Raw genomic sequence first — 57671 nt, 5'->3', positions numbered from 1 at the left:
GCGCATGTTCAACGGTAAGGGATCCTTGGGCTTGGAGCGAGGGAACTTGTTTTCCGTCCCGATGTTAGGCCCCATCTCGCCCTTGATCGGTGGTGTGTTGGGCAAGCGTAACCCCACCAATCAGCAGGCCGAGGATGCTTCCTGCACCTTCCTTATTCGCAAAGGCGTCGTGCTCTCGAATGACTTCCTCGCCACTACCCGATCGCTCAAGTTCACCGGCGAAGGAACGATTGATTTACAACAGAAGGAGATCGATCTGTTAGTGCGGATGAATGCCCGCGGTTTGTTCAGCGTGCTCTCCCTGCCCCTACGTCCGTTTATGGGGCTGTTTCAGTTCAAGGGCACCGGCCCGGTGATGACCCCCCGCTGGCGCACCGTGATCTTTACCAATCCGGCACGCGGGAAAAAGGATCCCATCTTCCGCAAGCCACCGAAGGCGCGCGTGGTGCCTGAGTGAATCGCAGCCCCTTGCTCCGTAGCGTCCTGGCCGACGACTCGGTGTCGGGCTTTGTTTCAGGGTCTTACTTTTTAAACGCACCCCAGATCATCCCACCACCACCGATGATGATGAGTGCGGGAAACCACAGGGTGTAGCCGGCCGCCTTGGTGTCGTGCACCATGATCGCGGCGTCCGGTTGCTCCGGATTCACCCAAGCGGTGTGCGTGGTGCCGCTGGCGTATTGCTCCGCCAGCTGCTCCAGAGCTTCCGTTTCCTTTGTCCACTTGGTGCCGCGTGGCGACAATCGGTCCGAGGTAAATTCCTCCCCCTGATAGCTGTAACCAAACAGCACATTGAGTCGGAACTCCCGGGGCGAGCCGTTGATCTGACGTTCATCAATCACCGACCGCAGAACCAGCGCTTCCACCTGTGGCCATTCGCGAGACGCCTTGGCATGCTGATAGCTGCGGATCATCAGCCACTCAAAGACGCCCCCCACAAGGATAAGCATCAGCCCAATCAGGCAGAGAAATAGGCGACCTGCGCGGCCATCGGAACGATTCATAGAGAAGCGCTACGCTGAAAAGCTCAGACAATCAAGTGACATCAGGCATGAATCAGCAGCACCGAGTCCACGACTTTGTCCTTCTGCGTCATGTCAGAAATCACCACCAAGGGCGTGCCGGCGGAGACGGTTGCATCGTCCTTAAGCGCCTGCACGGCGGTCTTGAGGGTGTCCTCAGGGTTCTCGCTGAAGTCGATCTTCCGCGTCGTCAAGCCACGAGCCAGGTTGATCTGGCGGCAGATGGCCTCGTCCGGTGCGAAGGCGTGAATGGCAGAGAGAGGTCGAAGCATTGCGGTCTGCACCGGCATGTAGCCACGGCGCGTGAAGACCACCAGCACGGCGTCGGTGATCGAGTCGGCCAGTTGAACGGCAGCACGAACGGTTTTTTGGCGCTCCGTGCGTAGCATGGCTTCCTTGCCAAAGGCTAATCCCCCGCTACGCTCGATACGGCGAGCGATACGGTCGAGGATCTCGACACATTCCACAGGGTATTTCCCAACGCTGGTCTCACCACTGAGCATCACTGAGTCGGCTTCTTCAAACACAGCATTGGAAACGTCGGTCACCTCCGCCCGCGTTGGCAGCGGATTAGTGATCATGGATTCCAGCATGTGCGTGGCCACAATCACACGGGTGCCAAGACGGAGGCAGCGTTTGACGATTTTCCGTTGGATAATCGGCAGTTCCTCAATGTTGACTTCAATTCCCAAGTCACCACGCGCCACCATGATGACGTCGGACTCGGAAATAATATCGTCGATGTTACGCACCGCTTCCTGATCTTCAATTTTGGAAATGATTTTGGCATCGCCGCCACCTTCGATCATCGCAGCTCGCAGCTGGCGCACGTGATCGGCATCGCGGACAAAGGAACCGGCAATGAAATCCACCCCGCACTCGCAGGCAACTGAAAGATCTTGGCGATCCTTGGACGTCAGCGCAGGTAAATTCAGACGCACACCCGGGAGGTTGATATGACGGCGGCTGCCCATCGAACCCTCGGTGCGCACTTCGCACAGCATGTTCGTGGCAGAGACGGATTTGATCAGCATGAGGATGTTGCCGTTGTCCACGACCAAACGATCTCCCACAGATACATCGTCCATCAGTCCTTCATAGTTCACCGTGGTGGAGAGTTTCTCCGTAGCCGCGGCGCCGACTTTTCTAAATTCGAGGATGTCCCCCTTTTTCAACTCCATCGTCTCGGCCACATCGCCGGTCCGGATTGAAGGCCCTTGGAGGTCCAGCAGGATGGAGGTATGGCTCTTCAGCCGATCGGAAATTTTCCTGATCCGGGGACAAAGTTCACGCACCCATTCGTGCGTGCCGTGGCTCATGTTCAGTCGGAACACATTGGCTCCGGCTTTAATCAGAGATTCTAACATCTCATCTGAATCCGTCGCCGGACCGAGGGTGCAAATAATGCGTGTTTTGCGAGGGCTGCTGCTCATGCCGCAGGATGATAAGCAAATCGAGGGCGATGACAATTTTCAATTGTCGAGATCAGGTGTCATTTTCGGCGTCATGATCATGAATGAAATTTTAAGGTCTCCAAACAGACTGAAAATGAGTGCTCGAGAAAATTATTTGCAATTAGTCGTTGTTCATCGCTTGACGAAAGCGCGGCGATATGTTCAAACATCGTCCGTCGCCCGCCGACACATCGATTAGGACCGATGGCTGAGTGGTCGAAAGCGCTCCCCTGCTAAGGGAGTATACCCCAAAAGGGTATCCAGGGTTCGAATCCCTGTCGGTCCGCCATTTCCCCCCTTTAGACTATCATGGTCAAAGGTGGACAAAGTTACCCCAAGTTGCTTGTTTTCAGGCTCTTGGGGTTTTTCGTGTAATGGGTGCTCATTCCCACCCTTGGACAAGTTTGGACACGTTTTGCCAGTAGAAAGGGATGAAATAAGGGATGATTTTAGAGTAGGCACTTTTTCAAGTTCTCTCTGGATTTCGAGTAGGTTTGAATCGGTGTAAACCTCGTAGGTCTGGTTCATGCTGGCATGCCTCATCAGCTGCATGGCTACTCTAGGTGGTACGTCGACGTTAGAGAGCATAGTTGCCAAACTTCTACGGAATGTGTGGAACACAAGCCCCCTGCCTCTAGAGTCGAATTCAGCGACACCAGCAAGCTCCAGGTCCTTACGAAAACGAGTCATTTGTGTGACTCCTTCGAAAAACACCAGCTCCGTATCAGCAGGAGCTAATTCACGAAGAGCCTGAATTGCTTCCAATGCATCAGGTAATAACGGCAGTGTGCCGCCTTTTCTGTTCTTGGTCTTATCTGGCTCAAGCTCGATGCTTGGACATTTCCCAGATAGGTTAACTCGGTTCCACTTAAGTGTCTTCAGCTCCTTGCGGCGTAAACCTGTAAAAGCAGCGACTCGATAAAGACAAGACCGATACACTGGCACTGCCTCTACGAGCTGTGCTAGCTCATCCAAGGTAAAGGCTCGCATAGAGTCCCCCTTGTGATTCTTGAGCAGCTTAACGGACTTCAGGGGGTTGAAACCGATCATTCCACGCTCAGCCATCCATTCAAGAAATGTGCGCAAATGCGAAAGGTAGTCATTGAGCGTTTTTGGAGTCCACCCAATATCACGGTGATACTTGACTCGCCACGCTTCAAAGCTCTGCGCTGTGATATCTCTAACATACCGCCATTCACATTCTTCGATGATCTTGCTAGGTCGATTCAGCGAGTTAGTTCGATGTGCTTTTGTGACGTCAGGAGGAAGCCCAACAGAAACCCAATTTTCTAGCAGTTCAAGCAATGGCGTTTTTGCTGTGTCACGTTCTACTTTCGGACTGAGCAGCCCGGCTAACTCCATTTCCTTTTCTTTGCGTAATTCACGTGCACGGGAAACTGCGACCTCGTGATTTCGCGTTTTAAGTGGCTCATCAAAAAGCTGACCATCTATCGACAAGCGGACTCGGTATGTTTTACACCCTTTTTGTTTGAACACTCTCACCTTGTAGCAACCTTTCTATGCTCTTCCATGTAACGCTCGACATCGGCAGCGGATACCAGAATTCGACCGCCCTCCTTGTAGTGAGTCAACTTGCGAGCAGCGATTCTACGCCTCACGGTCTTGTCCGAGGATCTCATGATTTCAGCCACCTCGGGAATAGTTAGGTATTGTCTAGATTTGCTCATAAGCTTCTCTCCTTTTTTCAGCTTCATATTCTTTACGTTCTAATTCGTTTCGCACGGCTTGCTCTTGCTCTTCCTGCTCAAATTCAGAACGGAACCCATCAGGGTCTAGAAATTGCTGCACATTATAAAACCATTCAGGCTTTTCAGCTTCAATACTCTCAACTGTGGCATGCCCCAGGCGTTTCATTTTATCCTTAACGACTCCAGCCCATGCCTTGCACTCACGGATTGGCACATACACGTAGGCACTATCGCGTGCCTCCTTCTTGTTAAAAAACAATCCCTTCGTAGCTGGGGTGCTGTGGAAATGAAAGGTGGTCAAACGACCTGAGTTAATGCGATTGTGAATCGCTGGCCTCGACACGGGAACAAACATGCCAACCTCACTTGGCGGAATCACCCCGCCAAAATAACTAGTTAAAACGTCATACCAGTATCCCCTTTGGCTTTCTTCACCGTGAGCATGGTAAGACCTAGTTTCTTCATCGAAATCGCCAAAGACAGCCTCTAGCTCCTCGGGCACTGTTACATACGGAAATGCTGTAGTCATGAATGGACAACTACACCCAAGTTTACGCCCTGTAAATATATATTTTACCCAGTGTAAAGTTTTTGCGATTTGCTGCCTCGAAAACAAGGACAGTTATGGTAGTAGTGTGAACTTAAATGGGCTGCCGCCCTATCACGACCAAATACACCACAAGAGAAAATCCTGCCGCGCTTCGCTTGCCCCCGCAATTGTCAGACGCAGGAGGCTAGGCACAGAGTTTATGCGGAGACTCTCGTCCGCGTCTGCCAATCACGAATTCAGAGGCTGCGCGCAATTTTTTTCCGAATGTTTAGTTAGACAGCTTTGAATAAAAGCTACGCCCAGAGAGGTCAGACAAACAGATTCGTAGCGACTAGGATCAGGGTAATCTCTTGTTCCAAGTTCACCTGCAATTACAGTATAATGCGGAGAGTTCGATGAATAGGGTGTTATACACCTCAATCTCATTAGGTTATCTATCGAAGCTTCAAATTCTAAAGATCGAGTATTACCGTGACTATGGAGAGTGGTTAAATCAATTTCATATTCTGTAGGAGAGACCCAAGAAGCGCTCGGGGCCTGTCCATGAACTCTTTCTCTCGAGATGTTTGAGTATTCAGAATATGACTCAGATAAAATATTAGCATCTATAACCTCAAGCTGTCGTATGATGTCGATAAAAGCAGATCGTATTTCCCCAAGGTGGTTGGGGTCCATAGCCGTAGCCAATAGTTCAGCCCAAATACTTTGAAGCTGATCATTTTCTTCGAGTGTAGCGTATTCAATGATCGGTATTGCCAGCTTAGGAGATACAATTCGTATATTACCTTGAATTCCGCGTCTACTCACTTGAGCATTCAATTTGTTAAGTAAGCTTTGCTGCTGCTGATAACAAATGTATTTCAACCTTTCGGTGACGATATTAACCATAAGATGCCTGGGTTCATTTGTTGCTTCCGCAAGAAACGTCCCTAGTTTGACAGCGGCTTCAATAGCTGTATTTCCTACTTTAGCGACTTCTTGGGTGGCTTTAGCTATCTCAATAATTTCGGATTCCATAGCCAAATAATAGCTCTAAAGACTGGACGATCAATTATACTTCTCCGGCCAATTTATAATGCTCAAAATTTTAAGTTTTCAATTGGTTCTTTGCTGCATCATGGATCCTTTGCACTCTCGATTTTTTCGATAAATCACCACCTTGACGATTCAATACTATAGCAATCGGCTCAGACTGTTGGGCAAAATATGGAGCTGGCAGCATAGTTGCTATGATATTATCTCGTGGCGGTTCCTGATACCCTTCGTCTGGTCTTGTTTTACGTTTGCTTTTATTCCAATTTAGGATCGGCTTAAGTTTCCATTTATCACCCACCTTCTCGTGGATTAGCTTAATCTCGTTTTCACCTGTTTCCTTGCGTTGAAGCTTGAGTGGTCCGAGTGCCTGGACAATGTGCATCTTAAAAAGCTGCTCATAGAGTGCTTTGAGTTCTTCCGCTGAAAGTTTTTCGAGGTCGTTGGGTTTCACCACATACTTACACGCTTCCCTAGCCATCTGGATTTGCTTGGCGTCCTTGAAATGAAATTTCCACCATTTGCGAACACGTCGGAGCAATTCGCTCCATTGTTCACGGGTCAGTTTTTTGTGTAGGTAGACGATAAGGTGGCAGTGAATATGAAAAGTTGCCTCCCCATTGATACGCTCCATCGATCCCAGCTCAGAAGAACGGAACACAATACTCGCCTCGTTAGACTTCATGAAGGCGGTGTGGTTCAGCTTCGATATTCTGCGGTGCGTATGCAGCATGCGCTCTCTTACTTCTGGAATCGTTACTCTTGTTCCGCTGGTCATCACCCACATGCGGGAAAACCGATGACGCTGCACGAAGTATTCCAGGTCAGCTAGCATTGCTGCCCGTTTACGTTTTGCCACCATCGGAATAAAAACGATGTTTCGAAAGTCGATCAACTCCTCTTCAATACCCGAGATCAATCCAACCAAGGTTATCTTAGAATCGCCATATGCCCGAACATTTACCGATTCTAACTTGTCAGCAATAGCCACAGACTGAGCCTTGAGCTTTTCGCGATCCTGTTGTTTTCTCTGAAATGTCTCCTCGTCTATTTCCTCTCCTGAGCGTTTGGCCACGATTTCGAGGTATTGACGCTCAGACTCTGGTATAAAGCCCTCCTTGGCCGTGCGGCGCCCGCTACCGCGTGCATCCACATCGGCCAATGGAGGGGCTTTTTCTCCCTGTTCCTGTGGCGTTGAATCCTCAGAATCTTGACCCTGCCGAGAAAGGCGGTAAACTTTGGGCGAGTTCTTATTTCCTGCTACGGAGTGAACTTTATTCGGGGGCGTCGGTGTTACAGCACTGGCTCCCCCTTTTTCATCTGGGGGACTCACTCGCTAGTCCCCTTTCCTGTTGTCCTAGCTATGGCTAGAATCGCGCCCTTGATCTCGTCGCTAAGATTTGGCCAAAGCTCGACAATTTCACCCAACAACGGGCAGCTAGACCCAGCCTTGAGGGATGAAATAAGGGATGATTGCCAATCTGTTAGCTCGTCACCCTTTTTAGAATCAGGGCTAGATCGTAGGGCACACAGAGTTCGAATCCCTGTCGGTCCGCCATTTTTTTAAACCGCTTTAAGTTAATAGCTTATAGCGGTTTTTTGTGTCTAGATATTTGAAGTTTCTCCGTCGTTGATGTGAGTTCATGCTCGGTAGATTTCTACCACCCCCGCAGCTTCTTCCCGGACCGCATGACGCAAGGCCTTGGGAGCGAGCACCTTGGCCGAGGCTCCCCAGCTAAGGATCAGATGTTTCATCTCCTCCAGATTCCCCAGCCGCATGCGGAGCTCTACGTTCTCGCCGCGCTCGTCGAGCACTCGGGTGGTTTGCGATGGATGCCACAGCCGCTCCTGGACGATGCGGGCTACCCAGCCGGAAACTTCCACCACCACTTCTTGCAGCTCGTTTTCCTGATGATCCCAGACGCCGATGCTGCCCCCGAGATGGCGTCCGATCTGGAAGTCCGCGGGTCGTTGAAAGTGTGCCTTGAGAACCTTCAGTCCCTTGATGCGTTGGAGCGCAAAGGTGCGGAGACCGTTGCGCATGACATCGTGGCCCACGACATACCAGCCGCCGTCGATTTCTCCCACGTGATAAGGTTGTAGCCGACGTTTGATCGATTGTTGATCACCGAGTTTTCGATAGAGAAAGCTGACTTCATGACCATTCAACACCGCCTCGGCAAGTTTGCCAAAGAGGGTGAGGTCAGCGTCCACCACACCGGTTTCCTTGACGGTGAATACCTGGTCGATGCTGCTCCAGTTCATGTTCACTTTGCCGTCGAGCTGTTTGGTCAGTCGCTCGAAGGCAGGTTTCAAGGCTTCCGCCAGTTTCGTGCCTTTGACGCTTTTCATCGCATGCCGGGCCAGAAACAAGGCCGCAAGGTCTTCCACCTGAGCTTCAAAGACAGGGAACTGATTGACGTCGCTGGTGAATTCGTAACCGTGCATCGTCTGATTGTATTCCAACGGTAGGGCGAGCTGGTCGCGGATGAAATTGATATCGCGCTGGATGGTTTTGGGAGTCACTTCCAAACGCTCGGCCAGACTACGGCAGTTCGGGTAGCCGCCTCCTTTGACAGCGTCCACAATCGCGTAAATCCTTCTCATTTGCACCTTTCCTCCACCACTGAATCCACTCATGCATCATGACCTAACATAGGGTTTTCGACAGGTCAATGAAACCTCACCCACGATCTGTCCTACCCCTTACGGTATGATGCCAACATGAATGCTACCCCCTCGAAAGAATCCCCCGAATACCAGGCATTGCTTCGCTTACACCCGGACTACGCCTACCGTGAAAAATTGATCCGCATGTGTGCCGGCAGCTCGTCGTCGCCCCTGAGCTACAAGGACGGCGTGGTGGAAATCGAGATCCGACTTGGGAAGAAGCTCTTGCGTGACGACCCCAGGCGGGAGAACCTGATCAGGTCGATCCTGCAGCCGTGGATGGCAGCCGTGCCGGAGGCCCGCCTGTTTCGTGCACACATCTATCAAATGAGTGGCGGTGGAGGCGGTTTCCTCGCATCTCCCTCCCGACTCAAAGGCACCGACGGCAAACCTGACCGAAAGGCAATCCGCGCGCTGGCGCGTAATCTGTGTCTTACCATGAACGTCAAACCGCAGGTGGAGAAAGTCGAAGAACGCGAATGGTTGCCCGGCGCATTGAGCGAGTAGCCATGTCTCTTTCTCTCTGTGTTGTCCCTTTCGGGCATCAACGAGTCAGCGGCTGCACACCCTGCCCCAGCCCTTGTCCCACCCCTGTCTGTTAGTTTCGACATCCGCCACAGTCATTACTGACCCAAAGCAATCTCGCCAGAGAGTAAAAACAATCTATACCCTCAGCCGAAAACGACCATACTCGGTCCACGACTCGTCTTCATCCTTGCCTCATCATGTTCACTTTCATTCACGCCGCAGACATCCACCTCGATAGTCCCCTCACCGGTCTTTCCCAGTATCAGGACGCTCCGGTTGAGCGCATTCGCAATGCCACCCGGACCGCCTTGACGAATCTTGTCGATCTCTCCATCGAGCGACAAATCGATTTCCTGCTGATCGCTGGCGATCTCTACAACGGCGATTGGAAGGACTACAACACTGGACTCTTTTTCATCCGCGAAATGCGCCGACTCGATGAGGCCGGGATCCCCGTCTATCTGATTTCCGGCAACCACGATGCCGAGTCGAAAATTACCAAGGCGCTCACCCTACCGGATAACGTGCATCATTTTAAAAGCGGCAAAGCTGCGACCGTCACGGTGCAGGGACACCCGGTGAGCATCCACGGCCAAAGTTTCGCCACTCCGTCGGTGACTGAGAACCTCGCAGAATCCTACCCTGCTCCCGTGGCCGAGCACTTCAACATCGGCCTGCTCCACACCAACTTGGGAGATCAAGCCGGTCACGGAAACTACGCCCCCTGCACCCAACAGCAGCTGGCGCAGCACGGCTACGATTACTGGGCGCTCGGCCACATCCACAAACGCGAGGTGCACCAGCAGTCGCCCCACATCGTTTACTCTGGAAACATACAGGGGCGTCACGCCAAGGAGACCGGTCCCAAAGGCTGCTACCTCGTGCGTGTCGATGCCGACCTTCAGGTGCAGGATTTCGATTTCCACGCCCTCGATACTGTGCGCTGGCACCAGACGGAGATCGATTGCTCGGACCTCACTGAACTCGATCAGCTCTTCGACGCCATCCGCACTGCCTTTGACGATGCAATCGAGAAATCCGGCGACCGTTTGGCGGTCGTGCGCGTCAACCTAACAGGACACACCGAACTGCACGGCACCCTTCACTCCGAGCCGTCGCGCATTGAGTCGGAATGCCGACTGATCACGGAGGATCTCGGTCTGGAAAATATTTGGGTGGAGAAAATCAAATTGAAAACCAAGTCCAAAACCAAGCTCGCGGATCTCGCCCAGCGCGATGATCTCGTGGCCATGGTGATCGATGCCCTGGATCATCTCGATGCCAGCCAGCATCCCCCAGCAGTCACGGAGCTCCGGACGAAGCTGCCGCCCGAAGCACTGCGCGAGCTTCAGTTCGATGCACCGTCGAAAGCCGACCGCGATGCCCTCAAGGACGAGGTCAGCGCTATCGTCTTGCACGCTCTTACCATCGCCGATTAAGCCCCCATTTTCTGAATTTCTTTTTCCTTTTATTGCACCGTCATGCGTTTCGATTCACTCAACATTCCGGCATTCGGCCCCTTCACCCAGTTCAAGTTAGATTTCCCTAACAAGGACTCGGATTTGCACCTGCTCTACGGCCCTAACGAAGCAGGAAAAAGCTCCCTGCTACGTGGGATCAACAACCTGCTGTTCGGTATCCCCACACGCAGCACGGATGATTTTGTCCACGATTACAAAAAGATGCTGATCGGCGCCGAGATCACCCGCGGTGACAGCTCACTGCAATTTTTCCGCAAGAAAGGTCGGGCCAACACCCTGGTTGGCTCGGACTCGAAGGTCATCCCCGATAGCGAGTTGCTCAGTATCCTCGGCCCGATCAATGAGGACTTTTTCAACCACATGTTCGGCCTCAGCACCGAGAGCCTGCGCAAAGGGGCGGAGAGTTTGCTCTCGGGCTCTAACGAAATCGGCACTCTTCTCTTCTCCGCCAGCTTGGGTGGAACACGCATCGATAAGGCGATTGAGCAACTCGAGCAGGAAGCTCAGTCCTTGGCCAAAGGTGGGGCACGGAAAAATGTTCGCATCCCCGAGGCAATCAAGCGCTACAAGGATGCCGAGAAACAAGCCAAGGAGGCGAGCATTTCCGCCAACCAATGGAGAACCCTGGAAAAGGAGTTCGCGCATTCGGAGCAAGCATTCCAGGAAGCCGATGCCGAACTCCGCAAGCTGCGCCAGCGCCACGATCAAATCCGCAAGATCCTCACCGCCTTGCCCCTGATCGCCAGTCGGGAGCAAAAGCTCACGCGCCTGAATGCCATCCAATTGCCCGATCTTGCAGACGATTTCCAACAGCGGGTGCGCGCGGCCCAAGCAACCCATACCCAGTCCGCTGCCGCCCTGAAGCCAAGTCGTGACAGCCTGGAGCAGCAACGCGCGACCCTGGCCGCCATCCCCGATCACCAAACGGTGCTCGATGCCGCCCCTGCCATCGAAGCTCTCCACCAAGGAATCCAACAGCACCTCGACGACCTCCGCTCGCTCGACTCCGCACAGCAGCAACAGACCATCGGAGAAAAGCAGTTAGAGTTTGCGCTGTCGCAGCTCGGCTACGCTTCAGCCGAGGCCTTTGCCAAGTCGCCCAGCATGACGCGCAACGACCTGACGACGATCAAGGGACTGGTGGAACAGCTGCGGGAAACGGAGAACAAGCGAGCAGCCAGTCGCCAGGAACTCCAGAACTTGCAGCAGGAGATCAAGGACAAGTCCAGCGCCTTGGAAGCCCTCGAGGAGGCTAACTTCCCTCCCGAGCATGAAGCCTTGTTAGGTCGTGCCGCCGCCATGCTTGCCGAACTCAAACAGCTCGCTGAGAAACAAAACCGACTTCAACAGTTGTGGATGGAGCGCGAGCAAATGAGTAGCCGACTCTCGCCCGGCAGTGACCCCGCCGCCATTCGCGATCTCAGACCGCCCTCGCGCCCCGCGGTCGAGAAGCTCATCAAGGAACACGCGGAGCTGGAGGCATCCAGCAAGGAGATTCAGCGCGACCACCGGAGTCTGGAAAAGGAGATCGCAGACATCGATTTCGACCTCGACCGATTCCAACAAAGCCACGGCCGAATCGTCACCAAGGAGGACCTGCTGCAGGCCAGAAGTCAGCGCGACCAGCATTGGCAGGAACTGAAGTCCGACCTCCACGAGGAGAAACCCCTGAGCGCCGATCGCTTGAAGAATTTCGATCAGAAAATCATCGAGCCGGACCGCATTGGCGACCAGTTGCTCGACAAGGCCGATGCCACCGCCCGCGCCGCCGAACGCCGGGCCGAGCGCGATAAGAAAAAGCACGCCCTCGGCCTGCTCGCCCAGGACTTGGAGCAGGCCGGTCAGCAGATGCAAGAATGGCAAGACCAGTGGACCGATCTCACCCGCTTCCTCAGCAGCCGCACACTCTCACCCAGCGAGCTGCTGCCGTGGTTCGATCTCTGGGCAAAGTGGCAGGAGCTCGATCGCCAATGTCGTCTCCTCGAAGGCCAGATCAGCGAAACCGAACACGGCCACAAGGATCTGTTAGGAGAAATGCGCACAGCCCTCAAGCTCCCCGGAAAAGACCTACCCACCCTGCATGCCTATCTGGAAAGCGCCCAACGCCGCGCCGATAAAACTGAGGGTCAGGAAAGTGTGTTGTCTCAGGATTTGGCGAAGCTCAACAGCCAGCTCAAGCCGGCACAAGACCAGCTCAGCGCCGCCACCGAGGCCTACGCGAACAGCGAGAACGAATGGAAACAGGCGACCGCCGCATGGAAACTGGAAGGCAGCCCGGCCCAGACACTCTCCCATCTCGAGGCGCATCTGGAACTCAATAAACAACTAGCAGAACAACAGCAAGCGGCCGCTACGCTGCAGCAGCTGCAGCAGCAGACCACCGAGTTTCAGAAACGTCTGCAACAAACCGTCAGCCAGATCCTCCCCGAGTCGAAAACCGCCCCTGCTGATGAGCAGGTTTCGGCCCTCTGGCAGTCGCTCAGCGAGGCGCGTAAACAAACCACCCGTGCCGATGACCTACGTCAAGAAATGGCAAGCACTCAGGCATCCATTGCCAAGCTGGAAGCCCAGCTCGAACAGTCTAACACCCAGCTGCAATCCCTTGCCAGCGCCGCCAAGCTCAACTCCCCGGACGGACTGGAAACCGCCATCCTCGAGCACAACGAGCGCTTATCGCTACGCCGTGCCCTGGCCGATACCGAAGAGCAGCTGGTCAACATCGCCCAAGGGCAGCCTCTGGAAGCCCTGATCAGCACCTGCCAGGAGTCAGATCCCCAAGAGCTCTCCGAAGAAGAGGACCGGATTGGTTCGGACATCGAGACCTGCCAGTCCGAGCGCGACGCCCGACACGAATCCTTCCTCAAGCTCCGCGATGAAAAGTCCGAGCTGGAAAAAGCCTCCAGTGCCGCCATCGATGCCCAACAGGAGGCGAACAATGCCCTCTCCGAAATCGTCACCGATACCCAGCGCTTCATCAGCCTCCATCACGCCATCGATTTCCTCAAGGCCCAGATCGAGGCCTACCGCAAGCAAGCGCAGGGTCCCCTGGTTAGCAAAACTTCGCAGTATTTCGCCAAGCTGACCTGCGGTGAGTTCAGCGGCGTCGATGCCCGCCCCGGCGATAGCAACAACGTCGAACTCGTCGCCCTGCGCCCGAACGCATCGCCGGATCTCCCCGCCGAAGAGCTTGCCACCTCCGCCCTCTCCGAAGGCTCCCGCGATCAGCTCTACCTCGCCCTGCGCCTCGCGGCCATCGACAAACATCTCGAGTCCCACCCTCCGATGCCCCTCATCCTCGACGACGTCCTGATGACCTTCGACGACACCCGCACCACCGCCCTCCTCAAGGTTCTCGAAGAGTTCTCCCAAAAAACCCAGGTCCTCATCTTCACCCACCACCCCCACAACCTCGACCTCGCCCAACAAGCCACCATCCCCCACCACCCCCACCAGCTCGCGAGCGCCGAGGCCGGTTGAGTGTGAGTATCACTTGAAACACGAGAAACCGTTCTTACGGGATGCTGGTGTATGCCTTACAGGGTCACTCCTGGAGCATCGGTCATTGCTGGCACGTCGCTTGATGCCAGTGACCTTGCCATTTTCCTCAGTGGATCACCCGGTCCTACTGCGGCCGCGTGGCTTTCGCTACCGGGGCGAAGGACTGGCGGTGGATCGGGCATGGGCCGTGTTCTTGCAGGGCTTCTAAGTGGACCTTGGTGCCGTAGCCTTTGTGGCGTTCGAAGCCGTAGGCAGGGTATTGTTCGGCGTATTGCAGCATCAGGCGATCGCGTGAGACTTTGGCAATGACGCTGGCGGCGGCGATCGACAGGCTTTTGCCATCACCTTTGACAATGCCTTCCGAGGGAAAAGGAAAAGACGGCACCGCCAGGCCATCGATGAGGCAGAAATCGGGGGTGGGTGTCAGGGCTTCGGTGGCGCGGGCCATGGCGGCGTGGGTGGCGCGCAGGATGTTGATGCGATCGATTTCTTCCGCATCGGCAAAGGAGAGCCCCCAGAGGATGTCGTCGCGTTCGGTCAGTTCGGCATAAAGCGCCTCGCGCCGTTTCTCGGTGAGCTTTTTGGAGTCGTTCAGCAGCGGATGGGTGAAATTATCCGGCAGGATCACTGCGGCGGCAGCCACCGGGCCGGCAAGAGGTCCCCTGCCAGCTTCATCGATCCCTGCGATCAAGGTGTGACCTTGCTGTCTCCTGGCATTTTCAAATTCTAAATCCGGCATGGCGGCCACAGCCATAGGCGGATGACTGCCCGGACGGAAATAAAAAAAATCCGGCGTGCCCAGGAAAGTGGACATGCCGGAGCGATGAGAGATTCCGGATGGAAGAGGACCGCGATTTACCAGCCGATGGGGGTCACCGAGCGAGGCACGCCGGTAGAGCTGACGCCGACCAGCATGGTGACGTAGGTTTTGCCGTCGGCTCCTTGGCTGACACCGATGCCGGTGGTGTTCCACGACTGGCGCAGAGTGCGGTTGTGTTCCGGGCTGTTTTTCCACGATTGCACCACGGCCGAGGCAGTGTTGCTGGATGCGGTGGCATTGGCCAGTTCGGTGAGATTCTGCACATTCAGGCGGAGGTAGGCGTATTGCGAGCGGTTCATCGACCCCATGGTGGTTACGCTGGAGCGCTGGCTCATGAAATCGGCCTGTTTCTGGGCCATTTGGTTCAATCCACGGTTGCCGCGCAGTGGTTTTTTTCCAATTTGGGCACGTTCGGCATTGATAAGTGCAAAAATTTGTTCCGCAACGGCTTGCTCACCCTGACTTGCTTTTGGAGCAGATCTGGTAGGGCTTGAACTGAGGCTCGATGCACAAGAGCTGAGCAGAACAGCTGTAGCACAGCAGGTTAGAATCGAGATTACGGCTTTCATAGGTAACATTTCTATAGGAGTAATTAGTAAACAAGTCGAGATATTATTCAAAAACTTTATGTAAGCTGAATCAAAACTTGAGAAAAAGTTAAACTGCTCTAAACCCCATCTTTTGTCAAAACAGAGATCAACTAACAATGTTACAGGTGTTTTATCACCTGCTTCGACTAACATGTTCACTGACAGATAAATACAAGAGCTGACTCGATGATTTCAGGCATTCTTCTTGGCAAATCCAGTGAGGCCATCTAGCTTCTACGCATGCGTAAGAAAGCAGCCTTTTCTCCAGTGATTTGTCGGATCAGCCTTTCCCTTGGTTTGATGTCAAGTTTGGCCGTCATCACCTCCTGTGGCCCTGATGCCAGCGATATACCTCTGGTGAATGCAGCTGGAGGTTCAGCTGTCGGTGCCAATTCCTCTGCCGCTGACACCCTGTTGGCCCAAGGTCAGGCCTACCAAGCAGCGGGTAACAACAAGAAGGCAATCTCCACTTATAAGGAGTTGGCTAAAAAATACCCCTACTCCAAAGCGGCCGGTGAGGCATCCTTTGCCGAGGGCCAGATCCTCGATAAAGAAGGTGACCTTTTCAAAGCGTTCGAAGCCTATCAGCGCCTGATCACCAATCACCAAGCCAGCCCTCACTACTCGGCAGCTATCAAGCGTCAGGAAGCCGTGGCTCACGCGGCGGCGAACGGGGTGATCAAAAACAACTTCCTCGGTATGAAAACCCGGATCAGCCCTGACAAGGTGGAAAAAATGCTCGGTCAAGTGCGCGACAACGCACCGAAAGCAGCCAGTGCCTCCAAGGCGCAGTATACCATCGGCCAAGTCTGGCAGAAAGAAGGTAGCGCCGACCGAGCCATGGCAGCCTACAAACGTGTGGATATTGATTTTGCAAGCAGCCCCTACGCCCCGGATGCTCTCTATCAGACCGGTGAAATTCTCGTCATCAAGGCAGAGCGTGGCAACCAGAACAAAGCCAACGTCAACCGCGCACGTCAGATTTACAATGATCTCGTGCAACGCTACCCCAGTCACCCACGAGCCGCTGATGCTAGAAAGCGCCTCTCCATGTTAGGTGGTCAGGACATCCAGCGCAGCTACGACGTGGCTGAGTTCTACCGCGCCAAAGGCCAGAACCAATCGGCTCTGTTCTACTACCGCGAAGTCATGAACATGACCAAGAGCGGCGCACTTTACAATCAAGCCAAGCAACGGGTCGCTGAGTTGAGTGGTCAGTAAACTGCGCTCTAATCCGTCTGTATTCCGTTAATCTCCCAAACGCCACCGAATCTGTGAAAGCTCTCCTTCTCTTTGTCCTGACGATGTTTCTCGCCTCCTGCGCTGGCTATCAGCTGGGTGGTGCCAAGCCGACACATCTGGCTGCGGTGGAAAGCATTCACGTGCCGTTGTTTGAAAACGACACCCTGCAGATCCGCGCAGAGTCCTATGCAACGAACAGTGCTGTGGATGCACTTACACGTGACGGCACTTACCGAATTGCCACCGCGGACACGGCGGACGCGGTGTTGGAAGGTCGCGTTTCCGAAATCGACTACAGTCAGATCAGTTCCTCCCGTGAAGACACCTTGAGCACGGAAGAGCTGAGCATGGAAATTACCATCGAGTGGGTGCTGCGAGACGGAAGCAATCCTGCGCGTATTCTTGAAAAGGGCAAATCCAGCGGCGAGACCCGTTTTTTTGCCGGTGGCAACCTGCACGTAGCTCGGACGAATGCTCTGCCTGATGCTCTGCGTAGAGCTGCGGAATCGATGGTTGCCCGCCTGGCCGACGGATTCTAACACCCCGACCACTCCGTGTTTACCTTCGTCCCCACACCCATCGGCAATCGAGGCGACATCACCCAGCGTGCGCTTGAGGTGCTGCGCGAGGCTGATCTGATCGCCTGTGAAGACACCCGTCACTCACGCCCCCTGCTGAAGCACTACGAGATCGATAAACCGCTGCTCTCGCTGCACGATCACAACGAGGCACAGCGCATTCCCGAACTGATCGAAAAGGTGCAGAATGGCGCGAACATCGCCATTATCTCGGATGCCGGCATGCCCTTGATTTCGGACCCGGGGTATCGACTAATGCAGGCCTGTATCGCCGAGGACGTGGAATACACCGTGTTGCCCGGCCCCTCGGCTGTGCTCACGGCGCTTGCCGGATCCGGCTTTCCCTGTCACGCATTCAGCTTCGATGGTTTTCTACCGGTGAAAAAAGGCAAACGTCGCAAGGCGCTGGAAGCTGCCATCGGTGGAGGGAAAACAGCCATCTTCTTCGAGTCCCCTCACCGGCTCGGATCCACCTTGGAAATTCTCGCCGACATCAACCCGGAGCAGCGCGTTTGTGTCGCCAGAGAGTTGAGTAAAAAATTCGAGACCTACCACCGCGATTCCGCTGCCGCGCTGTGGCAGTATTTCCAAGAACGTCCAGCCAAGGGTGAAATCGTGCTGTTGCTTGATGTGAGCTAACAGACTTAGATCCGGCTGCTTATCGCCATTTTAAAAAAGCGGCTTTCCAGTCATGCTTCCAGCTTCTAAGTGCTTAAGAGAGCGGGATGATCAAGTGGTGAACTCCGTGGTTTTGTTATTTGTTAGGAACTTAGTCCGCATAAGTGAAACATAGTTTTGTAAAAAGTTTCCCCTAGGCATGGGCGTTCCAGCTCCTTCGTGTGCCAATATCTTTACCTGATCAGGATTGTGGTCGATACTTCTAGGCGAGTTTAACCCAACTCCCCCCCCATCCCATGAAAGCACCTACCCATACAAGCCGCAGTCGGAATACCCGTTGGTTCTTATTTTTGAATTCCGCGATCGCCGTTGTGTTAGTCTGTGCGGCGGTGTTGATGAAAAACAACTCAGAGAGGTTCAAGGGGCAGTCCAAGATAGATCGCACTTACTTGGCCATGACCAAGGCGGAGCAAGACAGCTCGACTTTGCAGCACGGCATCCTTCACACTGAAGCTGCCCGAGCCACGGCCTACCGCTCGGTGCTGAACATCAGCAATGGCACCGCCATGGTGTGGTTGCTAATCTCAGTTGCCTTCCTGATGAATGCCGTCTTTGTCTTCCGCATGAATCGCAGCCACCAACTGAGTTTGGAGGAAGCGCACGCGGCCTAACACCGATGATATTCCCTTTTCCAACCCGCTGGACGGCTCGCGCTATCCAGCGGATTTTTTTATCTCGGCAGATATTGGGTCTGGTAGTGCTGGCTCTTTCGCTGCCGTGCATGCAAGCGGAGGAACAAGGGAGCATCCGCCTGCGCATCGATGCGGAAGGCTTTCAGACGCGCCCAGCCGACCTTTCCAAACTACTGCACTCCACCACGCAGGTGATGGGGCGGCATCTCGATCGGGTGGACTTTGAAAAGATGGTCGTAGTGCGCGGGCGTCGTGGCCCGGCGGCCATGTATCGACGAAACGATCAGGGTGAAATCGTAATCTTACTCGATAGCCAGGGGCGGCAATGGAGCCAGTATAGCTACCAATGGGCACACGAGTTCTGTCATGTGCTCTGCGGACTGCGGGACGACGGCACGGAGAACGATTGGTTTGAGGAAACGATCTGTGAGCTTGCCTCCTTGTATTGTTTGCGTGCGATGGCCGATGACTGGAAGACGCAACCGCCCTACCCTCACTGGAAAATTTACGCGACCCATTTGCAGAACTATGCCGAGCAGGTGATGGCACAGTATCCGGAAATCGAGCAACGAAATCTGGCTGCTTACTATCGGAAACATCGCTTCGAACTGCGCCGCAACCCGAAGCTCCGGCAGCACAATGGAGCGATGGCTGTTGCCCTGCTGCCCCTCTTCGAGCGGCAACCGAAACACTGGGATGCGCTGCGCTACCTCAATGTCACGGCCGCCAAGCCGGGTTTGAGTTTTAGAGCCTATCTCAGCAAATGGATAAAAGACGCGCCGCCGAAGCACCACGCCTTGATCGAGCGCATTACCACGCTCTACGGTGAGATGTAATGCGGCCTAACAACCTCTGCCAGACCGCCAAACGGTTCTACCTTTCCAGTAGAACCTCATCGCCCAAGACCACGAGATCAATGCTGCCGTCGAGTGTCTTGTCGAGGAAAGGAGTGTTCTTACTGAGCGACTGCATGTAGTCGGAACTGAAGGTGGTTTGACCTTCGGGATCGAACAGTAAGAAGTCGGCCTTGCCTCCCTCGGTGATGGGAACCGGATCCAGACCCATCATCCGGCGCGGTTGTGCGGAGTAGCGGTTCACGATCAAGCCCCAGCCAAACTCGTTGGTTTTGACAAAGTAGTGGAACAGCGAGATCAGCGAGGTTTCCAGTCCGGTGATGCCATTGGGCGCATTGACGAAGTCCTGCGATTTCTCGAAAGGCGTGTGCGGTGCGTGGTCGGTGGCGATGATGTCGAAGACCCCTTCTTTCAAACCTTCTAACAATGCCTTGTTGTCCTCCGCGGTGCGCAGTGGCGGGTTCATCTTGTAGTGGGTATCGTAGTCGCCGATATCCTCCTCGTTGAAGAGCAAGTGGTGAGGAGAAACTTCGGCGGTGACCTTGGCTCCCATTTGTTTCCACCAGCGGATGGTTTCCATACCGATCTTGCTGGATACGTGCTGGATGTGCAGGCGGGCTCCGGTGGCGTGGGCGAGACGGATATCGCGGTCCATGCAGATTTCCTCGCTGCAGGCAGGTGTCCCCTGAATGCCAAGGCGATGGCTGACCACTCCTTCGTTGAGCGCGCGCGGTCCGGAAAGTTCCAATACCTCACAGTGGCTGGCGAAGAAACAATCGAACTCGGAAGCATACTCCATCGCATGTTTCAGCAGCAGTAAATCAGGCACCGCATCGCCGTCGTCGGTAAGCATTTTCACGCCGAGCTTCAGCATACCATCGATGCCGGCAAGTTCCTTGCCCTCGCGACCTTTGGTGATGCAGCCGGAGGTGTAAACCGGGATGCGGGCATCGCGCTTGGCGATATCATAAATGGTGCGCACCATGGCGGCGGAATCGATCGCAGGAGAGGTGTTGGGCATCAGCACCACGCCGGTGACGCCACCGTTGATTGCTGCTTCGCTGCCGGACTTGATCGTTTCCTTGGCCTCCTGCCCCGGCTCACGCATGTGGATGTGGGTATCGAACATCGCAGGCATCAGAATTTTGTTCGATGCATCGATGACCTTGGCGCCTTCCGGTGCCTGGAGCTGGTCGCCAATTTGAGTGATGGTGCCATTTTCCACCAGCACATCGGCCGGTGTGAGATCGTCGTTTTCCTCGCAGGCAATGCGGGCGTTTTGGATGAGTAGAGATGCCATGATTATGATGTTGGGGTGTCAGGTTTCAGCCAGTAAAGCACGGCCATCCGTGCGGCGATTCCATTTTCCACCTGTTGATTGATTAAGCTGCGATCGTAGTCCATCACCGCGTCGCAGAGTTCGACGCCACGGTTAACCGGACCAGGGTGCATGATGTAGGTCCCTTGATCGGCGATGCGTTTGAAGCGCTCGGGAGTCACGCCGTAAAGTTTCGTGTATTCACGCAGGCTGGGGAAATACTGCACCGACTGACGTTCCATCTGGACACGCAGAAGATAAATGCAGTCGGGCGCCCAGCGCATGGCTTCCTCGTAGTTGGTGAAGCGCTCGATTTCCTTCGGTCCGTGTTTCGGCACCAAGGAGCCAGGCCCCAACCATGCCACTTCCACACCGAGCTTGCGCATCAAGGTGGAGGTCGAACGTGCGACCCGGCTGTGCAGGATGTCGCCGACGATGAGAATCTTTTTACCAGTGAGTTCAGGGAATACCTCGCGAAAAGTGAAGCCATCCAACAGCGCCTGAGTCGGGTGCGCATGGGCGCCGTCACCGGCATTGACCACGCAGGCCTTGGTCTCGCGGGCAATCATTTGCGGCAGACCGGGCATCTTGTTGCGCACGATGATGTAGTCGGTGCGCATCGCCTGCAGGGTGTCGATGGTGTCCTTGATGGTCTCTCCCTTCACCACGGACGAGTGAGGCACATCGAAGTTGGTGACATCGGCGGAGAGTCGCTTGGCGGCCACTTCGAACGACGACAAGGTGCGTGTGCTTGGTTCGTAGAACAAGGTCAGCACCGACTTACCTTTCAATGCCGGCACCTTCTTCACCGAGCGGGTGAATAAATCTTTAAACGGTCCAGCCTGGTCAAGCAATAGCTCAATTTCCTCACGGCTGAGGGATTCAATATCTAATAGGTCCTTGCGGGTCATTGGAGGTCGGCTCAAACTGAGCGAGGTAATACACGGAACCGAACACCAGCACAAGTAATGATATAATGGCGATGAACGCCGCATGGTGTCTGGATCGTGGTTTTTTCCAGAAAATAACGAGTGAGCTTAACAAGCTGAGCCCCGCGCAGCTCAATGCGGGGATGTAAAGAGCGGCAATGGCTAGACCTGCGGAAGTCAGCGTGAGCAGGTAGACGGCGGCCAGCAGAATGGGATGAAGCGCTAGATTGACAACCGCTTGCACGGGTGGCCGGACGGCAAATGCATTACGTTTCCGGAGGTCGTTCAGTTCCCGGTCGCCGTGCTTTTTGTCCGGAATCTTGACCATCAATCTTGGTTTTCGGTCACCTCCACGGAGTCGAGACCATCACTTCCTTTGAGTTTCACATCCACGTAGTCCATCCGCTGGGTATCGAGGGTGATGCCCACGTAGTCAGGGGCGAATGGTAGCTCGCGATGTCCGCGATCGATCAGGACCGCGAGTTCGATCTTGGAGGGTCGACCGTAATCCATCAGCGCATCGATGGCGGATCTGACGGTGCGACCGGTGAACAGCACATCATCGACCAGGATGATTTTCGCTCCGTCCACGGTGAACGGAATGTCGCTTCCCTGAAGTTTTGGGTTGGAACTCAGGTGGGCGAGATCGTCCCGGTAGAGAGAAATATCGAGCACTCCCATCTCCACATTGAGACCTTGGGCGGTGAGCTGGGCAAGGATTCGCTCAGCCACTTCGTCACCACGGCTACGCAGCCCGACCAGCACGAAGTCCGAGTCGGGATTCTTTTGCAAGATCCCATCGGACAGCTGCTGAACCGCGGCGGCGATGTCAGATTCTGAGAGTGCTCGACGCATTTAAATTAGGCTCCAGCAAGCTGAAGGATACGGTGAGCGGCCATGGCGGCATTGGCAGGTGCTTTTTTGTGCAGTCCTACCGTGGTAGCAGGCACACCACCGGGAAGCTGGCTGATAGAAAGCAGGGCGTCCACGCCATTCAATGGACCGCCGGGAACTGGCACGCCGATGACTGGCAGGGATGTCTTCATGACAACCACGCCTGGAAGGGCTGCTGCGAGGCCGGCAATCGCGAGGATCACGGCTTTTTCACCTTTTTCCTCGAGCTTGCCGAGGTATTCGATGAGTTCACTCAAGTTGCGGTGTGCCGAGAGGACAGTCTCTTCGTAAGTGACATTGGCATCTTTCAGGTATTCGCGAGCAGGCTCCATGAAGGGAACATCATTGGCGCTGCCATAAATCATAATTACTTTCATTGCGCCACCTGCCTAGACTCTGCCCCGAAACTTGGCAAGAAATTTGCAGAGAAAAGACGGCCATCGTGGAGCGGGTTTTATCGCGTCATTCGGGCCGTTTTTGCGTTTGCATGATGACACGAATTTCGATACTTTTTGTGACTTATGAATGGTTCGCACCTACCGATCCGGGATTTCAGACCTCTTCGGTTTGTTATGCCCATCTTCATTCTTTGCGGGGTTTTGCTCACGCTCCCCCAACAACTTTCTGCCCAACAGGACCCACGTGCCCTGGCTCCTGCGGATGTTTTTTTCCAAGCCTGGCTGACCATTCGAGACGCTGAGAAGCTGGAAACGGAGAATAAACACAGCGATGCCTGGCGCAAATACCGTCAGGCGGCCAAATACTACGACATCCTCTCGCGCTATCACAGCAAGTGGAAACCTCACCTGGTTGAGGAACGGGTCAAAACCACCCGTGAATCAATCAAGGAGATCGAACCCAAAGCTGCAGCCGAGCTGGCAGGCAAGCAAGCAAAGACCAAGGACCTGGTCGAAGGTGGCCCGCAAGTTCCCCAAGGAGGACAGGCACAACCATTGGCAAGCGGACACGCGATTCAACCATCCATTGCGAGGAACTCAGGCGATCAGGAAATTCAGCGCCGTTTGAAAATCTTGGAAGTCGATAACAAACGTCTTCGTGACACACTCAGCCGGGCACGCAGCACTGGGTCCGGCGGAGGCAAGGCCGAGGAGCAGCGGCTGATCGATCAAATCGCCCGCCGCGATCGCGAATTGACGACGCTACGCAACATCCTCGCCCGCGCCCCGCTGCAGAAGGACATGGATCAACTGGCACATCAGAACCGCACGATCAAGGCGGAGATCAACATCACCGCACGCGCCCTCAAGGAGTCGCAGAAGAAACTCAAGGCGACCCAAAAGATGGCGGAGAAGTATAAAGAAGACGCCCTGCTCGCCCAAAGCCGAGCCGAAGAGATCCAGAAAAACATGGAAGCTCAGAAGAAGATCGATAACCGCGTGGTGCGGGAGCTTCGCAAAGAGCTGACCACTGTGACGGAAATGCTCAACAACACCCGCCGCGAGCTGGGGGCAGCCAATGCCACCATTGCCCGGATGGAGCGCAGCCTGACACAATCGCAGGCGACCATCGACGAACTGACACGCGAGCGCAACGAACTGCGCACCGAGCGCGACACCCTGGCAAACATCCTCAAGCAAAACGACTCCGAGGGAGTGCAGAAGCTGATCGCGGAAAACATGCGCCTGGGTAAGGAGCTGAAGGAATCGATGGATCGACTGGAGTATCTCAAGAAAGAGAACAACGCGACCAAAGACGAGCTGGTGGAGGCCAAGCGCGACCTCGCCATTGCCAAGACCCGGATCATGAAATACCAGCATGAGCAGTCGGACCACAGTCGCCGAATCAAGACGCTCGAACGTCAACTGCGCGATGCTGAGGCCGACCTGTTAGCCTCTCGTGGCAAGAACCCGGGGAGCAGAAACAATTCCGCGAAGGCCGAGGAGATTGAAATCTTGAAGGCCACGGTGAAGCGCCTGATCGCCTCGCAAGAGCGTCGTCGCACGGCCGAGAAGATCCTCTGGGACACCTACCAGAAATCCAAGGTGAACATCCCCGGCATGCCGGAGGTGATTCGTGACATCCGCAACGCCAAGGTGGAACTCACCGATCAGGAGAAGGTTCTGATGACGGTTCGTCGGCCCGACAGTGAGTTCATGGGCCCTGAGCGTGTCTCCCGCACCCACGCCCAGGCATTTGGCAATGCTCTGGAGCAGGAAATTGCCACCTACACGCCGCTGATGAAGCGTGCCTTTGAGAAACAACGCTACGAAGCGGCGCGCCAGATCCTGCAGGACATGGACGAGCGTTTCCCCGGCCACTTCCCTACCCTCTGTAACCGTGGTGTGGTGGAGCTAAAAACCGAGAACTACGATAAGGCGAGCGACTTCTTCAATGAGGCCATCACCATGCGTGAGAACAGCAGCTACGCACACCAGATGCTAGGGCTCTCGCTTTACCACAGCGAAGATTTCGATGGCGCCAGAAATGCCTTCGAGCGTGCCCTCGATCTAAAACCAGGCAATGCCAAGGCGCACCTCTACCTCGGCAACGTCGCCGGTGGCAGCAAGCGTTTTAACCAGGCGGAAGAACATTTCCTCGCCGCGATCAAACTCGATCCCACCCTGTTCGAAGCCTACTTCAACCTTTCGGTGCTCTATTTGCAGCAGAACGAAAAAGAAAAGGCTTCCGAGTTCTATGGGAAGGCGCTCGAGCACGGCCTGCCACCGAATCCAACTCACGAGCAGAAACTCGGAAAGTAGTTCACTCCTCCGTGCGTATTTGGAGGACCTCGGCCCAGTATCTGCTGGTCCGTCGATAGCAGCTTTATTGGTCGACCGAGTTCATTTTCGAACTCGTGGGATAATTCTCGTCTTGGCGAGACAAGACCCACACCTTGCTCCGCTGTTTCCACTACTTATTTCCTGTCATGACACTACGATTCCCGCTTTTTCTCACCTCAGCCCTGATCGCCCTCAACGTGCACGCGGCCGAACCCATCCGGATGGCTGCCTATCCGGACGTATCCCCAGACGGTTCCAAGATCGTATTTTCATGGCGCGATGATATTTGGATTGCCTCTGCCAATGGAGGTCAGGCGCACCGACTCACCAGTCATCCGGCGCGCGACTTAAGCCCTCGGTTCACTGTCGATGGCGAGTCGATCTGTTTTGGCAGCTACCGCGACGGCACGTTCCAGAGCTACAGCATGTCGAGCAGTGGCGGCGCAGCCACCCAGTTGACCTTCCACTCGCAAGGTTCGATGTTACAAGATCTCTCGCCCGATGGGAAAAAAGTCCTGGTGCAAGGCATCCGTGATTCCGTAGGTGCCATCCCCTATCAACTTTTCGAAGTGGGGATCGATGGAAAATCTCCAGAACAGCTGGTGTTTAAAGCCTACGCGCAGAACGGACGTTACTCCGCCGATGGCAAATCGATTGTTTTTACACGTGGCAGTGAGCAGCTTTACCGCAAAGGATACTACGGCAGCAAGGCCAGCCAAGTCTGGACCTGGACCCAAAACGCGCAGGGCGAAGATGTCTTCGAACAGCCTGTTTCCAGCGAGTATGGATGTCGCACCCCTGTCTACGATCAGCAAGGCACCGGATTCTATTACACTCAGGGCAGCCCCAACGGATTCAATCTCTGGTATTATGAGCTCGCCACGAAAAGCAGTCGCCAAGTGACCTTCTTTGAAGACGACAGCGTGATGCAGCCTGCCATTTCTCGCGATGGCAGCACGATGGTTTTCCGCCATCTCTTTGATTTCTACACCCTGTCACTGGATGACAGCACGGAAGACAACCCCGCCAAGCCTCAGCAGCTCAAGCTCTGGCACAACGAAGACCTCGGCCCGGCCGAATCCCATGAACTGGTGATCCGCGAGACCGAAGACGTGACTTTTTCCCCGAGCGGACTGGAAACCGTCTTCACCGCGCGTGGCGACCTCTGGGCCATGGACACGGTGCTGAAAAAACCGAACCGCCTCACCGAAACCGCCGGTCACGAGAAAGACGTCTGGTTTTCCCACGACGGTAAATCGGTAGTGTATCTCTACGACGACGGTATCGACACCGAGATCCGCCGTTTGGAAAAGAGTAAGCCTGGCAAGTATTGGTGGGAGGCCAAGAAGTTTGAACACAGCGTGCTGGTGAAATCCAGTGATCGACCTAACAGCGTCACACCTGGACCGAAAGGCAAGAAAATGGTCTACACCACCTACCCGGGTAACCTCTGGATCAGTGAGGCCGACGGATCCGAGCCTCGCCGAATCTTGGAATCCTGGGAGCCACCATCCGTGCGCTGGTCCCCTGACGGAAAATGGCTGGCTTACTCCGTTAAGAATAATGATTTCAACTCCGATATCTTCATCGTTGCCGCCGATGGCAGCAGCGCTCCCGTCAATATCAGTCGCCACCCGGACAATGATTTCTTCCCGTCTTGGTCACCCGACGGTCGTAGACTTGCCTTTGTGGGTCGACACCATAAGGAGAACTACGATCTGTTTTACGTCGATCTCTACCGCTCCGATGAGGCCAAAGACAGTGATGGCGAAGCCCGTGAGCGTGCTCGCAAGCTGATGCAGAAAGATCCCGCCTACAAAAACACCGCGAAAAAGGTGGTAAAAAAAGCCCTCGAGAAACTCACTAAGGACAAGAAAAAGGAAAAAGAAAAGGCGAAGGAGAGCTTCGATTTCCACAATATCGCCCAGCGAGTCAACCGACTGGAGGTCAAGGGCATCATCCCCACGCATGTCATCTGGAGTCACGATTCGAAGAAGATCTTATTCCAGTCGAGCAAAGGCAAATCCATCTACGCCATCGAGGCAAAGAGCAATGCCAAGCCGAGCAAATTCGCCGACGCCTCTGGCACCCCTATCCGGATGGGCTCCAAGGGAAAACTTTACATGCTCTCAGAAGGTCTGCCATCCGTGCTCATCAACGGCAAACTCACCAAGTATCCATTCACCATCTACACCTACCGCGATCCGGAAAACTGGAAGCGCATGACCTTCCGCACCGCATGGAAGACAATGCGCGATCGGTTCTATGACCCGGCCATGAATAACCGCGACTGGGATCAGATCCTTGAGAAATACGAAGACATGGCGGCCCAAGCGCCGAACTCGACGGTTTTCAGTCGGGTAGCCAACATGATGTTAGGCGAGCTCAATGCCTCGCACATGGGTTTCCGCTCCAAGACTTGGCCCACTCCGTGGAAACCACGCACACCATGGAAAGAGGTCACCGTGCACCTCGGCGTGCGCTTTGATGCCGAACACGAAGGCAAAGGCTGGCGTGTGGAATCGGTCATCCCGAATAGCCCGGCGAGCCACGAAATCTCCAAGATCAACCCCGGCGAGCTGATCACCAAGGTGGATTATATGGAAGTCAGCACCGATACCCCATTGACCAGTGTATTGAACCGCCGACTCTCTGATCCAGTCTACCTGACCGTGGAAAATGCCCAAGGCAAGGAACGCCAGGTGAAGATTCAGCCGATCAGCTACACCGCAGCGCGTGATCTCGCGAAGAACGCCCGCATCGATGAAACCGAGGCGGCTGTAGACAAACTTTCCGGCGGGCAGCTGGGCTACATCCACGTAGCCCGCATGATGTGGGACGAGTTCGAGCAGTTCGAGCACCACCTCTACGAACAAGGCGCCGGGAAAAAAGGCATCGTTATCGATGTCCGCGACAACGGTGGCGGGTTCACTACCGATCACTTGCTGACCGCACTTTGCCAGCCACGCCACGCCTATACCATTCCTCGTGGTGGTGGGGTCGGTTACCCACAGGACCGCATCGTTTACGCTACATGGAGCAAGCCGATCATTGTGCTCTGTAACCAGAACAGCTATTCCAATGCCGAGATCTTCTCGCACGCTATTCGCAACTTGGGCCGAGGAAAATTAGTGGGGGTCGCCACCGCTGGCGGAGTGGTTTCCACCGGATCCGTGAGTATCATGGGATCCACCATGCGCATGCCCTTCCGCGGCTGGTTCAGCACGGTGGATGGTGAAGACATGGAACTCAATGGTGCCAAGCCGCATTACGAAATCTGGAACCGCCCCGGCGAACTCAGTGCCGGCATCGATCATCAGCTGGAAAAAGCCGTCAGTGTCTTGCTGGAAGATACCGCAAAGGCTAAGCCATACCCTGCAGCCAGATACCGTAGCCGCAGCAAGCCACCGGCACATCAATCGAGCGCTCCAGCTGCGCCTACCAAGCCGGTGAACACCATGGAGGCTGACACTCCGACCAACTAATCAGTTTACCTTCCGCAAGAATTAGGCCTAAGCTCCCGCCATGCTCAGCACGGAGGAAAAAGCACGCTACGCACGGCATTTCACCCTGTCCCAAGTTGGCCTCGAGGGGCAGCAGAAGCTAAAGGACAGCTCGGTGTTATGCATTGGTGCCGGTGGTCTGGGATCACCGGCGGCGCTCTACCTGGCGGCCGCCGGAGTGGGGCGCATCGGCTTGGTCGATGCCGATGTGGTAGAGCTGTCGAATTTGCAGCGCCAGATCCTGCATGGCCAGTCGACGCTCGGCATGAGCAAGCTCGAGAGTGCCACCACCCGCCTCAGCGACATCAACCCGCATGTGCAAGTGGAGCAGCACCCGGTGAACTTCACCGCGGAAAATGCCATGGAGATCGCCAAGGATTACGACATCATCCTTGATGGCACCGACAATTTCCCCACCCGCTACTTGAGCAACGATGTCTCTGTGCTGCTGAAAAAGCCTAACATTTACGCATCGATTTTCCGCTTTGAAGGTCAGCTTAGCGTCTTCGCCCCGCATCTTGGCGGGCCCTGTTACCGCTGCATGCTCCCCCAGCCTCCCGACCCAGGTTCGGTGCCCAGCTGTGCTGAAGCCGGAGTGTTAGGTGTGCTCCCGGGAATCATCGGCAGCATGCAGGCCATGGAGGCGATTAAAATCTTGCTAGACGTTGGCGAGCCACCACTTGGGCGACTTCTTCACTACGATGCCTTGCATACCCGCTTCCGCGAATTTAAGCTCAAACGCGATCCCCAATGCGCCCTCTGCGGCGATCACCCAACCATCACCCAACTCGTAAACTACCAAAACTTTTGTGGCATGCCCGATTCCAATCAAGAAACCAACCAACCTGGCGAAATCAGCGTCGAGGAACTGAAACAACGCCTGGAAAACGGCTTCGATGGCACCCTGATCGATGTCCGCGAAACGTGGGAACATGACGTGGCGAACATCCCCGAAGCCAAGCTCATTCCCCTGGCCACCGTTCCTTCTCATATTCCAACATTAAAGGAACTTGGCCTGGACGCCGAGATCATCATTCACTGCAAAGCAGGTATGCGTAGCGATCGAGCTTGTGAGTTTCTCCGCGGCGAAGGCTTTACCAATGTCACTAACGTCGCCGGAGGTATGGACGCCTGGCTAAAGCTCTAACACCAGCCAGCACGCACGTTTTCGCCAGTTCTCTGCGGATGATCTGGAGAGGCAGCAACACACTTACGACGACCAGTATGACATCCGATCAAGATACGGCCGCCACCGACCCGACACCGCAAGAAACAGGGAAACTCATCGTCATCGAAGGCATCGATGGCACTGGCAAATCGACCCAAGCCACGATGCTGGCAGAGGCTCTAAGGAAACAAGGGCACGAAGTCGTGCAAAGCCACGAACCCACCGATGGCCCGTGGGGTAAAAAACTTCGCGAAAGTGCCACCACCGGCCGACTAACCATCGAGCAGGAACTGGAATATTTTCTAAAAGACCGCGAGCAGCACGTGGAAGAACTCATTCTGCCCACGGTGTTCAAGGGAGGGATGGTCATTCTCGATCGATATTACTTTTCCAGCATGGCCTACCAAGGCGCCCGAGGCATCGATCCTCAGGAGATTCGCCAGAAGAACGAGGCCTTTGCTCCGCTGCCTCACATCTTGATCATCCTCGATCTGGACGTGGATACCGCGCTAGATCGCATCGGCGTGCGTGATGGCGAGGCCAATGAGTTTGAAAAACGCGACGCCCTTCAGTTCTGCAGAGATCTATTTTTGGGCTTGGCCGACGAACCCTTTGCCCACGTCATCGATGCCTCGCAAGAGATCGAGGCCGTGCACCGTGAGGTGCTGGAACTCTGCAAGAGTTAGACGCGTGCTGGAGGTTCATAGCGGAAGCTGTTATTCCAGCGATGATTTTGGCACGGCTCGCACAAAATCATCAAGCAAGGTGACGCCGGATTGGAGGCGGTTTTTCTGCCCCGCATGATAGCGAGCGGCCACGGGTTTGCCATTCATGTATCGGCCACCTAACAGCGAGTGAGACCCGTGCACCCGCACGATCCATTGTTCGATGCCTGTTTGCGGAGGTAGGATCGACGCAGCACTTTCCACCAGACCATCACAGGGTCCTATCACCCTTCCCTGCCGTGCCGCCGTGCTGGCCAGCCACTTGAAATGTCGGTCCTCCTCAGGCCAGCCGTCGGTGCCATCGGGCAGACTGACAAAGTTGATCACGGTAATATCGTCCCGCACCGCCTCAGGAAACCCGCGCCCCGGATACTGCCATTTATCGTAACCGATGGATGCCAGATCGGCCGACGAGGTTCTCGGTGCCCCTTCGCGCCAGTTCAGGAAACAACGAAAGCCCCACGCCAGAGGATCGTGACCCAAGGCGCCCCAGCGGGCGACTTCAGAACCGCGCAGGACTCCCGCAAAGTTCGCCCAGAGCCTGATTTTGCGCAACTCCTCGGCAGGGATGTCATGCGCTGGCCCATGCCAGAAGTGAACGAGGTCGGTGCTGCCCCTGGAAAACCCGAGGAGCATCGCGCGTTCGACCTTCGGCAGCTCTTGACGCAGCGCCTTGGCGATGACTGAGGCATCATTGTCTGCAGTCTGCCGTGAAGCGACATCGATGAATTTGGCTCGGAACCCCAAGTCGTTCATATGCTGCACCGTGCGTCGAATGATTGGTGGCGAGCGGCCCTTGTCCTGATTGAAGCCGAGCACGAAGTAGACCCCAGTTTTGTTGCGTTCCGCACGTGGCATGGTGGCGAGCGATTCGGGGAAGATGTAATCCTTCTCCGCGTTGGTTTTAAACAAGCGGCGTTCCAGCTGCCCGTCCGACTGGTCTTGTCTCGCCAGTGCCTTGCTCAGCTGGTCTCGCGCCTGTGGTCGGCCCACTGCCGTCACCCACTGGCGCGACTGAGCCAGTAAATCGTGAGATGCCGCCGTAGGGTGTTGAGCCTTGCTCTCGCCTGGAACAGTTTCCATGGGCGAACAGCTTGCCAGCAGCCAGCCGCAACAGAAAACGGCCAGCAGATTGGTGGCAGAGCTGGAGCTGGAAGCACGACGAAAATGAAGCATGAAGGTTGCTTTTACAAAATCGAGCCGATTTTCCCATCGCGAAATCAACTTTGTGCGATAGCATGTGGATTATGGAGACACTTTCATTGCTAGGGGTCGCGCTCGGCTTTGCCACGCTCTCTGGAATCAACCTTTACCTGACCACCTTTCTGGCGGGGATGGCGATCCGTTTCAACTGGGTCAATTTAGCCGACAAGTATGAAACATTGGCGGTTTTGGAAAACCCGTGGATCATCGGTGTCGCCGGAGTGCTGTTTCTGGTAGAATTTTTTGCCGATAAGATTCCGTGGTTAGACAGCAGCTGGGATGCTGTGCACACCTTCATCCGGCCAATCGGCGGTACTCTGCTCGCCCTGACCGCACTGGGAGAAATGGACCCCGCCGTGTCAGTCATCGCCGCGCTTCTGGGTGGCGGCACCACCCTCATCACCCACGCCTCGAAGGCGGGTGGTCGACTTTTGATCAATATGTCCCCCGAGCCAGTCTCCAACACCGTTGCCAGCCTCGGTGAAGATGGATTGGTGCTGGGTGGCCTGGGCCTGATGGCCGGCGCGCCGGTGGTTGCCTTTTTTGTCTTCCTTGCCGTGGTCATCCTCGCCGTCTGGCTGTCCAGACGCACTTGGGCAGTGATTCGCAAAGGCATTCGCGCGATCCGGAAGAAGGGGGCAAGATCCCCCGCTTCCTGATAGCTGATGCGCGCCGGATGATTTATCTCAGGCTTTAGAGGAATCTATTTTCCAGAGCCGGAAGCTTTTCCTTGGTCAGATCGAGACCGTGGGACTCTACCATCAAAGCTTTGCAATCGGGAGTCATCTCAGCCACCAGGCGCTTCAGGTGTTCTTGCGGTGCGGCGAGGATGAAGTGCTTGCAGCCGTGCGACATCACCTTGCTGCAAATCTCATTGGCCACCTGGTTGATCGATCGTTTTTCCACTTCGACGTCCAGTTTGGTCTCGGCGTGTGACATCGCATCGCCTTCACCAGCTTCGTAACCACGATTGAATTTACCCGGAGTGTCCGTGGTTTTCGCTCCCCGAGGGGCTTCTAGTTCCTCTTCGGCAAGCTCGGTAAGGTGGATTTTTTCGGTAGGATCGTCGCTGGGCTCAGTGAATCCAAGCACGCGGATTTTACCGAGGTCGGTCAGTACAAGTAGTCGTTGATAGGAGTTTAGTGTATTTGCCATAATTCTAAACATCCTATGCCTGAGAGCGTTCGGTTTCAAATAGGAATTCGCCCGAACTTTGTTCATTTTTTGCTTACGGGTCGATTCCCCTCCTCGATATTGGCAGCGAGCCGCCTGTGGTTGTGACGTGGAGGAATTTGACAGATCGGTCGACATCTACCGTAGACAGGTTTCATGCCTCAAGCGGTCGCCAATTTTCCCGCAGATTTCTTCTTCGCGATCGCATCATGATAGGCTAAAGAACTCCCCGCCGTCGCATGTTTCTGCTTAAAAAATTATTTCAGCTGCGTGATCACACGCATCAGGACGAAGAAAAGCCCTTTCTTGAGCACCTGGAGGACCTCCGTGTGGTAATCACGCGGGTGGTGCTCACTTTGGTGATCGCCATGGCAGTCTGTTTTGTCTTCCGCAACGAGCTGATGGAGATCATCCGTCGGCCAGTGGAGCAAGTCTGGCAGATCAGCCAGAACGACAAGATCCCGGATGGCCCAGTGAAGCTGGATCTCAGCACTTGGGAGATGGCCAAGAAAGCAGAGCGCGACACCTCTGCCTTCACTCCGGAGCAGCGCGATCATTATTACCGACTGCTCGATCCGTCAGGCGATAAAAACCTCAAGTTCCATACCGAGAGCGTGGTTTACTACCGTGCCGCCATCGACATGGAAAACACCAATGGCAAGGGCATTGAGTTCCTTGAAGGGCTGCCCAACATATCAGACGATCTGCGGAAACAGCTGATGGCGCTGATGGAAGAGGGAAAACGCCCGGATGCCGCCGTCGATGCCAGGGGCAAGCTCGTGCTCATGCAGGCGCTGAACCCGACCGAGGGCTTCATGCTGTCGATCAAGCTTTCACTCTTCGCGGGCATCGTGATTTCCTTCCCGCTGTTGCTGCTGTTCATCCTGCAGTTCATTCTGCCGGGGCTGAAGAGTAATGAAAAACGTGCGATGTGGCCGGCGATGCTGATTGGCTTTGGCCTGTTCATCGGGGGCGTGTTGTTTTCCTACTTCTTCGTCCTGCCGAAGGTGCTCGATTTCTTCTACAATTACAGTCAGGAAATGGGAGTCACCAACGAGTGGAGGATTGGTTACTACATCTCATTTGCTACCCAGTTCACCCTGATCTTCGGTCTAGGTTTTGAACTACCTGTGGTGGTGATGACCATGGTCAAGCTGGGGATCTTGAACTACGAGATCATGAAGAACACGCGTTCTTACGCGATTCTCGCCATTGTGGTGATCGCCGCCATCATCACCCCCACACCGGACGCCTTCACCCTGCTGCTGCTCGCCGGACCGATGGTGATCCTCTACGAAATCTGTATCTGGCTCGCCTTTTTCCATCGGCGCAAGGAACGCGAACAGGAACTCGCGGAGCAGGAGGAACTGCGTAAGAAACTCCTAGCCGCCCCACCGCTCACCGCCGCTTACGGCGAGGACGACGATTACGATAGCTACGACGAGCACGATGACCACGGCCACTCGCCGGATGAGCATTTCGACCACCATGACGACGAACCCGACATGGACGAGCAGATGGAAATCTACCGCCGCGATCACGAAGACTTCTTCGACCACGATGAAGACGAAGGCGAAGAGTCCGATGACGGCACCTACGACTTCGACGAATCCGAGTTAGAGCCCGACTATGATCCAGGCCCCTACCTCGAGACCGACAAGCCCAAGCCGGAATCCTCCGATGCCGAAGACAGCGCTTCAAGCGACGATGATGAGGACGACGACGATGATGACTACCGTAAACACGACGGCAGTAACGAGGAAGAGCGTTAGGAAACACGACGACCCTCATCCCTTCCCCCAACTACCTACCCAGACATGATGCACTCGATGACAGGTTTCGGTCGTGCCGAGCACGCCACAAGCACTCTAGCAGCCCGCGTGGAGGCCTCTTCGGTCAACCGCAAGCAAGGCGAAATCGTGGTGCAGCTGCCTCGCGCCTACGCCGAACTCGAAGCGGAAATTCGTAAGATGGCCCTTGGGAAGTTATCACGTGGCCGGGTCAACATCGCCATCCAGATTGAACAATCAGATACAGCCAGCGATCAGATCCGGATCAACACCAAGCGCGCGCGCGCCCTGGAAGCGGCGTTCACCGAACTCTCCGATGCTATTGACCGCCCGATCCAAGCGACCTCGGCGGATTTCCTGAGGACACCGGAAATTTTACATTTCGATCAAGAGTCCGCCTCGGTGGAGGAAGCTCGTGAAGCCGTCATCCCAGCGGTCAACGATGCCCTCGATAGCATGATTGCCATGCGTGCCAGCGAAGGTCAGCATCTGCACGACGATACAGAAGCTCGGCTCAGCAGTCTGGAACACATTGCCGAACAGATCAGCAGCCACGCCCCGGCGGTGGTGACCCATTATCGCGAGCAGCTGCATCGCAGACTCAGTGAAGCCGGTCTCGAGATCGACTTGAACGACGAGCGGCTGCTGAAAGAAATAGGCCTCTTTGCCGAACGCTGTGACATCAGCGAAGAGATCACCCGCCTGCACTCGCACTTCACCAAGTTCCGCGAATATTTGGGCAAGGATGAACCAGTGGGACGACCACTCGATTTCCTCTGCCAAGAGCTCAATCGCGAGTTCAACACGATTGGCTCCAAAGCCCACGACGCCACCCTGGCCCAGCTGATCGTCAATGCGAAGACCGAGCTGGAGAAAGTCCGCGAACAAGTGCAGAACGTCGAGTAACGAGACCGAGTCCCGCTTTCCTATCGCCTACTGCCAGTTAAAAAACACTTCTTTCCGAGTCCCCCATGAATGCCTTCTTCGATCCGACCACAACATCTCTCAAGATCTGCGGAGTCACCCGCATGGAGGATGTGAGTGCACTGATCGATCTCGGCGTCGACGCCTTGGGTGTCAATTTCTGGCCGCATTCTAAGCGTTACCTCGCCCCGGATTCCGCCAGCCCCCTGCTGCAACACGCCGCAGGGAAGATCCTCCGTGTCGGTGTTTTCGTTAACGCAGATCCGGAACTTCCTCGCAGTCTGTTAGCTGCTAATCAAATTGATGTCGCCCAGTTCCACGGTGATGAATCGGCAGATTACTGCGCTGCTTTTGCAAGCGAGAACCTCCCTTTCATCAAAGCCATCGGTGTGAAAAACAAAGACTCGCTGGCCAATATATACGACTACAATGCCACGGCCATTTTGTTAGATACCCCTGCCCCTGGCGTTTACGGAGGCACTGGTGAAACCTTTGATTGGACACACGCCCAAGCCTTCATCGCGCAGCACCCCGAAATTCCTGTGCTACTGGCCGGTGGGATTACTCCGGTGAACGCGGCGGATGCGATCGATCAAGTGCACCCTTGCGCGCTCGATATCGCCTCTGGAGCCGAACTCTCACCCGGCATCAAGGACCTCGACAAAGTGCAAGCCCTCCTGGCCGCCACACAACGCTAACCACTCACCCATATTATGCACTGGCTCTACATCTTTCTTGGTGGTGGTCTCGGCGCGGCATCGCGCTACGCCGTCGCAAGTGGAGTTCAGCAGCTCGCGGCAAATACCCGTCTGCACAAGTTCCCCGTCGGTATTCTCGCATGCAATTTGTTAGGGTCCTTTGTCATCGGACTGATCATTGGTTTCATGGCAGTGCGGCATCAGGAATCCTGGGCACGCCTCCACCCCTTTGCAGTGGCCGGTTTCCTCGGGTCCTTCACCACCTTTTCCACTTTCGCACTGGATACCCACAAACTTTTTGGCGAGACGCCACTGTTAGCAATCGTCAACCTCGCTGCCTCGGTTCTGGGGTCCTTGGCCGCAGTTTGGTTAGGCTTCAAGGCTGCTAACACGTTGTTTTTATAAGGCCTCGATGGGAAGGCCAAATTCCTTCGTGCGATTTTTCCGATTCGTGGTTACAAAAGGCCATGCGCAATCTCAAAGACGGCATCCGATCCATGGTGAAGATCGATTACTACGGCAATGTGCACAAATATTTCCGTGGCACCGACAAGGAAGAACGCTTCGCCAACGAGGTCAAAATCCTCAAAGCCCTCGAAGAACGAGGCTGCACCAATGTGCCCAAGTTTATTGAGGCCAACGAGGAGGAACTGCACCTGGTCACCTCCAACTGCGGCTCCCCAGCGCCTGACATTTCCAAGAAAAAGTGCGACAAACTTTTCCAAAACCTCGAGGATAAATATGGCGTCCGTCACGACGACCCGTTCTCCCGCAACATCACCTACGATGAAAAAACCGGGCAGTTCTGCATTATCGATTTTGAACTCGCAACACTTCTCGACATGCCCTCCAAGGAGCAGTAATTTTTCTCAGTTCCCCAATGCCCGATATCAATCCTTTCCTCCCCGGCGCTCCGAAGCTCGAGCCAGACGCTGCGCCGTCGGACATTGAGTGGTCGGCGCTGTCCCAATCGGGGTCACGGAAACCGGTCAACGATGATTCTTGGCTCGCCTTTGCCTCGGATATCAATGGCGCGGCACGGCTTGACGACCAAGGCAGCCACTCGCTGGCGGCACATGATTTAATTTTCGGAGTTTCCGACGGAATGGGCGGCGGCAATGCCGGTGATGTGGCATCGCGCTTGATCCTCGACGAGCTCACTCTGGTCATTCCCGGCACGTTCAAAACCGCGGCAGCAGGACTTCACCCAGACTACACCAGTCATCTGGAAAAGGCGATCTGTGCAGTGCACGAAGCGATCAACATTCAGGCGGCCGCCAACGAGGCCCACCAGGGGATGGCCGCCACCTTGGCTCTCGCTTGGTTCACCCCGGAGAATCTCTACTTTGCCAACGTCGGCGACTCCCGCATCTACCTCCATCGCAACGGTGAAACGAAGATGATAACCGTCGATCACACCTACGCCTGGAAAAAATTGGAACGTGGTGAAATCAGCGAACGCCAGTTCCGTGAACACCCTCGCAAATCCGTGCTCTATCAGGTGATGGGCGCAGGAAAAAACCAGACCAAACCAACAATTGGCGCCCTTTCCTACCAGCCAGGCGACCGCTTTCTCATCTGTAGCGACGGAGTCATCGACGGACTGTGGGAAAAGAACATCCACTCGGCATTTTCGAAGAACCAGGGCTCGACAAGTGAGCTGGCCTCATCTCTGATGAATCGTGCCATTAGCAACGATGGCAGAGACGATACCACTCTCATCACCATCGAGGTTCACGAGGGCAAATCAACCGACTAATTCTCGATTAAATCAAAAATTGGCACGTTGATTGCTTCCTTTTCTTTCATGCCCGTCGCGGCATTCAAATGCGGCATCCCAGACACTAACCATTACCCAACAACATAAAATTATGGCTAAATATAGACTAGACTACGTGTGGCTTGACGGCTACTCCCCAGTTCAGAACCTCCGCACCAAGTGCATGATGAAGGAATTCGACGAATTCCCAACACTTGAGCAGCTTCCTGAGTGGGGCTTCGACGGATCTTCCACCCAACAAGCCGACGGCGGAGACTCAGATTGTGTTCTCAAGCCAGTGGCAGTCTATCCTGACGGCACTCGCGAAAATGGCGTGCTTGTCATGTGTGAGGTCATGCTGCCAGACGGCACTCCTCACCCCACCAACTACCGTGCTTCCATCATCGACGATCCAGGCACATGGTTTGGCTTTGAGCAGGAATACTTCATGATGAAAGACGGCGTGCCTCTCGGCTTCCCGAAAGGCGGCTACCCGAACCCACAGGGTGAATACTACTGTGGTGTTGGCTTCAAGAACGTCGGTGGCATCGCTCGCGAAATCGCTGACATCCACCTCGAACTCTGCCTCTACGCTGGAATCAACCACGAAGGCATCAACGCTGAAGTGGCCAAAGGTCAGTGGGAATTCCAGGTCTTCGGTAAAGGCTCCAAAAAAGCTGCTGACGAAATCTGGATGGCTCGCTTCCTCCTTCTCCGCCTCACTGAAGAGTATGAGGTCGACATCGAGTGGCACTGTAAGCCTCTGAATGGTGACTGGAACGGTTCCGGTATGCACGCTAACTTCTCCACCGAATACATGCGTGAGACCGGCGGTAAGGAATACTTCCTCAAACTCATGGACGCCTTCGAAGAGAACTGTGAAGAGCACATCGCTGTTTACGGTCCTGACAACGACAAGCGCCTCACCGGCCTGCACGAAACTCAGAGCATCGACATGTTCTCCTGGGGTGTTGCTGACCGTGGTGCTTCCATTCGTGTGCCACACAGCTTTGTTAAGGACGATGCTTACAAGGGTTACCTTGAAGATCGCCGACCTAACTCACAGGGCTGCCCATACAAAATTGCTGGCCGCATCCTTCAAACGATCGCAAGCGTCGAGCAGTAAGGAGCTCGCGAGTGATACCATCACTCACTCTTTCAAAAACGGCTGCGGGGATTTCCTCGCAGCCGTTTTTTTATGTTCCCTAATTGGGCCGAGGCTTAGTTTTTTTTAAAGCCCCCTGATCGCCGCTAATCTTTCGCGCTGAGGTTCTTCAATTTGATATTGCGGAAGGAAACCACATCGCCGTGGTCTTGTAGCCCGATGTGTCCCTTGCGGTAGCGGGCAAAGTGTGGCCAATCTTTGAATTTGGCTGCGGCAATGCGATCAATGAACTCGGTGTCCTCCAGATCAAAGTCCGCAGTCTTCACGCCATTTTGGAAAAACTGATAGTGTGATCCTTTTTTGATGATGTACACTTGGTTCCACTCACCGGCTTTGCGGTCGGCTCCCACCGGTGGTTTGTAGAGCGCGTAGCAGGCGCCTGAGACGTTTTTCTCGTTCTTGGCATCCGGGTGGCGTTCGTTATCGATAATCTGCATCTCGATGCCTGAACGGGAAATTCTATCCTTAATCTCGCGAACCCCAAGGAAGATCCCACTGTTGCCTCCCTCGGAAATTTTCCACTCCAGCTTGAATTCGAAATCTTCGTATTGTTTCTCGGTCATCAGGTCCTTGCCGCCCTTGGTGTGGTGCATGGTGCCATCGACCACTTGCCAGCCGTCACGCACCCCCTTGCCTTGGTAATTGCGCCAGCCCTCGAAGGTCTTGCCATCGAACAACAGCTGCCATCCCTCTTGTTGTTCCTGTTTCGTAAGCTCGTTCACCTGAGCCGATACCATCAGCGGGATCGAACAGGCGGCAATTGCGATTCCGTATTGAAATTTGGATAAAATCATAAAATTCATCCTCTGAAACCCAGCGCAAAATACCAGTAAAATTCAGGATACAGACATAGTCCAGCTATGTGCTTGCAGCGACTGATTCCATGACGCAAGACATCCGCATGAAGGACATCACCATCTACACCGACGGATCATCGCGTGGCAACCCGGGCCCCGGAGGCTACGGCACCCTGCTGATCTATCAAGGTCACCGCAAGGAACTCAGCGGTGGATTTGCGAAGACGACCAATAACCGCATGGAAATCCTCGCCGCACTGACGGGGCTGGAATCACTCCGCGAGCCGTGCCGGATCACCGTTTACTCCGACTCGAAATACGTCATCGACGCCATGGACAAGGGCTGGATTCATGGGTGGAAAAAGAAAGGCTGGTCGCGTGGCCCTAACAAGCCGCTCAAGAATGCCGATCTCTGGAAACGTATGTCCGCAGCGGTGCAGGGGCACAAGGTCAGCTGGAAGTGGGTCAAAGGGCATGCCGGACACCCGGAAAACGAACGCTGTGATGCCCTGGCCACCAACGCAGCTGACCAAAGAGGAAATCCTGTCGATCGAGGTTTTGTCGAAGGAGACGCTTAAGCATCAACTTCTAACAATCTCGCAGCTGTGCGCTGAAAACCCAGCACCAAAGGCACACATCCATAGTCGGTCTTCCGAGCCATCGCTTTGCTCGAGAAAGCGTTCCAAAGCCACCAACACGGACGGACTGCTGAGATTGCCATAATCTCGCATCACCGCTCTAGCGAGGCTGAGTTCATCGCAAGGCAGCACGGTTTCCAGTTGTTCAATCACATCTCGGCCACCACCGTGGGTCACCCAGGCTTGAGGCTCGCCGCGCCGCTTGGCATAGAGTTTTTCCACCGTCTCTGCGGCGTGGAGTGGCACGCTTTTGTCGAGTTGGTTGCGAAGTTTACCTCCCGCATTGGTGAACCTGATTTTCTCCCGGTGCTGCGGTCGATGCAGCGATTCAAAGTCGCCCACCTGCCACGTTCCTCCAGCGCCCGACCACACAGCAGCCGCCGCCCCATCGCCAAACAAACAGGTGCTGATAAGCACACCAAAATCGTCTTCCACGTAGAAGGCCGCCGAGCAAATTTCCACCGCCACCGTCACCACCACCGCGTCCGGCCGCTCAGCAACCATCGAGTTCGCCACCCTCAGCATGGGCACCGCTGCACCGCAACCGAGCCCTGTCATATCCTGCAAGACCGCATCCTCACGCAGCCCCAATTGCTCGCCGGTGTAACTGCTCACGCCTGGGCAGAGATAGCCGGTGCAGGAACAAACGAGCAAGGCATCGATTTCCTCAGGACGGTGGCCGCTTTTTGCCAGTGCCTTTTTCACGGCTTCCGCAGCCAGCTTCGGTGCCTGTCGTTCATACGCTTCGTTCAAGGCCTGGGCATCGCGTCGCCAGGCGTCGGTCAGTTGATCGAGTGCGAAGTGACGTTTGTTGATCCCGCTGTCGCCTCCCAGAACCTTGCCTAACAAAACCTGTGAACGCCGATCGAGATCTAGCCAAAAATCCGCCTCCTGCATCGCGGCCAGACATTGTGGTTGAGTAAATGATGCCGTAGGAAATGCGGAGGCGATGCCGAGTAAATTCATGGAGTTCTGAGGTGGTGAAAGAGAGATTGAAACGGCAGGGTGCCAGTTTTCGCCGCGGTCTTCAGCAACATCCTGCCCAGTCGGTGAAACAACAGTGGCTGCATGTTACCCGACAGACTCATCCGTTTTCGGAAAAAGGCAACACATTCGTGATCGTAGCCTTCACAGGCGGCCGACCATGTTAGTTCCCCCGCCGCGTATCGAGCCAACCATGGCCCGGCGAGCCATGACGATTCCAACGCCATGCTCATGCCATTTCCAGTAAATGGAGGAATAAGATAAGAGGCATCGCCAACGCAAAGTCCCCCAACCTGTTCCTGCTTGCCAAAAGAAAACCCTGCCGTGGCGGAAAACGACGCCTCGTCTTTTTGCCAGTTTCTGCAGCGTGCAGCCAGACCTAACAAGCCGTTCGCTTGCAGGTAAGCCGCAATCAATTCCGAGCCACTTCCCCTGAGTGATTTGTCCACCCGGAAGAGGCCGCAGCAGTTCACCTTGCCTTCTTCGATGCCACACAGACCGATGTAGCCACGCTCGCCAACGTGCATTTCCAGCCCCTCAATTTGAGCATCGGTGACATGGATTTTCAGCCCGATCCATCGACCTGATTTTTTGCGTTTACCAGTCGCCCACACTCTGGACTCTGCGTCTTCAGTCTGCACCCGTTGACCACATTGCAAGCGCCCTCCACGGTCGACCAATAAGTGCGCCAGATCCTCGTCCAAGCGGTATCGCGACAGTCCCCAGGCTACGGTGGGAAGTCGGTCAGCGAGCACAAGCGAGTCGCCCATCCACCACTTCATCGTCGTGTGATGCTGCGACTGGTCAATGACCTCTTGAATCCCCAAATCTTGCAGCACAGCCTCATCCACGCCGCAGATAAATTCGCCGCAGACCTTGTGCTTGGGATAACTCCCCGACTCAAAAACCGTCACATCCACGCCGAGCTTACGAAGGTAGATCGCCAATGACAGACCTGCCAGTCCACCGCCGATGATTTCGATTTCCTTCATGGCTTCACTCCCATCGTGCGGATGCCTCCCAAGCGACTGAAACTTTCACTCCATTGAAAGCCACCACCGAACAATTCAGGGATTTCTCCCGGCACAAAACCTGCGCGGATGCTGGTCATCATATCGTGCCGCGTGACGTGGTTGATCAGAGGAAAAATAGTGCGTCCCAAGATTAGCGACGAAGACACCCGGTGGGGCTCGGCCAAGATCACCGCTCGAGCGTCGGCGAGACGGTTGCCTAACAATTTTAAAGCATCCGCCTTCAAGTGATGGATAAACAAATTGGCAACTACTACCGTGTATTCGTCAAAACCATGGTAATCCAGCACATTCCCCTGATGCCAGAGCACCTCGGCAGACACGGCATCCGGTTTGCCAATGAGATCAACGGCGACCACTTCGCTGTCAGGGAATGATCGCTTCAGCTGCTGGCTCAGTTCACCCTCACCGGCGCCGAGTTCGACGATGCGCTCGATGTCCCCCAGCCCCTCGAGCTGCCGAACAATCCACCGAGGACCACCCATGAGGGCATTGATCATACGCAAGTCTCTCCGACTCCGAACCGCCGCCGGATCATCGGCAGGCAGCTCGTCGAGAATCTCAGGTTCTACGATACGTTTCACCTGGACACCCTCGCTCGGAGACGCTGAAATGCCAATCAATAAACCTAGGCGAACTTGGAATTACTTGCCCTCCATCTGCTTGAGGTGTTTGCGAGCTTCCAGAATATAGGTGTGCTCGATCGGGTTCTTCTTCGACAAGGGCGTGAAGAACTCGCGGGCCTTCGCCACATTCCCAGAGTGTTGATGAGCCATTCCCATGGCGTAGTTCAACAGGTGGCTGCGATCCTCGTCTTCCTCCAGCATGACATCGCCAGCTTCCAGCACCTTCTTCCAATCTTTGCGTAACAACGCGGCGAGCAAGTCCAACTTGGCGTGACGGTCCTCATGAACATTGTCGCGGATATGCTGGATTAAACGCTCAGAAATCAATGACTCACACCCTAACAAGGTAGTCACATCCACGGCTGAGGCAAAGCTCGAGACATTCGGTTTTAACCAGAGTTCGCTGAGATCGTCCTGAAAATTATCCAAGGCCTGTTCCTTCACCAGATCGACCAAGTCATCATCCCCGATAGCGATCAACGCCTGCAGGTAGGCATGGATCAAGTGATCATCTAACAATAAATTAGAATCAGCATCTTCGAGCACCCGCTCGATATTGGGCTTCTTCCCTTCTGAAATTGCCAGCATCAGCGCGGTAGCGGTCGTGAGGAAACCGGTCACTGTGTCATCGGTTTTCAATTTCAACATATCCAGCGATGTCACCGGGTCACCCCCTGAGTAACGCTGCGATTGTTCAACAAACAATTGAAGTGCTGCCTGGGCCTTAGGATCAAGCGTCGGAAGGTCCTCACGGTTCAGGATTTCAGAACCAGCCTTCATGGCTGGCCCATCGTGCATATTGAGCATCAGCAGGCCGGCCAGCAATCCAATCTTGGCATCTTCCCGAAGGTCCGACTTGAGAATGGTTTCCATCGCATTGGCAAAGGCCTTCGCATCCAACCCCTCGATCTCTTCATCGTAGAGCCAGAAGCCCGTGTGGGTCATCCAAAACGAGAGATCCGTTTGATCGATCCAGCCGGTTTTCATCCAGCGTGAGGCATCCACGGCACTGAGTTGCTTTGGAGAGAACGCCTGGTTGTTTTGAATTCTAACATATTGATTCCAGCCGTCGGGAGCACTTTTTGCCAAGTTCTCAATCCGTTCACGGTTCGCTGCGTAAAGTTGCTTCACCACGTCGTGCTGACGCTTGGCTGTACGCAGCGTTTGTTTTAACTCGAGGCGCAATGCGAGTTTTGTTTTAGACTGCTCGGCTTCGAGTTTCCAGTTTTTGATACCGCTGGCAACTTCTTCCGCCTGCTCAAGCGCGCCATAGCTGATCAGCTGTTCGATGAGGGTGTAGACATTCCCGCTTTTCACCTTATCCATTGGCTCGGCCGTAGCGTCCTCGATGTGCCAGAGGATCGCTTGTGCGTCGTTCTTGGCAATGACTTGACACAACTTGTGAACTTGCACGCCAGTGGTCTCTCGCACCGATTGCTGTACCAGTTCATACGCCGGGTGTCGGCGAAGTTGGTTCGCCTGCTTCAGTCGACCCTCATAGCAGTGATCGACGTATTGGGTCCAGATCAAGCGGCGGTTTATGTTCTCAAACCCAGGCTCCATCTTGATCGCACCCGTCACCAATTTCACAGCGTCGTCCCAAGTCGTTTGATATTTCACCATCTCCGCAATGTAGAAAAGAAACGCTTCCTGTCGGGTGCCAATTTCCAGCTCCGGCGATTGCGCCACCAGCAGCAAAGCTTTGAGAAATTGCACCTCACTGAGCTCTCCACGGTCACCGTCGATAAGCTCGGAAATGCCTGGGAGTCGATCATCGTCAAGGGACTTGATGTCCACTTCGGCAAACCAGGCCGGTTGGTTTGCTTTCACCCAGCTTGTCAGGTGTCGACCGAACCCTTCACGCGAGAAGCGCTCGCCACGCAGCTGTTTTTCCAACGCCACCAGCGCGTGGTAGTTCGAATCCTTGGTCGCATTCCCAGCGATGGATTGCTGCACCACCTCGAGACATTTTTCAGTTTGTCCACTTTGGTTCAGCAACTGGCAGTAGTGGCGTGCAAACATGTTTTTCTCAATAAACAGCAGTGGCGACTCCTGCAGTTGTTCTGCACGGGCGATGGCATCCTTGAGGTCACCTTCGGCACGCTGGATAGCAAGCATGTAAATGAGGGTGGTTCGTTCGAGTTGCTCGCGGTCAGGATTGTCTAACTTCTCCAGCTGCTGCAAATTTTTCAACGCCTCGGCGGCAGACTCCTCGTTGTGGCCTGCATCAATCAGTATGGCGACCTCCATCAGGCGGGCGGTTGGCAGCAGTTCCGGTGGGCAACCCGATTGAACGGCTTTGTAATATCCGATCAGAAGGGCGCTGTTTTTTCTGAAATCAGCGACTTTCAGTTTGAGTGATGGATTGTAAAGGGTCAATTGGACGTCACTCAGACGCGAGGGTAACCACCTCGCCGATTCAAGAACTGGGTAATTTGCGGCTAACAGGTCAGCTAGTTTTTTAGTGGAAGTCGACTCACTCACCGCATTCTGAACGGCTTCGGCATTGATGGCGTTATACAGCAGTGGCTTATCAGGGATGGTAGCCCCCACAGTCTGCATCAGTGGCAGTAGTTCCTCGTTCCACCAACGATCTGTCTGACTCCAGAACTGCTTGGTCTTTGCCTCGTCAGCCATGAGTTGAACCACAGTCTTGATATCATCGACGTCGACGGATTCGTCCCAAGTCGATTTGGGCACGCTGGCTAACAGTCTCCAAGTGGCTAAGGCTGCGTCCGGCTTGCCAATGCGCAACTGTAGCATCCCGGCGCGTAACAACTGCTCGCAGACCGACTCGTAGGAGTCTCTTTCGTCGGCGAGCTGGGTGTGAGCCCGAATGGCATCCTCCCAACGCCCCAATCGTTCGTAGGCCGCGCCCATCCGCGCCCAGCAGGTGATTCGGAAATCTTCATCGTAATCCGGGTGCGTTGGGATGGCTTCGAAAATTTTGAGAACCTCCTCCCATCGGTCATGTTCTTCGTGCCATGAAGCGGTCACATACAGGCATTCCCAGTAGTAGGGATCGCTGGTGGGGATGGTCTTAACCAGTTTTGTTAGGGGCTCAAACAGAACCGGTTTCTCACCTGACTGCGAGGTATACTCCTGCCATTTCACGTAGGTGTAAAAATCCCAGAGGTGTTTGGTGAAGGAATCATCGGCTGGGTAAGTTCGGAAGTAATACGCAGCGGTGGTTAGCCATTGGGCATGCTTTTCGTTATAATACTCCTGCATGGCTGCCTCGACCTTCTCACGACTATCCGCCCCTTGCGGAGCGCTTGCATCACGAAGATAGCTGGGACGGGTTTGATCGATCAATGCCAGCAGCTTCGTGCGGATTGCAACGTTTGCCTTTTTCGAAATCATCTTCGATTGGTGACCTTTGAGCATCTCACTGAGTGCATCCTTAAGTTTGGCATCTTGCTTTACTTCAGGGATGACCTGAGCCAGCACCTTGAGGGAGGGTTCCAAGTGCGTGTTGAAATTGGAATCGTTCAATTTGGCATCCAGTTCATCGAGGATCTCCTGACTCAGTTTAGGATCAGAGGAAATCCATTCTATGAACTCTCCGGCAGCCCGTGCGCCCTGGCCGGCATGGCTGCGCTGCATGTAGAGGCTGGCCACGGTGTAAGCCGTGTGGTTGCTCTTCACCTCGAGCGCTTTCTCATACTGCTGAATCGCCAACTCGGCACGCTCCGCATGGCCCTCCGTGTTAGTGGCCAAGTAATCGCCTAACAATGCCAGCGTCCACCCTTCGCGGTAGTTGGAGAGGTCGCTTTCTTTGGCCAGCTGCGTGAGTAGCTCAATCGCCTTTTCTTTTTCATCCACTTCATACAGCGACATGGCATGGATGTAGCGCGCGTAGTGCACCTCCGCTGGTTCGACTCCCTGGGTCGGTCGCGCCAACAGCTCGGCATACATCTTGTTGGCACTCTGGTAATCGGCCACGCTGTATTTCATATGCGCCAAGCTTGATGCCACCACGAAGGCAAGGTTGCGATCGTTCGGGAAAAATTGCAGGGCTTTCTTCAATGCCAATTCTCGCAGGGCGAGGGAACCTGTGCTTGGATAGAGTCGGTTCACCAAATCCATCTGCCCCTTCCCTGTCGGCATCAACGACAGCTCCACATCCTCATTGGCCGTGTGCGTTTGGGTTTCAGCAAGCTGCGCATTCTTGGTGAGCAAAGCGGGTTTTTGCAGCCAGGCAGCAAGTGCCCGGTTCGCCTGCTGAACGACACCGATTTGATTAGCCGGGATCAGGTCGCTTAGGCAATCGACATCCATTCGCATCGTCATCACCGGTGCTTCTTGGCGAGCCTTCACATCTTGCTTCCTACCATTCCACGATGCGCTGATGGCGTAGTAAGGGGTGTCGATATCCAGTGGCTGCGGTTTTGAATCGATCACCCACCCTGATGGCAGTTGGATCGATGCGCTAACACGAATGGTATCCCGCCATTGGAAGAAATCGGTATTCCGAGCGGCATGATCCCCGTAGTCCAAAAAGAGGTTTGAGGACGAGGGGAAACGGAGAGGTAGTCGTCCCTGCTCATTCGGCTGGGAGACCGGGCAGGTGAAATAAGCTTTTACAACGACCGGGTCTGGGAACTGTTTCCCCTGACTAACAGGAAGCACGTAGTCGGCCACCACGGCACCGGCGTAGTAAGGCTCGATCAGGTCGTTGAGTTTCTGTAGCACACTCTGGCGTTCGAGTGATTGATAGGATTCCCCCACGCTAATTCCGTAAAAACCATTGGCACTGAGAGTCATCCAGCCCGACAAGGTTCCCTGGGCATTCAGCGTCAGGTCAAAGGCGTAGTGCAGCTGACCGCCCGTGCTCTCCGGCGTCTTTTGCCAATGCACCTTCTTGGGAGAAACGATGAGCACATCGCGGTTCGACGACGATGGCGAGAGCTGCCCAGGCTTGCCGTAATTGATGGTGGGATCGCAGAACATCCACCGGCCGTCGGCTTTCTCCGGAGCAATGGCTGCAATCGCGTGATTAAAAGCATGGTAGCCAGGCACCTCACGGTGAACCACGCCTCGGTGCTCGGTATTGACCAGGGTGATGTAGGCGGGAATACCTTTGTAGGTGAGCAGAGCGCAGAGCAAATTCGATTTATCTTTGCAGTCGCCATACTGCGCATCCCAAACCTCGTCGCAGGAGTAAGGTTTTAGGCCGGAAATCCCAAACTCCAAGCCGGTGTAACGCACGTCGTTGGCGACCCGCTGGAAAAGAATGCGGATCACTTCGTCGCGAGACTTCGCGTCTTTGGTCCACTCATCCGCCAGCCCCTGGAGCTTTTTCGAGAGCAGTTGCTGAGGTTGGACCAGCTTCCGATACCATTGGCCGAAGGTCTCCCAGCTTTCCAACGTGCAGAACTGAATAGCCGGTCCAGCCTGATCCGATGGAGCACGGTTTGGCTCGTAATGTTCACCCTCACTATGGTTTTGCTGCCAGACAATCTGACTCCGTCCAGCCGATCGGCCAGCTTGGCGCTCGGGCCGGACCTGGGTGGCGATGTGTTTGGTTTTCAGACGCTCCGCCATCTTCTCGGGGAGATCGACGACCAGTCGACTCATCACAATCGGCCAGCCACTGGCAAGGCTGAAGGACCCTAACATCTCCTGTGGAATTCTCGGCTGAATGTCCTCGTAGATCACCACGCACTCGGTGATGGAGCCCACTTTGACATCCGGATAGATGAGAACGAGTTCTCGATTGCTGTTATACAATTGATCCGAGTGTGACCCACGACCTCGCTGAATGAATGCCGCATTGTCAGCGAGCGGTTTACTCTCGCCATTCGGAAGCACAGTGCGCGCCTTGGCGAGGTGCACCTTGATCAACTTCTCATCGTAACCGAAATTGTCACGTGACAGCGATTCGACCCCCTGCTCGGTCTTCACCTGATAGATGTTGTGATAGATGCGGAAGCGTCGCCCCTCCTCCGTCACCCAGTAGTATTTCTCTCTCAATAAAATCACTCCGGACTCATCGCCGCTGCGGTGTTTTTTGGCTTTCTTCAGGACCTCTTCCAAACTGGTCAGCTGGGGCAAAACCTGTTTCTTGATGACATCTGGCACCTGATGGGAAACACCATCATCCGCAGCCAATAGCCACTGCGAAGTCAGACTAACAAACATCAGCATGCATAATACTCGAATCATGGGAACCATGTTGAATGGAATCGAATCTGACATCAAGCGCTCTGTGTCATAAACACCAACAAAAAACCCCGACCACATCAAACTGGCCGGGGTGGATGAGTGAGTTGGTGGGAGTCCAGCTTAGCGATCGACCCGAGCCGAGCCGCCACCGACCAGTTTAGCCACTTCTTCCTTGGTGACCATGGTGGTGTCACCAGGGGTGGTCATGGCGAGCGCACCGTGAGCGGCACCGTATTCCACTGCCTGGGCAGGATCGTTGAATTCCATGAAACCGTAGATCAAGCCGGAGGCAAAAGAGTCGCCACCGCCTACGCGGTCGAAGATCTCGCAGTGTTCGCGGTTCACCGACGGGTAGAACTCACCATCGTGCCAGCAGAGTGCGGCCCAGTCGTTGTCTGATGCGGTGTGCACCTCGCGCAGAGTTGTGGCGGTGGCCTTGAAGTTAGGAAACTCTTCCACAGCTTTGGTGATCATTTTCTTGAAGGAATCGAGCTCGAGACCTGTGATGTTAGATTCATCAACGCCCTCGACCTCGAATCCGAGGCAGGCAGTAAAGTCTTCTTCGTTACCAATCATCACGTCGACGTATTTGGCAATCTCACGGTTCACCTCCTGGGCTTTCGCCTGGCCACCGATAGATTTCCACAGTGAAGGACGGTAGTTGAGATCGTAGGAAACGATGGTGCCATGTTTTTTGGCAATTTTGCAGGCTTCAATGCTCAGCTGGGCATTGCCCTCGGAGAGAGCGGCAAAGATGCCTCCGGTGTGGAACCAACGCACGCCCAAGGTGCCGAAGATGTGTTCGAAATCGAAATCATCGACCGTCAACTGAGAAGCCGCCGTGTGGCCGCGGTCGGAGGTTCCTTTGGCTGCGCGCAGACCGAATCCGCGCTCGGTGAAGTTCAGGCCGTTGCGTGAAGCCACGCCAAGCCCATCGAAATCCGCCCATTTGATGAACTGGGTGTCCACCCCGCCCTGCAGCACAAGGTCCTCGAGCAGTCGGCCCACTTCATTATCCACAAATGCGGTCAGCACCCCGGCACGTTTTCCAAAGCAGCGGCGTAAACCACGCGCTACGTTATACTCACCGCCACCTTCCCAGGCTTGGAACTGGCGTGTGGTGCGGACTCGACCGTCACCCGGGTCAAGGCGCAGCATGATTTCGCCCATGGAGATGATGTCGTATTGGCAGGACTCAGCGGATTTGATATTCAGCATTGTTTTGTTAGGTTGGTTTTAAAAAAGAGATGTGGATTTATGTTAGATGACTCCGTTGGCGCAGAGAACGTCATCGGTGCCATCGAAGAAGTTGATCAGATTATTCAAGCATCGGTTTGCCTGACGCTGCACCGACTCATGGGTGCGCGATGCGATGTGGGCCGTGATGATGGTGTTTGGGGCGGTGATCAGCGGATGGTCCGCTTCGGGCGGCTCGGCATCTAACACGTCAGCTGCAAAGCCTGCAATTTTCCCACTGACCAGTGCCGCGGCAACATCCTTGGAATGAACCACCTCGCCACGAGCGCAGTTGACGATCAACACCCCGTCCTTGAGGCGCTCGATCTGTGCCGCATCGATCAGCTCCCGAGTGTCGGGTGTCAGGGCGCAGTGCAAGGATATGATATCGGCCGCTTCCAGCACCTCCTGGGCCGAGCCACCTTGTTGGATTCCATGTTGCTCAGCAAACTCGGCATCGAAGCTGCGGTTGTAGGCGATCACCTCCATCCCGAATGCCCGGGCGCGGATGGCGACTTCCTTGCCGATGCGGCCCATGCCAATGATGCCGAGGGTTTTCCCCATGACCTCGTTGCCCACCGGCTTTTTCCAGCCGCCCACCCACTTGCCATCTTTGACATCGCAGGCGTTGCTGTGGATTTTTTTCGACAGAGAAAGCATAAAGCCAAAGGCGTGTTCTGCCACCGTGGTGTGATTTACACCCGGAGTGAACAGCACGGGCAGTTCTTTTTCCGTGGCGTAGTCGACGTCGATCTTATCCAAGCCAATGCCGTATTTGGAAATGCACTGCAGTCTCGGCAGACATTGATCGATCACCTCAGGCGAGATAATATCGTCGCCGCAGAGAAAGGCATCGAACTCGCCTGCCAGCTCAAGCATGCGCTCTTCGCTCAGTGGCCCGCGCTCGCGCACGAGTTCCCAGTCTTGGGCGTTAAGGAGATCTTGATGACTTCCGGGAGTGTCTTGGAAACTTGTTGTGGATAGTAAAACTCGCTTGCTCATGATGATTATGGACAAAGCGATTCATACTCAATGGCACTATTGCTGACCACTGTAAAAAGCTTCATCACCCTGACAGATCACGACAGAATAACATACAAAAATCCCCGACCGGAAAGCCCCTATAATCTCACTGATAATTACAAGCTATCCGCGCTTATAACAGACAGATCGAGCTCGCTTCACCTGGTGTGATAATCCGCGCGCTCATTTCTTCTTTGTGAGACTGAACCATCTCGAGATACAGGGCCGACGGTTGCTGCCATCCAGTCGTCTCCGAGCTAAACAATCACACTGTGCCATTTCACGAATGCAGAATGCCTTTGCTGAGTATCGCCCAAGTTCCGTGTTGTTAAGGCAACCCATTCAGAGTTAATTGCGCAGAGTAGGTTGATACATGTGTCGGGTTGATCCCTACGCATCAGCCCTCTTCCCTCTTAACACTATGATGCGCAAATCATTTGATCCCTGTCTGCTTGCCCTGTTGACCAGCCTGAGCAGTTTCTTTCCCTCCCTGTCTGCCCAAGTGGTCGTTTACGAACCTTTTGATTATCCGGCAACAGGCACGGATGGTGACGGGGTATTCCTCGGTAGTGGCAGCCAAAACGGCGGCACCGGATTTTCCGGCGGCTGGTCACAGCTGATCAATGATGTGGAGATGGAGGTGACAACTGGTGGACTGAGCTTCACCGACAGTGTGGGCAGGAGTCTCGGGGTGACTGGAAATTACGCCCTCCGCTCGGCCAGGTCGGGTTACACAGTCGCATCACGCTCGTTAAGCACCTCATCGGTCAATGCACTCACCTCAGACAACTCGACTTTGTGGATCAGCTTCCTCTACGTCGATCACGGAGTGTCGGGTCCGGACAGCTCACTGGTGCTGACCTCCACCCAGCTGGCGCTCTCGAACGACCACACGCTGAACTCTGCTGGCTACGGTGTGGGGATCATGATTGGCGAACCTCAAACGGGTGCCAACGCACGAGTAGAAACCGCCTATTATCTCAACGCCACAGCGTCCACCCGCTCCGCCTCCCAGCTCAACCCCAATGACAGCGAAGGCACACCGTTCCTACTAGCGGCCAAGATCAATTGGAAACCGGATGGCACGCCGGATGAAATCTTCGTTTTCAACATCACCGATCTCTCGAGCGAACCGGCGGAAAGTGAAGCCATTGCCAGCGACACCTTCGACATGCCTCTGAGCGCCCAGCAGTCGCTCAGCATGCTCAACATTGGTGAAACCCAGGTGGACGGGTTCGACGAGATTCGCCTCGGCGTGAGCTTCACCGATGTGTCACCTCACACTGGGGACCCTCAAGATCCCGATCCCAATGACCCCGACCCATCAGATCCGTCCGACGCAGAGAAACCGAACGTCATCTACATCATCACCGACGATATGGGATACTCCGATATTGGTGCCTACGGCGGGGAAATTGACACCCCTCATATCGACAGCCTGGCCTCGGCCGGAATGCGTTTCCGCCAGTATTACAACAATGCCAAATGCGAGACCACACGGACATCGGTCATGACAGGGCTCTATCACGGTCGAGGTTCTAACACCTCTGGCGGAGCCACTTTGGCGGAAGCGGTAAAGACCGTGGGATATCGCACCTACGCCGTTGGCAAGTGGCACCTCGGCACCGGCTCAAATATCCCAGTGCAGCAGGGCTTTGATCGTTTTTATGGCTTTTACAGTGGTAGCGTCCAATACTTCCCCGCTGGTATCGGAGCAACAGAAATGAGGCGAGATACTGCGGAAAGTGGCAACTACCTCTCAGCCTATCCTGATTCCAGTTTCAATACCTCGTCAGGAATCAGCAGCTACCAGACGAGCTTTGACTCAGGATACTATCAGACTGACGCCCTGGGAGACAATGCGGTCACCTTCATCAAGGATGCGGTCGAGAACCATCCGGACCAACCGTTTTTCCTCTATCTAGCATTCAATGCCCCCCACACGCCCTTGCAAGCGCCCTTGGATTTGATCAACAAATATCGAGGAAGCTACATGCAAGGCTGGGATGTGTTGCGAGAAGAGAAATGGCAGAGGCAGAAGGAAAAAGGGATTGTCGATCCGCACTGGCAGCTCCCCCACCTGCGGGCTGATATTCCGAAGTGGAGCGACCTCAGCGCGGCAGAACAAGACCGCGAGGATCACCGTCGATCGGTGTATTCCGCGATGATGGATTGCTTGGATCAGAATGTGGGGAAAGTTCTCCAGCAACTGATCGACAGTGGTATCGAGGACAACACTCTGGTGATTTTCACCGGAGACAATGGTGCTCAAGCCTTCGACAACACCAGCAATAAAAGCTCCAGCCCGTCCCTAGAAAACTCACGCTGGAGCATGGGCCCTGCTTGGGCGGCATTCAGCAACACCCCATTCCGCTACTACAAGCAGTCGCAACAACAGGGCGGCATCTGCACTCCATTCATTGCTCGATGGCCGGGTGTGATCGAGCCGAACTCGATAACCGACCAGCCTGGCCACATCGTCGATGTCATGGCCACCCTCGTCGATGTCTCCGGCGCGGATTACGATTCCTTGACGAAAAACAATGGTAACCCGGTGCCACCGATGGATGGCAGCAGTCTGATGCCTATTCTCAGAGGCGGCACCCGACCAGCTCCTGACTTTTGGGGCTTTGAGTATAATTCCAGCGAGTTTGGTGTGATTCAGGGCGATTGGAAACTCGCCGCGTTCAGCAGCAGCCCGTGGCGACTGTATAACCTGAAAGACGACCGAACCGAGACCCGCAACCTACGCTGGGAGTATCCGGATAAGGTGACCGAACTGGCGGCTCTCTACGACCAGTGGGCCGTGGACACTTACGGAAATACCAGTCGCACCTACGCGCAGCGAGACACCCGCGATGAGTTGACTCAAGAGCTGCGCTACTCAAGTTCCCTAGCAAATGGCCTCTGGGCACAACCTGGGACCGATATTACCCTCAGCGACATCGGCAGTGGAACGGCCTCGACGATGAATGACCACTGGGAGTTTTACCTCACCGCAACATCCGCTTCCGGTATCGATGGGAATTCCGATAGTGTCACCTTTGCCCACCGAGCCTTCTGCGGCGATGGATATCTGAGTGCACAAATTGAGTCGATGTCCGACCTAACAGCTGATGGCTCAGCGGGTGTGATGCTGCGTCAAAGCGAGACTGCTAATAGCGCCCATTTCATGCTGTCGTTGAAAGCCAATGGTGACCTTGTCCAGTCGGTGCGCAGCACAGCCGGAGCAAGCGAGACCACCACCGTGCTGGTGAGTAATCTCACACTTCCCCTGTTCATCAAAGTGGCTCGAGCCGGGAATGAAATCATCCCCTCATACTCAGCCGATCACCAAACGTGGACCGATCTGACAGCGGTGAGTGTTAGCTTCCCTCTCGATCTTTTAGCCGGCCTGGCAGCGGCGTCCGGCGATAATGATATTCGGGCCACGGTCACGTTTCGCGAATGGGAGACACGCCATGTGGCGACCTACCCGACCAGTCTCAGACGTGACGGCCTGTCAGAATATCTCGCCTTCGCTCTAGGAGTAGGACCTAACGGAAATGGCTACAAGGCCCTGCCGGAACTTCATCTGGTGGAATCGGAGGGTTCCAGCTACCCGGAGCTGCATTTCAACCGCCGCGTTGGCATGGACCCTAACGACTTTATCATCCGTTGGCTGGGTAGTGACCTGAGTCTCTGGCAAGATGACAGCAGCGAGTGGCAAACCATGCTCACCACCCCCAATCCGGACGGGATTAGCGAGAAGGTGGAATTGCGCCGAAGCTCAGGCATCGAGGGTGAGAATGCTTCGTTCTATTCGCTGGAAGTGCAACCGAAGTAGCTGGTTGCCCGTCCGCACAGCGCCTAGTGCATGACACAAAGCCCAACGATGCTTGATCTCTGTGGCAGCAAACGTTAGAGGTATTAAGCTCGGTGCCATCGTTTTGACGGCGCGACCGCCCCCACCTCACATCATGCACCGCCTATTCATTCTCCTGCTCTGCCTGAGCTCACTCCACGCCAAAGAAGACCCGGCTCACGACCCTGTGCTCATCTCCCGGCAGCTGAAACAGAGTATTGCAAAAACCATGCCCTGCACCGTGGCCATCTTCTACGGTGGCTCGGCGAGCGGTGTGCTGATTTCTCCCGATGGCCTGATCCTAACAGCGGCTCATGTGGCGAAGCATATCAAGGACGACCGGGGAGCGACGATCGTCCTCAGTGACGGCAGCACGGCGAAGGCTGAGCGGCTGGGATACAATGAGGAAACCGACTACGCGCTCCTGAAAATCAAACAGCCGCAGCGCGCCGACTGGCCACATTGTCAGCTGGCCGCCACAGCACCCACTACAGGGGCCTTGTGTTACACCCTGGCCCACCCATCGGGTCGCATCAAAGGCCGACCTGCCCAGGCGAGGTTGGGTAGGATCACCAGCCACGGAATCTCGCGCTCGAAGCCTTTCTTCCTCTTTGCCGATTGTAATATCCAACCCGGAGATTCAGGTGGTCCGCTGTTTTCAATCGACGGCCAACTCATCGCCATCGACAGCAGTGCCTCCAGCCATCTCGGGCTCAATTTGTTTCCTGCCATTGACCAATACCATCTCGATCAAAAACGTCTCCTCAACAAGGAACGTTGGGGCGACCCGGCGAAGGGAGCGGTAGCCACTTTCGCGAAGAAAGGCTCGTTGGATGCATCTAGCATGAAACAATTGCAGCACGAATTCATGCGCCGAATGAAGATCAAATACCCAAGCACCATCGACTTCGTGGCGCAGCGTGCGGATGCCAGCGGCAAGCTCAACATATCGCAGCAAGACATCGTGCAGCATATGACAACCGAGGCCTTGGCAATTTCCAGAAAACAGGCATTTGGGCTCGGTCTAGGCGATCCGGTGTTTACCAGGAAGCTCCCCGAGTTCCCGCGGCATGCCATCAGCCAAGTCACCCTGTATGGGAACAAAAAGCCCCTTTGTGCCGGCATCGCCCTGGATGGGAATCATCTGCTGACCAAGGCCAGTGAGGTGGATAAAACCGACAGCCTTTCCGTTGCGATCGATGGAAAGTTGGCACCGGCCAAGGTGCTTGCCACGGATCCGCGATGGGATCTGGCGCTGGTTCGACTGCAGGATGGCGCGCCCTTGAAGCCAATCTCCTGGCCTAAAAACATCGAAGACCTCGAAGCGGGCGACCTGCTGTTAGCTCGCGATCTGAATGGTTCCGTGCGTTGGAATGTGGCGGCTGATAGTCGCCGACCCCTGCGTAAAAACCGCAGCATGGGGCCTGTTCGTGACAGGTCCTTAATCAGTCGGCATCGGGCGCCCTACCCCATGGTGGTGCGTCATGCCCTGCCACTCTTTGCCAAGGATGCCGGAGTGCCCATCTTCAACCAAGAGGGCGATTTGGTAGGGATGCATATTGCGCGGTTCTCACGCACCTTGGGGCTGTTGATTCCCGCCAACGCATTGCGCGAACTGAGTCGGGAATTGTTGACCAAGGCGAAGGAGGGTTCGCAAGAGGTGCAGCCTTGAGTATTTTCTCGATCGAAGGTTGATGGAAGATTCGTGGTTGATGGAAGATTCGTGGTTGATGGCTTTGGTTAGATGAGGTGGTTTGTTAGATTGTGGCGTTGCGTGGGATTTGCCTTCTGTCGTCCCTCTGGGACTTGATGGTTTGCTGGGGCGGACCCCCGGGGTTGCACCCCGCGCTAGTTCCTTTCGACCCTCCGGGTCTGCCAAACTGGCAAACTGGCAAACTGGCAAACTGATAAACTGATAAACTGATAAACTGATAAACTGATAAACTGATAAACTGATAAACTGATAAACTGATAAACTGATAAACTGATAAACTGA

Annotated in this window: 47 protein-coding genes, 1 tRNA gene and 1 pseudogene (1 of these 49 running past the window's edge); 25 read left to right on the top strand and 24 right to left on the bottom strand. The window is 54.9% G+C overall.

The window, feature by feature from the left end; translation table 11 throughout:
• Positions 1-457: the end of an AsmA-like C-terminal region-containing protein gene (locus tag JO972_RS12345; protein ID WP_309490366.1), read on the top strand. 2036 nt of this gene lie to the left of the window's left edge; the window shows 457 of its 2493 coding nt (coding positions 2037-2493); the start codon falls outside the window, past its left edge; its stop codon occupies positions 455-457.
• A 64-nt stretch (positions 458-521) separates the two neighbouring features.
• On the opposite strand, the gene JO972_RS12340 is transcribed toward JO972_RS12345, so the two are convergent.
• Both JO972_RS12340 and pyk read right to left on the bottom strand, forming a co-directional pair.
• Entirely contained in the window at positions 522-1004 is a 483-nt protein-coding gene (locus JO972_RS12340) for a DUF3592 domain-containing protein (RefSeq protein ID WP_309490365.1), read from the bottom strand.
• Positions 1005-1045: 41 nt separating this feature from the next.
• Positions 1046-2455, bottom strand: a complete 1410-nt coding sequence (gene pyk / locus JO972_RS12335; RefSeq protein ID WP_309490364.1) for a pyruvate kinase — start codon at positions 2453-2455, stop codon at positions 1046-1048.
• A gap of 219 nt (positions 2456-2674) precedes the next feature.
• Between pyk and JO972_RS12330 the strand changes: the two genes are divergently transcribed.
• A tRNA-Ser gene (locus JO972_RS12330) sits at positions 2675-2765 on the top strand.
• A gap of 215 nt (positions 2766-2980) precedes the next feature.
• Here the strand turns inward: JO972_RS12330 and JO972_RS16850 are convergent.
• From JO972_RS16850 to JO972_RS12310, 6 genes and pseudogenes are all read right to left on the bottom strand, one after another.
• Positions 2981-3466: pseudogene (locus tag JO972_RS16850) on the bottom strand (tyrosine-type recombinase/integrase); the annotation flags it as partial.
• A 509-nt stretch (positions 3467-3975) separates the two neighbouring features.
• A complete protein-coding gene (locus tag JO972_RS16845; protein ID WP_425498314.1) occupies positions 3976-4164 on the bottom strand; it encodes a helix-turn-helix domain-containing protein in 189 nt (62 codons plus the stop codon).
• A complete protein-coding gene (locus JO972_RS12325) occupies positions 4151-4714 on the bottom strand; it encodes a hypothetical protein (protein WP_309490363.1) in 564 nt (187 codons plus the stop codon). The genes JO972_RS16845 and JO972_RS12325 overlap by 14 nt, the downstream gene beginning before the upstream one ends.
• A 249-nt stretch (positions 4715-4963) precedes the next feature.
• On the bottom strand, positions 4964-5752 hold the full coding sequence (locus JO972_RS12320; protein ID WP_309490362.1) for an Abi-alpha family protein: 789 nt from the start codon (positions 5750-5752) through the stop codon (positions 4964-4966).
• Between the two features lie 70 nt (positions 5753-5822).
• The gene (locus JO972_RS12315; RefSeq protein WP_309490361.1) at positions 5823-7100 is read right to left on the bottom strand and encodes a rep family protein; all 1278 of its coding nucleotides are present in this window, start codon (positions 7098-7100) and stop codon (positions 5823-5825) included.
• Positions 7101-7408: 308 nt separating this feature from the next.
• Complete coding sequence (locus JO972_RS12310) at positions 7409-8407, bottom strand: helix-turn-helix transcriptional regulator (RefSeq protein ID WP_309490360.1); 999 nt, start codon at positions 8405-8407, stop codon at positions 7409-7411.
• 84 nt (positions 8408-8491) lie between these two features.
• On the opposite strand from JO972_RS12310, the gene JO972_RS12305 reads away from it, so the two are divergent.
• The 3 genes from JO972_RS12305 to JO972_RS12295 all read left to right on the top strand — a co-directional run bounded on the left by JO972_RS12305 (position 8492) and on the right by JO972_RS12295 (position 13923).
• Positions 8492-8944, top strand: coding sequence for a hypothetical protein (locus JO972_RS12305; RefSeq protein WP_309490359.1), 453 nt, complete (start codon positions 8492-8494; stop codon positions 8942-8944).
• 218 nt (positions 8945-9162) lie between these two features.
• Positions 9163-10404: a metallophosphoesterase family protein gene (locus JO972_RS12300; RefSeq protein WP_309490358.1), complete on the top strand. Its 1242-nt coding sequence runs from the start codon at positions 9163-9165 to the stop codon at positions 10402-10404.
• 42 nt (positions 10405-10446) lie between these two features.
• Positions 10447-13923 (top strand): AAA family ATPase, encoded by a 3477-nt coding sequence (locus tag JO972_RS12295; RefSeq protein WP_309490357.1) that lies wholly within the window; start codon positions 10447-10449, stop codon positions 13921-13923.
• A 145-nt stretch (positions 13924-14068) separates the two neighbouring features.
• On the opposite strand, the gene JO972_RS12290 is transcribed toward JO972_RS12295, so the two are convergent.
• Positions 14069-14683 (bottom strand): ribonuclease HII, encoded by a 615-nt coding sequence (locus tag JO972_RS12290; RefSeq protein ID WP_343221590.1) that lies wholly within the window; start codon positions 14681-14683, stop codon positions 14069-14071.
• A 116-nt stretch (positions 14684-14799) separates the two neighbouring features.
• Positions 14800-15333, bottom strand: coding sequence for a CAP domain-containing protein (locus JO972_RS12285; protein ID WP_309490355.1), 534 nt, complete (start codon positions 15331-15333; stop codon positions 14800-14802).
• A 261-nt stretch (positions 15334-15594) separates the two neighbouring features.
• On the opposite strand from JO972_RS12285, the gene JO972_RS12280 reads away from it, so the two are divergent.
• The 5 genes from JO972_RS12280 to JO972_RS12260 all read left to right on the top strand — a co-directional run bounded on the left by JO972_RS12280 (position 15595) and on the right by JO972_RS12260 (position 19320).
• A complete protein-coding gene (locus tag JO972_RS12280; RefSeq protein ID WP_309490354.1) occupies positions 15595-16575 on the top strand; it encodes a tetratricopeptide repeat protein in 981 nt (326 codons plus the stop codon).
• A gap of 53 nt (positions 16576-16628) precedes the next feature.
• Positions 16629-17135 (top strand): LPS assembly lipoprotein LptE, encoded by a 507-nt coding sequence (gene lptE, locus JO972_RS12275; RefSeq protein WP_309490353.1) that lies wholly within the window; start codon positions 16629-16631, stop codon positions 17133-17135.
• A gap of 15 nt (positions 17136-17150) precedes the next feature.
• Entirely contained in the window at positions 17151-17813 is a 663-nt protein-coding gene (gene rsmI / locus JO972_RS12270; RefSeq protein ID WP_309490352.1) for a 16S rRNA (cytidine(1402)-2'-O)-methyltransferase, read from the top strand.
• 275 nt (positions 17814-18088) lie between these two features.
• On the top strand, positions 18089-18463 hold the full coding sequence (locus tag JO972_RS12265; protein WP_309490351.1) for a hypothetical protein: 375 nt from the start codon (positions 18089-18091) through the stop codon (positions 18461-18463).
• A 110-nt stretch (positions 18464-18573) separates the two neighbouring features.
• On the top strand, positions 18574-19320 hold the full coding sequence (locus JO972_RS12260) for a hypothetical protein (RefSeq protein WP_309490350.1): 747 nt from the start codon (positions 18574-18576) through the stop codon (positions 19318-19320).
• Positions 19321-19357: 37 nt separating this feature from the next.
• Here the strand turns inward: JO972_RS12260 and JO972_RS12255 are convergent, their stop codons facing one another.
• The 5 genes from JO972_RS12255 to JO972_RS12235 are packed head-to-tail and all read right to left on the bottom strand — an operon-like array spanning position 19358 to position 22844.
• The gene (locus tag JO972_RS12255; RefSeq protein WP_309490349.1) at positions 19358-20638 is read right to left on the bottom strand and encodes a dihydroorotase; all 1281 of its coding nucleotides are present in this window, start codon (positions 20636-20638) and stop codon (positions 19358-19360) included.
• A gap of 2 nt (positions 20639-20640) precedes the next feature.
• On the bottom strand, positions 20641-21567 hold the full coding sequence (locus JO972_RS12250) for an aspartate carbamoyltransferase catalytic subunit (protein WP_343221589.1): 927 nt from the start codon (positions 21565-21567) through the stop codon (positions 20641-20643).
• On the bottom strand, positions 21539-21913 hold the full coding sequence (locus tag JO972_RS12245; RefSeq protein WP_309490347.1) for a hypothetical protein: 375 nt from the start codon (positions 21911-21913) through the stop codon (positions 21539-21541). The genes JO972_RS12250 and JO972_RS12245 overlap by 29 nt, the downstream gene beginning before the upstream one ends.
• Positions 21913-22440, bottom strand: a complete 528-nt coding sequence (gene pyrR / locus JO972_RS12240) for a bifunctional pyr operon transcriptional regulator/uracil phosphoribosyltransferase PyrR (protein ID WP_309490346.1) — start codon at positions 22438-22440, stop codon at positions 21913-21915. The genes JO972_RS12245 and pyrR overlap by 1 nt, the downstream gene beginning before the upstream one ends.
• Positions 22441-22445: 5 nt before the next feature.
• Positions 22446-22844 carry an AIR carboxylase family protein gene (locus JO972_RS12235; RefSeq protein ID WP_309490345.1) on the bottom strand — a complete coding sequence of 133 codons (399 nt, stop codon included), beginning with the start codon at positions 22842-22844 and terminating at the stop codon, positions 22446-22448.
• 207 nt (positions 22845-23051) lie between these two features.
• On the opposite strand from JO972_RS12235, the gene JO972_RS12230 reads away from it, so the two are divergent.
• The 4 genes from JO972_RS12230 (at position 23052) to tmk (ending at position 30577) form a co-directional block, all read left to right on the top strand.
• On the top strand, positions 23052-25199 hold the full coding sequence (locus JO972_RS12230) for a tetratricopeptide repeat protein (RefSeq protein ID WP_309490344.1): 2148 nt from the start codon (positions 23052-23054) through the stop codon (positions 25197-25199).
• A 167-nt stretch (positions 25200-25366) separates the two neighbouring features.
• A complete protein-coding gene (locus JO972_RS12225) occupies positions 25367-28705 on the top strand; it encodes a S41 family peptidase (protein WP_309490343.1) in 3339 nt (1112 codons plus the stop codon).
• Between the two features lie 40 nt (positions 28706-28745).
• Positions 28746-29870, top strand: coding sequence for a molybdopterin-synthase adenylyltransferase MoeB (moeB, locus tag JO972_RS12220; protein ID WP_309490342.1), 1125 nt, complete (start codon positions 28746-28748; stop codon positions 29868-29870).
• Positions 29871-29947: 77 nt separating this feature from the next.
• On the top strand, positions 29948-30577 hold the full coding sequence (gene tmk / locus JO972_RS12215) for a dTMP kinase (protein ID WP_309490341.1): 630 nt from the start codon (positions 29948-29950) through the stop codon (positions 30575-30577).
• A gap of 30 nt (positions 30578-30607) precedes the next feature.
• On the opposite strand, the gene JO972_RS12210 is transcribed toward tmk, so the two are convergent.
• Entirely contained in the window at positions 30608-31792 is a 1185-nt protein-coding gene (locus JO972_RS12210; RefSeq protein WP_309490340.1) for a hypothetical protein, read from the bottom strand.
• A gap of 71 nt (positions 31793-31863) precedes the next feature.
• Between JO972_RS12210 and JO972_RS12205 the strand changes: the two genes are divergently transcribed.
• The gene (locus tag JO972_RS12205) at positions 31864-32478 is read left to right on the top strand and encodes a DUF4126 domain-containing protein (protein ID WP_309490339.1); all 615 of its coding nucleotides are present in this window, start codon (positions 31864-31866) and stop codon (positions 32476-32478) included.
• Positions 32479-32512: 34 nt separating this feature from the next.
• Here the strand turns inward: JO972_RS12205 and JO972_RS12200 are convergent, their stop codons facing one another.
• Positions 32513-32974, bottom strand: coding sequence for a host attachment protein (locus JO972_RS12200; RefSeq protein ID WP_309490338.1), 462 nt, complete (start codon positions 32972-32974; stop codon positions 32513-32515).
• Between the two features lie 257 nt (positions 32975-33231).
• On the opposite strand from JO972_RS12200, the gene tatC reads away from it, so the two are divergent.
• The 7 genes from tatC (at position 33232) to JO972_RS12165 (ending at position 39289) form a co-directional block, all read left to right on the top strand.
• Positions 33232-34764, top strand: coding sequence for a twin-arginine translocase subunit TatC (gene tatC, locus JO972_RS12195; RefSeq protein WP_309490337.1), 1533 nt, complete (start codon positions 33232-33234; stop codon positions 34762-34764).
• Positions 34765-34809: 45 nt separating this feature from the next.
• Positions 34810-35688 carry a YicC/YloC family endoribonuclease gene (locus tag JO972_RS12190; protein ID WP_309490336.1) on the top strand — a complete coding sequence of 293 codons (879 nt, stop codon included), beginning with the start codon at positions 34810-34812 and terminating at the stop codon, positions 35686-35688.
• Between the two features lie 65 nt (positions 35689-35753).
• Positions 35754-36404 carry a phosphoribosylanthranilate isomerase gene (locus JO972_RS12185; protein WP_309490335.1) on the top strand — a complete coding sequence of 217 codons (651 nt, stop codon included), beginning with the start codon at positions 35754-35756 and terminating at the stop codon, positions 36402-36404.
• Positions 36405-36419: 15 nt separating this feature from the next.
• Positions 36420-36809, top strand: coding sequence for a fluoride efflux transporter CrcB (crcB, locus tag JO972_RS12180; protein ID WP_309490334.1), 390 nt, complete (start codon positions 36420-36422; stop codon positions 36807-36809).
• 62 nt (positions 36810-36871) lie between these two features.
• Positions 36872-37267 carry a BUD32 family EKC/KEOPS complex subunit gene (locus JO972_RS12175; RefSeq protein WP_309490333.1) on the top strand — a complete coding sequence of 132 codons (396 nt, stop codon included), beginning with the start codon at positions 36872-36874 and terminating at the stop codon, positions 37265-37267.
• A 17-nt stretch (positions 37268-37284) separates the two neighbouring features.
• Positions 37285-38163 carry a PP2C family protein-serine/threonine phosphatase gene (locus tag JO972_RS12170; RefSeq protein WP_309490332.1) on the top strand — a complete coding sequence of 293 codons (879 nt, stop codon included), beginning with the start codon at positions 37285-37287 and terminating at the stop codon, positions 38161-38163.
• A gap of 112 nt (positions 38164-38275) precedes the next feature.
• Complete coding sequence (locus JO972_RS12165; protein WP_309490331.1) at positions 38276-39289, top strand: glutamine synthetase beta-grasp domain-containing protein; 1014 nt, start codon at positions 38276-38278, stop codon at positions 39287-39289.
• 125 nt (positions 39290-39414) lie between these two features.
• Here JO972_RS12165 and JO972_RS12160 read toward each other — a convergent pair whose 3' ends face one another.
• Entirely contained in the window at positions 39415-40122 is a 708-nt protein-coding gene (locus tag JO972_RS12160) for a 3-keto-disaccharide hydrolase (RefSeq protein WP_309490330.1), read from the bottom strand.
• An 89-nt stretch (positions 40123-40211) separates the two neighbouring features.
• On the opposite strand from JO972_RS12160, the gene rnhA reads away from it, so the two are divergent.
• Positions 40212-40703, top strand: a complete 492-nt coding sequence (rnhA, locus tag JO972_RS12155) for a ribonuclease HI (protein WP_309490329.1) — start codon at positions 40212-40214, stop codon at positions 40701-40703.
• A gap of 3 nt (positions 40704-40706) precedes the next feature.
• Here rnhA and JO972_RS12150 read toward each other — a convergent pair whose 3' ends face one another.
• The 6 genes from JO972_RS12150 to JO972_RS12125 all read right to left on the bottom strand — a co-directional run bounded on the left by JO972_RS12150 (position 40707) and on the right by JO972_RS12125 (position 51810).
• On the bottom strand, positions 40707-41729 hold the full coding sequence (locus JO972_RS12150) for a type III polyketide synthase (protein ID WP_309490328.1): 1023 nt from the start codon (positions 41727-41729) through the stop codon (positions 40707-40709).
• On the bottom strand, positions 41726-42739 hold the full coding sequence (locus JO972_RS12145; protein WP_309490327.1) for an NAD(P)/FAD-dependent oxidoreductase: 1014 nt from the start codon (positions 42737-42739) through the stop codon (positions 41726-41728). Before JO972_RS12145 ends, JO972_RS12150 begins: the two co-directional genes overlap by 4 nt.
• Complete coding sequence (locus JO972_RS12140) at positions 42736-43362, bottom strand: class I SAM-dependent methyltransferase (protein ID WP_309490326.1); 627 nt, start codon at positions 43360-43362, stop codon at positions 42736-42738. The genes JO972_RS12145 and JO972_RS12140 overlap by 4 nt, the downstream gene beginning before the upstream one ends.
• Before the next feature lie 60 nt (positions 43363-43422).
• A complete protein-coding gene (locus JO972_RS12135) occupies positions 43423-49572 on the bottom strand; it encodes a DUF3857 domain-containing protein (RefSeq protein WP_309490325.1) in 6150 nt (2049 codons plus the stop codon).
• A gap of 120 nt (positions 49573-49692) precedes the next feature.
• Complete coding sequence (locus JO972_RS12130) at positions 49693-50790, bottom strand: PfkB family carbohydrate kinase (RefSeq protein WP_309490324.1); 1098 nt, start codon at positions 50788-50790, stop codon at positions 49693-49695.
• A gap of 42 nt (positions 50791-50832) precedes the next feature.
• On the bottom strand, positions 50833-51810 hold the full coding sequence (locus JO972_RS12125; protein WP_309490323.1) for a phosphoglycerate dehydrogenase: 978 nt from the start codon (positions 51808-51810) through the stop codon (positions 50833-50835).
• A gap of 442 nt (positions 51811-52252) precedes the next feature.
• Between JO972_RS12125 and JO972_RS12120 the strand changes: the two genes are divergently transcribed.
• Positions 52253-55657, top strand: a complete 3405-nt coding sequence (locus JO972_RS12120; protein WP_309490322.1) for an arylsulfatase — start codon at positions 52253-52255, stop codon at positions 55655-55657.
• A 133-nt stretch (positions 55658-55790) separates the two neighbouring features.
• Positions 55791-57347, top strand: coding sequence for a trypsin-like peptidase domain-containing protein (locus tag JO972_RS12115; protein WP_309490321.1), 1557 nt, complete (start codon positions 55791-55793; stop codon positions 57345-57347).
• The last annotated feature ends 324 nt before the right edge of the window (positions 57348-57671 follow it).

Source organism: Oceaniferula flava (genome assembly GCF_016811075.1).
Lineage (GTDB): Bacteria > Verrucomicrobiota > Verrucomicrobiia > Verrucomicrobiales > Akkermansiaceae > Oceaniferula > Oceaniferula flava.
Note: the sequence above shows the minus strand (reverse complement) of the source record. Positions and strands in the feature narration are given on the sequence as shown.

Bases quoted from the DNA above. Each gene is read 5' to 3' on its own strand.
- JO972_RS12340 (WP_309490365.1), bottom strand. From the start codon at position 1,004: ATGAATCGTTCCGATGGCCGCGCAGGTCGCCTATTTCTCTGCCTGATT.
- pyk (WP_309490364.1), bottom strand. From the start codon at position 2,455: ATGAGCAGCAGCCCTCGCAAAACACGCATTATTTGCACCCTCGGTCCG.
- JO972_RS16845 (WP_425498314.1), bottom strand. From the start codon at position 4,164: ATGAGCAAATCTAGACAATACCTAACTATTCCCGAGGTGGCTGAAATC.
- JO972_RS12325 (WP_309490363.1), bottom strand. From the start codon at position 4,714: ATGACTACAGCATTTCCGTATGTAACAGTGCCCGAGGAGCTAGAGGCT.
- JO972_RS12320 (WP_309490362.1), bottom strand. From the start codon at position 5,752: ATGGAATCCGAAATTATTGAGATAGCTAAAGCCACCCAAGAAGTCGCT.
- JO972_RS12310 (WP_309490360.1), bottom strand. From the start codon at position 8,407: ATGAGTGGATTCAGTGGTGGAGGAAAGGTGCAAATGAGAAGGATTTAC.
- JO972_RS12305 (WP_309490359.1), top strand. From the start codon at position 8,492: ATGAATGCTACCCCCTCGAAAGAATCCCCCGAATACCAGGCATTGCTT.
- JO972_RS12300 (WP_309490358.1), top strand. From the start codon at position 9,163: ATGTTCACTTTCATTCACGCCGCAGACATCCACCTCGATAGTCCCCTC.
- JO972_RS12295 (WP_309490357.1), top strand. From the start codon at position 10,447: ATGCGTTTCGATTCACTCAACATTCCGGCATTCGGCCCCTTCACCCAG.
- JO972_RS12290 (WP_343221590.1), bottom strand. From the start codon at position 14,683: ATGCCGGATTTAGAATTTGAAAATGCCAGGAGACAGCAAGGTCACACC.
- JO972_RS12285 (WP_309490355.1), bottom strand. From the start codon at position 15,333: ATGAAAGCCGTAATCTCGATTCTAACCTGCTGTGCTACAGCTGTTCTG.
- JO972_RS12280 (WP_309490354.1), top strand. From the start codon at position 15,595: ATGCGTAAGAAAGCAGCCTTTTCTCCAGTGATTTGTCGGATCAGCCTT.
- JO972_RS12265 (WP_309490351.1), top strand. From the start codon at position 18,089: ATGAAAGCACCTACCCATACAAGCCGCAGTCGGAATACCCGTTGGTTC.
- JO972_RS12260 (WP_309490350.1), top strand. From the start codon at position 18,574: ATGCAAGCGGAGGAACAAGGGAGCATCCGCCTGCGCATCGATGCGGAA.
- JO972_RS12255 (WP_309490349.1), bottom strand. From the start codon at position 20,638: ATGGCATCTCTACTCATCCAAAACGCCCGCATTGCCTGCGAGGAAAAC.
- JO972_RS12250 (WP_343221589.1), bottom strand. From the start codon at position 21,567: ATGACCCGCAAGGACCTATTAGATATTGAATCCCTCAGCCGTGAGGAA.
- JO972_RS12245 (WP_309490347.1), bottom strand. From the start codon at position 21,913: ATGGTCAAGATTCCGGACAAAAAGCACGGCGACCGGGAACTGAACGAC.
- pyrR (WP_309490346.1), bottom strand. From the start codon at position 22,440: ATGCGTCGAGCACTCTCAGAATCTGACATCGCCGCCGCGGTTCAGCAG.
- JO972_RS12235 (WP_309490345.1), bottom strand. From the start codon at position 22,844: ATGATTTATGGCAGCGCCAATGATGTTCCCTTCATGGAGCCTGCTCGC.
- JO972_RS12230 (WP_309490344.1), top strand. From the start codon at position 23,052: ATGCCCATCTTCATTCTTTGCGGGGTTTTGCTCACGCTCCCCCAACAA.
- JO972_RS12225 (WP_309490343.1), top strand. From the start codon at position 25,367: ATGACACTACGATTCCCGCTTTTTCTCACCTCAGCCCTGATCGCCCTC.
- moeB (WP_309490342.1), top strand. From the start codon at position 28,746: ATGCTCAGCACGGAGGAAAAAGCACGCTACGCACGGCATTTCACCCTG.
- tmk (WP_309490341.1), top strand. From the start codon at position 29,948: ATGACATCCGATCAAGATACGGCCGCCACCGACCCGACACCGCAAGAA.
- JO972_RS12210 (WP_309490340.1), bottom strand. From the start codon at position 31,792: ATGCTTCATTTTCGTCGTGCTTCCAGCTCCAGCTCTGCCACCAATCTG.
- JO972_RS12205 (WP_309490339.1), top strand. From the start codon at position 31,864: ATGGAGACACTTTCATTGCTAGGGGTCGCGCTCGGCTTTGCCACGCTC.
- JO972_RS12200 (WP_309490338.1), bottom strand. From the start codon at position 32,974: ATGGCAAATACACTAAACTCCTATCAACGACTACTTGTACTGACCGAC.
- tatC (WP_309490337.1), top strand. From the start codon at position 33,232: ATGTTTCTGCTTAAAAAATTATTTCAGCTGCGTGATCACACGCATCAG.
- JO972_RS12190 (WP_309490336.1), top strand. From the start codon at position 34,810: ATGATGCACTCGATGACAGGTTTCGGTCGTGCCGAGCACGCCACAAGC.
- JO972_RS12185 (WP_309490335.1), top strand. From the start codon at position 35,754: ATGAATGCCTTCTTCGATCCGACCACAACATCTCTCAAGATCTGCGGA.
- crcB (WP_309490334.1), top strand. From the start codon at position 36,420: ATGCACTGGCTCTACATCTTTCTTGGTGGTGGTCTCGGCGCGGCATCG.
- JO972_RS12175 (WP_309490333.1), top strand. From the start codon at position 36,872: ATGCGCAATCTCAAAGACGGCATCCGATCCATGGTGAAGATCGATTAC.
- JO972_RS12170 (WP_309490332.1), top strand. From the start codon at position 37,285: ATGCCCGATATCAATCCTTTCCTCCCCGGCGCTCCGAAGCTCGAGCCA.
- JO972_RS12165 (WP_309490331.1), top strand. From the start codon at position 38,276: ATGGCTAAATATAGACTAGACTACGTGTGGCTTGACGGCTACTCCCCA.
- JO972_RS12160 (WP_309490330.1), bottom strand. From the start codon at position 40,122: ATGATTTTATCCAAATTTCAATACGGAATCGCAATTGCCGCCTGTTCG.
- rnhA (WP_309490329.1), top strand. From the start codon at position 40,212: ATGACGCAAGACATCCGCATGAAGGACATCACCATCTACACCGACGGA.
- JO972_RS12150 (WP_309490328.1), bottom strand. From the start codon at position 41,729: ATGAATTTACTCGGCATCGCCTCCGCATTTCCTACGGCATCATTTACT.
- JO972_RS12145 (WP_309490327.1), bottom strand. From the start codon at position 42,739: ATGAAGGAAATCGAAATCATCGGCGGTGGACTGGCAGGTCTGTCATTG.
- JO972_RS12135 (WP_309490325.1), bottom strand. From the start codon at position 49,572: ATGATTCGAGTATTATGCATGCTGATGTTTGTTAGTCTGACTTCGCAG.
- JO972_RS12130 (WP_309490324.1), bottom strand. From the start codon at position 50,790: ATGCTGAATATCAAATCCGCTGAGTCCTGCCAATACGACATCATCTCC.
- JO972_RS12125 (WP_309490323.1), bottom strand. From the start codon at position 51,810: ATGAGCAAGCGAGTTTTACTATCCACAACAAGTTTCCAAGACACTCCC.
- JO972_RS12120 (WP_309490322.1), top strand. From the start codon at position 52,253: ATGATGCGCAAATCATTTGATCCCTGTCTGCTTGCCCTGTTGACCAGC.
- JO972_RS12115 (WP_309490321.1), top strand. From the start codon at position 55,791: ATGCACCGCCTATTCATTCTCCTGCTCTGCCTGAGCTCACTCCACGCC.